This window comes from Candidatus Limnocylindrales bacterium (assembly GCA_035571835.1).
GTDB lineage: Bacteria > Desulfobacterota > Binatia > UBA1149 > CAITLU01 > DATNBU01.
Window position 1 is genome coordinate 1 of the sequence record DATNBU010000001.1, and the last position, 57,671, is coordinate 57,671.

Annotated in this window: 41 protein-coding genes (1 of these 41 running past the window's edge); 7 read left to right on the plus strand and 34 right to left on the minus strand. The window is 66.0% G+C overall.

Annotated elements, in window-relative coordinates; translation table 11 throughout:
• From VN634_00005 to VN634_00125, 25 genes are all read right to left on the minus strand, one after another.
• A partial coding sequence (locus VN634_00005) for a sulfatase (protein HXC49238.1) occupies positions 1-1,666 on the minus strand: 1,666 nt, incomplete at its 3' end.
• Positions 1,663-2,643, minus strand: coding sequence for a glycosyltransferase family 2 protein (locus VN634_00010; protein ID HXC49239.1), 981 nt, complete (start codon positions 2,641-2,643; stop codon positions 1,663-1,665). The genes VN634_00010 and VN634_00005, both read right to left, overlap by 4 nt.
• Positions 2,644-2,735: 92 nt before the next feature.
• On the minus strand, positions 2,736-3,956 hold the full coding sequence (locus VN634_00015; protein HXC49240.1) for a glycosyltransferase family 4 protein: 1,221 nt from the start codon (positions 3,954-3,956) through the stop codon (positions 2,736-2,738).
• On the minus strand, positions 3,953-5,623 hold the full coding sequence (locus VN634_00020; GenBank protein ID HXC49241.1) for an alkaline phosphatase family protein: 1,671 nt from the start codon (positions 5,621-5,623) through the stop codon (positions 3,953-3,955). The genes VN634_00015 and VN634_00020 overlap by 4 nt, the downstream gene beginning before the upstream one ends.
• Positions 5,624-5,720: 97 nt before the next feature.
• On the minus strand, positions 5,721-7,580 hold the full coding sequence (locus VN634_00025; GenBank protein ID HXC49242.1) for a sulfatase: 1,860 nt from the start codon (positions 7,578-7,580) through the stop codon (positions 5,721-5,723).
• A gap of 3 nt (positions 7,581-7,583) precedes the next feature.
• Positions 7,584-9,692, minus strand: coding sequence for an alkaline phosphatase family protein (locus VN634_00030; GenBank protein HXC49243.1), 2,109 nt, complete (start codon positions 9,690-9,692; stop codon positions 7,584-7,586).
• A gap of 173 nt (positions 9,693-9,865) precedes the next feature.
• A complete protein-coding gene (locus VN634_00035) occupies positions 9,866-11,044 on the minus strand; it encodes a glycosyltransferase (GenBank protein HXC49244.1) in 1,179 nt (392 codons plus the stop codon).
• Between the two features lie 98 nt (positions 11,045-11,142).
• A complete protein-coding gene (locus VN634_00040) occupies positions 11,143-13,623 on the minus strand; it encodes an integrin alpha (GenBank protein ID HXC49245.1) in 2,481 nt (826 codons plus the stop codon).
• 109 nt (positions 13,624-13,732) lie between these two features.
• Positions 13,733-15,151 carry a flippase gene (locus tag VN634_00045; protein ID HXC49246.1) on the minus strand — a complete coding sequence of 473 codons (1,419 nt, stop codon included), beginning with the start codon at positions 15,149-15,151 and terminating at the stop codon, positions 13,733-13,735.
• Between the two features lie 106 nt (positions 15,152-15,257).
• Entirely contained in the window at positions 15,258-16,400 is a 1,143-nt protein-coding gene (locus VN634_00050) for a hypothetical protein (protein ID HXC49247.1), read from the minus strand.
• Positions 16,397-17,644 carry a glycosyltransferase family 4 protein gene (locus VN634_00055; protein HXC49248.1) on the minus strand — a complete coding sequence of 416 codons (1,248 nt, stop codon included), beginning with the start codon at positions 17,642-17,644 and terminating at the stop codon, positions 16,397-16,399. Before VN634_00055 ends, VN634_00050 begins: the two co-directional genes overlap by 4 nt.
• A complete protein-coding gene (locus VN634_00060; GenBank protein ID HXC49249.1) occupies positions 17,641-18,627 on the minus strand; it encodes an NAD-dependent epimerase/dehydratase family protein in 987 nt (328 codons plus the stop codon). The genes VN634_00055 and VN634_00060 overlap by 4 nt, the downstream gene beginning before the upstream one ends.
• A 28-nt stretch (positions 18,628-18,655) precedes the next feature.
• Positions 18,656-19,870 carry a Gfo/Idh/MocA family oxidoreductase gene (locus tag VN634_00065; protein HXC49250.1) on the minus strand — a complete coding sequence of 405 codons (1,215 nt, stop codon included), beginning with the start codon at positions 19,868-19,870 and terminating at the stop codon, positions 18,656-18,658.
• A 30-nt stretch (positions 19,871-19,900) separates the two neighbouring features.
• On the minus strand, positions 19,901-20,896 hold the full coding sequence (locus VN634_00070) for a hypothetical protein (protein HXC49251.1): 996 nt from the start codon (positions 20,894-20,896) through the stop codon (positions 19,901-19,903).
• Between the two features lie 104 nt (positions 20,897-21,000).
• On the minus strand, positions 21,001-22,086 hold the full coding sequence (locus VN634_00075; protein ID HXC49252.1) for an SDR family oxidoreductase: 1,086 nt from the start codon (positions 22,084-22,086) through the stop codon (positions 21,001-21,003).
• A gap of 7 nt (positions 22,087-22,093) precedes the next feature.
• The gene (locus VN634_00080) at positions 22,094-23,506 is read right to left on the minus strand and encodes a sugar transferase (GenBank protein HXC49253.1); all 1,413 of its coding nucleotides are present in this window, start codon (positions 23,504-23,506) and stop codon (positions 22,094-22,096) included.
• A gap of 23 nt (positions 23,507-23,529) precedes the next feature.
• Positions 23,530-24,954 (minus strand): glycosyltransferase, encoded by a 1,425-nt coding sequence (locus VN634_00085; GenBank protein HXC49254.1) that lies wholly within the window; start codon positions 24,952-24,954, stop codon positions 23,530-23,532.
• An 18-nt stretch (positions 24,955-24,972) separates the two neighbouring features.
• The gene (locus tag VN634_00090) at positions 24,973-25,704 is read right to left on the minus strand and encodes a CpsD/CapB family tyrosine-protein kinase (GenBank protein HXC49255.1); all 732 of its coding nucleotides are present in this window, start codon (positions 25,702-25,704) and stop codon (positions 24,973-24,975) included.
• A gap of 19 nt (positions 25,705-25,723) precedes the next feature.
• Positions 25,724-27,319 carry a hypothetical protein gene (locus tag VN634_00095; GenBank protein HXC49256.1) on the minus strand — a complete coding sequence of 532 codons (1,596 nt, stop codon included), beginning with the start codon at positions 27,317-27,319 and terminating at the stop codon, positions 25,724-25,726.
• Between the two features lie 6 nt (positions 27,320-27,325).
• Positions 27,326-28,042, minus strand: a complete 717-nt coding sequence (locus tag VN634_00100) for a polysaccharide biosynthesis/export family protein (GenBank protein HXC49257.1) — start codon at positions 28,040-28,042, stop codon at positions 27,326-27,328.
• Between the two features lie 540 nt (positions 28,043-28,582).
• Positions 28,583-30,865: an AAA family ATPase gene (locus VN634_00105; protein HXC49258.1), complete on the minus strand. Its 2,283-nt coding sequence runs from the start codon at positions 30,863-30,865 to the stop codon at positions 28,583-28,585.
• 132 nt (positions 30,866-30,997) lie between these two features.
• On the minus strand, positions 30,998-32,404 hold the full coding sequence (locus tag VN634_00110) for a sigma-54 dependent transcriptional regulator (protein ID HXC49259.1): 1,407 nt from the start codon (positions 32,402-32,404) through the stop codon (positions 30,998-31,000).
• Positions 32,405-32,406: 2 nt separating this feature from the next.
• Positions 32,407-33,012, minus strand: a complete 606-nt coding sequence (locus VN634_00115) for a hypothetical protein (GenBank protein ID HXC49260.1) — start codon at positions 33,010-33,012, stop codon at positions 32,407-32,409.
• Positions 33,013-33,170: 158 nt separating this feature from the next.
• Positions 33,171-33,542 (minus strand): hypothetical protein, encoded by a 372-nt coding sequence (locus tag VN634_00120; protein HXC49261.1) that lies wholly within the window; start codon positions 33,540-33,542, stop codon positions 33,171-33,173.
• 226 nt (positions 33,543-33,768) lie between these two features.
• The gene (locus tag VN634_00125; GenBank protein HXC49262.1) at positions 33,769-35,436 is read right to left on the minus strand and encodes an acyl-CoA dehydrogenase family protein; all 1,668 of its coding nucleotides are present in this window, start codon (positions 35,434-35,436) and stop codon (positions 33,769-33,771) included.
• A 210-nt stretch (positions 35,437-35,646) separates the two neighbouring features.
• Between VN634_00125 and VN634_00130 the strand changes: the two genes are divergently transcribed.
• From VN634_00130 to VN634_00145, 4 genes are read left to right on the plus strand one after another with little or no spacing between them, the layout of a single operon-like run.
• The gene (locus VN634_00130; protein HXC49263.1) at positions 35,647-36,315 is read left to right on the plus strand and encodes a peptidylprolyl isomerase; all 669 of its coding nucleotides are present in this window, start codon (positions 35,647-35,649) and stop codon (positions 36,313-36,315) included.
• Between the two features lie 15 nt (positions 36,316-36,330).
• A complete protein-coding gene (metF, locus tag VN634_00135) occupies positions 36,331-37,197 on the plus strand; it encodes a methylenetetrahydrofolate reductase [NAD(P)H] (GenBank protein HXC49264.1) in 867 nt (288 codons plus the stop codon).
• 6 nt (positions 37,198-37,203) lie between these two features.
• Complete coding sequence (locus VN634_00140) at positions 37,204-39,024, plus strand: glycosyltransferase family 39 protein (GenBank protein ID HXC49265.1); 1,821 nt, start codon at positions 37,204-37,206, stop codon at positions 39,022-39,024.
• Positions 39,025-39,029: 5 nt separating this feature from the next.
• Positions 39,030-41,030, plus strand: a complete 2,001-nt coding sequence (locus tag VN634_00145; GenBank protein ID HXC49266.1) for a sulfatase — start codon at positions 39,030-39,032, stop codon at positions 41,028-41,030.
• Between the two features lie 26 nt (positions 41,031-41,056).
• On the opposite strand, the gene VN634_00150 is transcribed toward VN634_00145, so the two are convergent.
• The 5 genes from VN634_00150 to VN634_00170 all read right to left on the minus strand — a co-directional run bounded on the left by VN634_00150 (position 41,057) and on the right by VN634_00170 (position 48,397).
• Positions 41,057-43,003 (minus strand): ATP-binding protein, encoded by a 1,947-nt coding sequence (locus VN634_00150; protein HXC49267.1) that lies wholly within the window; start codon positions 43,001-43,003, stop codon positions 41,057-41,059.
• Positions 43,003-43,602 (minus strand): YfiR family protein, encoded by a 600-nt coding sequence (locus VN634_00155; protein ID HXC49268.1) that lies wholly within the window; start codon positions 43,600-43,602, stop codon positions 43,003-43,005. The genes VN634_00150 and VN634_00155 overlap by 1 nt, the downstream gene beginning before the upstream one ends.
• A 29-nt stretch (positions 43,603-43,631) precedes the next feature.
• Positions 43,632-45,611 carry a TonB-dependent receptor gene (locus VN634_00160; GenBank protein ID HXC49269.1) on the minus strand — a complete coding sequence of 660 codons (1,980 nt, stop codon included), beginning with the start codon at positions 45,609-45,611 and terminating at the stop codon, positions 43,632-43,634.
• Between the two features lie 281 nt (positions 45,612-45,892).
• Positions 45,893-47,035, minus strand: a complete 1,143-nt coding sequence (locus VN634_00165) for an acyl-CoA dehydrogenase family protein (protein ID HXC49270.1) — start codon at positions 47,033-47,035, stop codon at positions 45,893-45,895.
• A 156-nt stretch (positions 47,036-47,191) separates the two neighbouring features.
• On the minus strand, positions 47,192-48,397 hold the full coding sequence (locus VN634_00170; protein ID HXC49271.1) for an acyl-CoA dehydrogenase family protein: 1,206 nt from the start codon (positions 48,395-48,397) through the stop codon (positions 47,192-47,194).
• 108 nt (positions 48,398-48,505) lie between these two features.
• Here VN634_00170 and VN634_00175 point away from each other — a divergent pair, with 108 nt between their 5' ends.
• Positions 48,506-49,291, plus strand: a complete 786-nt coding sequence (locus VN634_00175) for a hypothetical protein (GenBank protein HXC49272.1) — start codon at positions 48,506-48,508, stop codon at positions 49,289-49,291.
• Positions 49,292-49,305: 14 nt separating this feature from the next.
• On the opposite strand, the gene VN634_00180 is transcribed toward VN634_00175, so the two are convergent.
• A complete protein-coding gene (locus tag VN634_00180) occupies positions 49,306-50,793 on the minus strand; it encodes a hypothetical protein (protein ID HXC49273.1) in 1,488 nt (495 codons plus the stop codon).
• Between the two features lie 111 nt (positions 50,794-50,904).
• On the opposite strand from VN634_00180, the gene VN634_00185 reads away from it, so the two are divergent.
• Positions 50,905-51,939 carry an AraC family transcriptional regulator ligand-binding domain-containing protein gene (locus VN634_00185; GenBank protein HXC49274.1) on the plus strand — a complete coding sequence of 345 codons (1,035 nt, stop codon included), beginning with the start codon at positions 50,905-50,907 and terminating at the stop codon, positions 51,937-51,939.
• Positions 51,940-51,951: 12 nt separating this feature from the next.
• On the opposite strand, the gene VN634_00190 is transcribed toward VN634_00185, so the two are convergent.
• Positions 51,952-54,345 carry a PQQ-dependent sugar dehydrogenase gene (locus VN634_00190; GenBank protein HXC49275.1) on the minus strand — a complete coding sequence of 798 codons (2,394 nt, stop codon included), beginning with the start codon at positions 54,343-54,345 and terminating at the stop codon, positions 51,952-51,954.
• A gap of 119 nt (positions 54,346-54,464) precedes the next feature.
• Here VN634_00190 and VN634_00195 point away from each other — a divergent pair, with 119 nt between their 5' ends.
• Positions 54,465-55,715, plus strand: coding sequence for a glutathione binding-like protein (locus tag VN634_00195; GenBank protein ID HXC49276.1), 1,251 nt, complete (start codon positions 54,465-54,467; stop codon positions 55,713-55,715).
• On the opposite strand, the gene VN634_00200 is transcribed toward VN634_00195, so the two are convergent.
• The gene (locus tag VN634_00200; GenBank protein HXC49277.1) at positions 55,712-57,073 is read right to left on the minus strand and encodes a hypothetical protein; all 1,362 of its coding nucleotides are present in this window, start codon (positions 57,071-57,073) and stop codon (positions 55,712-55,714) included. The genes VN634_00195 and VN634_00200 overlap by 4 nt on opposite strands.
• A 98-nt stretch (positions 57,074-57,171) precedes the next feature.
• On the minus strand, positions 57,172-57,671 hold the 3' portion of the coding sequence (locus VN634_00205; GenBank protein HXC49278.1) for a DUF1566 domain-containing protein. 508 nt of this gene lie beyond the right edge of the window; only the last 500 of its 1,008 coding nucleotides appear in the window; its start codon lies off the right edge, out of view; it ends in the stop codon at positions 57,172-57,174.

Consider the following 57,671-nt stretch of genomic DNA (forward strand, 5'->3'; position numbering starts at 1 on the left):
GCTTCGCACCGGTGTACAGCCCCGAGAAGTTGCGTCCTTCGGCGCCCGCCGGCTGCGCGAGGCCCGCAAGACCGAGAAGCGTCGGCGCCACGTCGACGATGCTGACTTCGCCCGCGACTTCGGCGGCCGACGGACGCAGCCCCGGAACCTCGAGCACGAACGGAGTGTGCAGCACCTCTTCGTAAAGCGTGCGGTGGTGGCCCTTGTTGCCGTGCTCGAAGAACTCGTCTCCGTGATCGGCGACCACGGCGATGATCGTGCGGCCGCTAAGGCCAAGACGCTCGATCGTCTTGCGAAGCCGCGCGATGTGGTCGTCGACCAGGCGGATCTCGCCGTCGTACAGCGCGATCAGGTGCTGCAGGTCGCGCGGGTTCATCGACTTGTCGATGGCGGGATCGAAGTAGAAGTTGTTGCCGGTGACGGTGCCCTTGTAGTCCGGGTCGAACATCGTGTCGTACGGCGCGCCCGGCGCATAGTCGTAGTGCACGTCCCAGAAATGCAGGAACAGGAAGAACGGCCTGTCGTGCGAGCGCGCGAGGAACGCGTCGGCCGCATCGATGAGCGCCGGCGCCGTGACGCTGCGGTACGACTCCTCGTTGGTGTCGAAATGGATCGTGCGGTCGTCGTAGTCGTCGAAGCCGCGCGCGAATCCGTAGCGCGAGCTCAGGTAAGGAGCCGATACGATTGCATGGGTTTCGTAGCCGCCGCTGCGAAACGCGTCGGCGACGGTCTCGACGCTCTCCGGAAGACTGCGGTCGTCGGAGACGACGCCGTGGCCGAGAAGCGAGCGGGCCGTCAGCAGCGACATGTGCGCCGGCAGCGTCCACGACGTGGTGCTTGTGCTGTGGCGGAACACGACTCCGGCGCGACCGATCGCATCGATGGCCGGCGACGTTTCGCGGCCGTAGCCGTAGATGCCGAGATGGTCGGCTCGCAGGCTGTCGATCGAAATCAGCACGACGTTGTCGCCGGCTGCCGGGGAAGCAGCCGGCGGCTCGGGCGGCTGCACCGGAGGCCGGGCATTGGCGTCCCGCGATGCAAGGCCCGCCGCAAACAGCGCGAGCACGACGGCCGCGGCCGCGGTGGCCTCGATGGTTACGCTGCGCGCCAGCACGGCACGCGCGGCGACGCCGGCCATGAGCAGCACGGCAATCGCGAATCCGGCTCCGCCCTGGACCACGTCGCGGAACACGGCGCGCAGCAGATTGAACGCGGTCGCCGACTCCGGCGTCTGGAAGGCCGCAGCCCAGACCGCAATGTGAACGAACAGGCACGTGACCACAATCAGCCCGAGAGCCCTTCGCAACCGGTCACTGTGGCACGCTTCGGCCGGGCGGCCGACCGACGCCAGCGTGAGCAGCGGAGCGAGCACGAGCGCCACCAGCGTCGCGACCGCAATGTTGATCGCGACCAGCTCCGGCGCGAGCGCGAGCTTGGACGCGAAGCCCTGCGGTACGAAGCTCTGCAGCAGCAGCGGAATCGGAAGATGGTCGGCGCAAAGGAAATAGATCTTCGCGAACGCGTCGTATGCGTGCGTCGGAAAGAAGCGGTACGGCGCCAGCAGCAGGTCGCGGTTCAGCCACGCAACCAGCAGCGTCTCGATGACGGCCTGCATCGTGCCGAGAACGATCCCGGCAACGGCCAGATCGATGAAGCGACGTTTCACCGTGACAGATCCGGGCGCACGGGGGAAAGGTCGCCGGCGAAGCCGATTCGTTCGCGAACCACGTAATGAGGGCGGTGCTTCACTTCCTCGAAGATTCGTCCGACGTACTCACCGATCACGCCGAGCGAGAGCAGCTGCACGCCGCCGAGGAACAGCACGATCACGACCGTGGAAGTCCAGCCGGCGATCGGCGTGCCTCCGAAGAGCCGCGCGAGCAGCAGATAACCCATGTAGCCGAGCGCAATGGCGGAGACGAGAAGGCCGACGTTGCTGACGAGGCGCAGCGGCACGTACGAATACGAAACCAGCCCGTCGAACGCGAGCTTCATGAGCTTGGCCAGGTTGTACTTGGACTCGCCGGCAAAGCGGGCTTCGCGGTTGTACTCGTATCCGATCTGCCGGAATCCGGCCCACGTGCGCAGGCCGCGCACGAAACGGTTGCGCTCCGGCATCGACTTGAGAATGTCGATCACCCGCCGGTCGATCAGCGAGAAGTCGCCCGAGTCGAGCGGGATGTCGAGATACGACACGTGCCGCAGCAGCCAGTAGAAGGCCTTGTACGCGCCGCGCTTGAAGAAGCCTTCCTTGCGCTTCTGGCGGATCGCGTAGACGACGTCGTAGCCTTCGCGCCAGCGCGCGATCATGTCCTTGAGCACTTCGGGTGGATCCTGCAGGTCGCCATCCATCGCGATCACCGCCTGGCCGCGCGCGTGATCGAGGCCGCACGTGATCGCCGTCTGGTGCCCGAAGTTGCGTGAGAAATGGATCGACCGGAAGCGCGGATCGCGCTTGTGAAACTCGCGGAGCATGCGCTCCGAGCCGTCGCGGCTGCCGTCGTTGACGAAAATGACTTCGTACTCTTCCCCGAGCGCGCCGAGCGACGTCGACAGACGCTCGAACAGGCGGTCGAGCGTCTCTTCCTCGTTGAAAATCGGAATGACGACCGACAGCATCGGCGTCACGTCAGTTTCGCTCACACCTGTTCTCCCCACTGGTTTCGGTCGCTCCCGCTCCACCTGGTTCCGGTCGCTCCCGCGTCACCTGGTTTCGGTCGCTCCCGCGTCACCGGTCATCGCGGCCCGACCGGCTCCCGCAAGCCTTCGTAGACCGCCTCAATCTGCGGCAGCACGCTGTCCCACGTCAGCCGCTCGAGAAACGTGCGCCGCGCCGCATCCCCGAGGGCCCGCCGCTCCCCGGGGTCGCGACGGCAGCGATCGAACGCGCGGGCCATGGCGGCTGCGTCGTCGTCTGCGACGACGATACCGTCGACCCCGCTGCGAAGGATCTTCGAGCCGCAGCCGGCGGAGACAGTCGCCCTGGCCGCGCTCATGTAGTTCAGAAGCTTGACAGGATAGCCGGAACCGAGTCGCCGCGGTAGCGTCAGAATGTCGCTCGCGGCCATGGCTCGACGCGTCTCGTCGTGACTGCGAATGACGTGGATCTTGAGGACATCCCCGAGCGCAGATGCTTCGGCGATGGCGGCGAACGATCGGGGGACCGAATGCGTCGCGATGAGCAGCCGGACGGGCTGCTGTGCCGGCTCGCGAGCGGATTGCCGGCCCGGCATCCCGCTGGCAAACAGCCGCATCGCTTCGAGCAGCAGCGGAAGGTTCTGGTACGCGTCCAGATTTCCGCAGTAACCGACCACGAAATCGTCTTCGGCAAGCCCGAACGCGGCCCTGTCCACCGCGCTCGCCTGATCGCCTCCGTCGTCGTGTACGGCCGGCGGTATGACGGAAATCGAGCGAGCCGGTGTCCCGCATTTCACGAGTTGCGCGGCCGACCACTCGCAGAGCGCAATCGTGCGGTCCGCGCTGCGCGGAATCGTTCGGTCGAGGAGTCTGCCGAGGGCCGACGCGAGCCGTCGCGGGATGCCGCCGTGGAAGTACGTTTCGAGCTCATCGCCCATCAGGTTGTGGCTGTGGTAGACGACCGGAACTCCGGTGACGGCTCGCGCCACGAGGCCTGCGACAGCGGCTTCGTAGTTGTGAGCGTGGATCACGTCGATGCCGTGCCTGCGGACGACGCCGATGAGCCTTGCGGCCAGCAGCCCGTCGAGAAGCGGCTTGGCGAGGTTCGGCCCGGACCGGCGCGAGTCGTCGCCCGGTACGCGCGGCGTGCGATGATGGCTGTAGCCCCGCCCGGTCGTATCGTCGCCCTGCCCATAGGTCAGCAGGTGCACGCGATGACCGGCGGCCGCGAGCCGTTCGGCCATCTGGCCGACGAAGACCTGCGAGCCCTGCGGAGACGGAAACGGACAGGCCGCGACCAGCGCGATGTTGCGTTTCAAGACAGGTATCCGAGCGCACGAAGCCGCTCGCGGACCTCATGCTCTTGTTCGTCGTCGTATTCGAACAGGCCCGGAAGTCCTGGCATTGCATCGCTTACGACCGGCTCGAGCGCCTTCGTCGAAACGAGCGACCGACCTTGCATCTCGGCCGACGGCTCGACGCCGGCCAGCGCACAGACGGTCACGCCGAGGTCGGCCAGCGTGCACTCAGCCGCGACAGCTGCGGCGTGCGGACTATCGGCCGCCGGCGTGCCCGGCCCGGCCAGCACGGCCATTCCGTATGGGCTGTGCACGCCGCTCGTCGACGTGCCTTTGGCCCCGCTGGCCTCGCTGCCTCGCATCCGGCGCAGCCATTCGCGCTCGATCCCTCCGCGGCTCGGCCCGGCCGCGTACGCGTAGCTGCCGGGGCGCCGGAGCTCGAGCACGAGGTCCGGGTAGCGGCTCGCGAACGGCCCGTCGAACAGCTCTTCGCGGCGGCGAACCTTGACGGTGACCGGGCCGCCGTCGATCGGATCGCGTGCATCCAGAAGCTCCCTGGTCACGCGCTCGAGGATGCGCTCCGCATCGCTCGGAGCCACGATTCCGCCCGGCTCGCGACCCTCGAGGTTGAGGCGAAGCGACGGGAAGTACGGCAGCTCGTCGCTGTACACCTCGGTCTTCGACCAGTCGACGTTCGCGAAGCGCGCGCGCGATTCGATGCGGTCGGCGATGGTCCCGGCCGCAGCGAAAGCCCGCGCGTGAAGCGACCGCGGAATCACCGCAAGCGCGGTGCGCTTTACGCGCGCCGCCAGCGACTCGCCGCCGCCGTCACGAAAGGCGAGCAGACCGCAATCTGCGAGCCAGCGATTCCAGAACACGATGCGGTCCGATGCCCCCGCGCTGCCGTGGTCGCTCAGCACCAGCACGTTCGCATCCGGACCCGCCGCGCGCACGAGCTCGCCGAGAGCATCGTCGAGCGCGGCGTAGACGTCGCCGATCGCTTCGCGAGGTCCGGCCGCATGGCGCGGGGAGGCGGCATCATCGAAATGCCAGAAGTGGTGCGAGACCGTATCCGATTCCATGTAGTGCACGACGAACACGTCGAGCGCGCTGGCTGCGAGCAGCTCGAGCGCAATGCGCGTGCGCAGACGAATGTCGCCGAGCAGCCGCTGATGCGTGTCGCGGTGCCAGTCGCCGTCGATCCGGCCTTGCGGAATTCCTTCAATGCCAAGCCGGCCATGTCGCGCGCGGATCTCGTCGGCAAGAGCCGGCGGATGCGTGGCGCGACGCGTGCGGCTCGATCCGAGCGGCGTGTCGAAGCCGCAGATCTCGAATACCGCCTGCCCTTCCGGCGGAAACGTCGCCGGCACGCCGTACATGCCCACTCGTCGCCCGGCCGCAGCCATGCGCGCAAGCACCGTCGGCATGCGCCGGTCCGACGCATTCGCAAAACGGAAACCGTACGTGCCGTCGCGCGGTATCGTGAAATCGGTGACGCCGTGCCGATCGGGCATCGCGCCGGTAAGAAAGCTCGTCCAGGCCGGAAACGTGACCGCAGGAATCGTCGACGAGACGCGCCACGTGCGCCCGCGTGCGATCAGCGAGTCGAGCACGGGCATGCGGCCGTCGGCACGAAAACGGTTCGCCAGCTCCAGCGATGCCCCGTCCCAGCCGACGACCAGCAGCATGCCGCTCAGCCCGCCCGGCGGTGTCCGGCGCCGGGAAAACCGCGACGTCCACGGTTTTCCGTTCGGGTGTCAGCCTTGTCGACAGCGGAAGTCAGCATCAGTTGGCGTAGCCGAGCGCGTGGAGCTTTTCCTGCGTGGCGGAATCGATGGAGCCGCTCGTACCCGAAACCGCCCGTGAGCCGGCCAGCGACTTCATCGCTTCGAGATCCGTCTTCAGCTTCTCGACGACCTCGGTGTTGGCCGCCGCCACGTTCTTCGTTTCTTTCGGATCGGACGTCATGTCGTAGAGCTCGACCGGCGCAAGGCCGCGCGGGTTGCCGGCGTTGGCGAGGATCAGCTTCCAGCGATCGGTGCGGATCGAGTGCAGCACATTGCCCTCGTGGTCTTCCTCCTGGAAGAACGCGGCCGGCGTCGGCGCATTCGAGAACAGGTCGCGGCCCTGCCACTGCGCGGGCGCCGTCACGCCCGCACCGGCCACGAGCGTCGGTGCGATGTCGAGCAGCTGGACCGGCGCCTTCACGCGCGTGCCGCCTTTCGCGTTCTTCGGCAGCTTGATGATGACCGGCACGCGCGACTCTTCGTCGTACAGCGTGGTGCCGTGCCACCAGCCCTTGTGCTCGTAGAATTCCTCGCCGTGGTCGGCGACCAGCGCGATCACCGTGTCGTCGTAGTGCCCGGAAGCCTTGAGCGCTTCCCACAGGTTGCCGAGGAAGCGGTCCAGATACTCGACGTTGCTCGAATAGAGGCTCTGCAGCCGGTCGCGCTGCGACGGATCGGGATCCGGCGTGTCGACGCGGGCGACGGCGACGCCGTTGTAGGGCATCTCGAAATACGGATCGTGCGGATCCATGTAGTGGATCAGCGCGAAGAACGGCCCCGATGCATTCTTGTCGAGCCACGGAAGCGCAGCGCCGTTGACCGTCTGCGCGTCCTGGTAGTAGTGCTGCACCCACTTGCCTTTGGACAGGAAACGCTCGCGCACGAGCCGCATGAGGCTGTAGAACGCCAGCTTGGAGCCGGAGTCGGTCGCGCCGAAGAAGAAGTCGGGCGTCAGGTAGTAGTACTCCTGGAAGCCCTGCTCGAAGTGGAACGACGGCGCGACGTTGATGTTGGTCACGTAGCCTACCGTGCGGTAGCCGGCGTCCTTCATCGTCTCGGCAATGGTCGTGACGCCGTCGGGCAGGAAGTCGGTCTTGTACATGACCTTGTGCGACGACGGATAAAGCGACGTAAGGATCGTCGCGACCGACGGCCGCGTCCACGTCGAGTTCGAAAATGCGTTCTCGAACAGCACGCCGTCCTTGGCCAGACGGTCGGCTCCGGGAGTCTTGCTGGTCGTCGATCCGTACACGCCCAGATGATCGGCGCGCAGTGTATCGGCAATGATCAGGATGACACTCGGTCCCTGCGCGGTACCGGGAGCGGTCGGCGGCGGCTTCGGCCGCATCATCATGTCGAGGCTCGCCGTCGCCGCAGCTCCGCCGGCGACGAGAAGGATCGAGAACATGAGAGCCGCAAGGATCCCGTTGCCGCCCTCACGCGACACCGCGAGCAGGAGCCGCCGCACGACGAGCAGGAGAACGACGGCACCGACGATCAGGCCGACGTGCACGAGCAGGCCCTTCTGCGACGCGATCGGAAGGCTCTCGGCGAAGACGTCGCGCACGATGCGGAAGCGCGCAATGACGAGCCCGAACAGCGCCGCGACGAGCCCGCACGACAGCGCTGCGGCCCGGCGCGGATCGCGCGCGAGGAACGGCAGCACCGCCGTCGCGACGCCGATTCCGGCGCCGACGCAGGCGCCGAGAAGCCCGTACGACAGCGCCCCGAAGCGGAACACACCGTACTCGTCGCCGCCTCCCGTCCAGCCGATCACGGCCGCTTCGAGAAGCCCGATCAGGCTTCCGCCGGCAAAGCCGCCGATCACGGCGGAAAGAATCTTGCGTAGCGCGCGCATCGTTTACAGTTCCTTTTGGACGGACGGCTTTTCGCCGTCCTTTCGGACGGACGGCTGGTCGCCGTCCTTTGGTTTGGCGGACGGCTGGTCGCCGTCATTTGCGGCCGACGGCTGGCCGGAAGGTGGCGGCGCGGCGATCTTCAGCACGTGGCCGTCGTACGGCGCCGGTACCGGAACGCCGAGCAGCGTGAGAATGGTCGGAGCAAGATCGCCGATCGCGGGGTGCTCGTCGCCGATCTTCACGTTGGAAAGCAGGATGCCGTCGGTCAGCGCGGTATCGGTCGTCGCGTGGTCGCCGCTCCACTTTTTCATGTTGTCTTCGAACAGGCCTTCGGGCGCGCCGCCGAGCGGCGTCGCCGACGACACGCGGTATCCGGAAGCCATGCCGATCTGCATGTCCTGCCCGTCGCCGAGCCGGTCGCCCTTCCAGGTCTCCTTGGCCGCATAGACCTTGTCGACGGCCGGCTTGCCGGTCTTCGGATCGATGACCTTCGTCATGCGCTCGCTGATGTCGCGGATGACCTGATCGGCTTCCGCGCCCGGCGCGACGATGCCCTTTCCTTCGCGCCCGGCAACGTTGACGTAGATGCCGCCGACGCCGAGCGCATAGGCCTTCGTCTTCGACCAGTCGACGTCCTGGAGGAACTTCTTGGTCGTCGACTTCGCGCCGCCCTTCAGCGTCATGAAGCCTTCCTGGATGAGCCACGTGTTGACGTTGAAGCCGCGCCGCCAGCTGTGGAAGCCGTGGTCGCTGATCACGAACAGGATGTCGTCGGCGTCGAGCTTGGCGCGCACCTTGCCGATGATCTCGTCGGCGCGCTGGTAGGTCTTGAGAATCGAGTCGCCGTACTTGGCTGCCAGCGCCGCGTCGTAGCGCGGATGCTCGGCGTCGAGGAGCCGGTACATCATGTGCGATGTGCGGTCGGTCTCGACGAACACCGAAACCATGAGGTCCGTATTGCGGTTCTCGAGCTCGTGCAGCGTGATCGCTTCGCTCTCGCGGAACGTATCCCAGATGTCCTGCATGAACGCTTCCTCGTCGATGCGTTCCTCGTTGAGTCCCCACGTCTCGTGGTTCCAGCCGACGGTCTTGTAGTCGCCGACGGCCTTGACGAGCTCCTTCGCGTAGCCCGGCGGCTCGGTGACGTCGATCGCCGCGTCGGCCGGATCGTAGTTGATCGGCGACATGTACAGGTGGATCGCAGGCTCGACCTCGAGCACGCGGAAGCGCGCCATGCCGGCAATGCTCGACATCTTCGTCACGTCGAAGCTCATCCGGAACCAGTCGCTCCAGCGCCCTGCTTCGACGGTTTCCTTGCGGCCGGCGAGCTCGATCGTCAGCGCGTCTTTTCCCGAGCGGGAGATCTTCAGTGGAACCGTAAGGCGTTCGCCGTCTTCGGAGAGCGGACCGACCGGACCTTCGATGATCGTCTCGACGCTGTCGCCGGCGCCGAGCGACAGCACCTTGCCGCCGAGCTCGGGGTTGGCCGCATCGCGCGGGCTGAGATCGCTCGCCCAGTAGTGAAACGTGCCTTCGCTGCCGCGGATGTCGGGAAGCCCGAGGCCGCCCTGCGCGTAGCTGTGCTGTTCTTTCTCGAGCGGATAGATGCACGGCACGCGCAGCACGACGCTGCGTTTTCCGGCGCGATCAGCGGTGGTCCAGAACGCTTCGCCGGACATCGTCGTCGTGAACGTCTCCGGTTTCGTCTGGAAAAGTCCGAACCGGTATTCGGCCTTGTGACTGACTGCACCGGTGCGATCCGGCAGATACGTCTTGGGATCGCGCAGGATGAAATCGAAAATTCCGTGACCGCCGGGATTGAGGCCGGTGGTGAACGTGGACCACGCCGTGCACGACGACGGCGGCGTGGTCGTCTCGAGATGCCGGAACGTGCCGGTGCGCATCATCTCGGACATGTTCGGCAGCTTGGCCTGCCACTGCTCGACGAAGTCGGGATCGACGCCGTCAAAACCGAGCACGACCACGCGGCGGCCCGGCGCGGGGCCGGTGTCGCGCCTCCCCTCCCCGGAGCCGCAGCCGGCGAGCATCAGGGCCAGAAGGCCGGCGGGCACTACCGCGGCAAACAACACTCGATTCCTGTCCTTCGTCATCAACTTCCTCTGCTGCCTGTCGTCCGGATCTGCAGCGTGCTGAAAAGACTTCGCGGGCGTCGCTCGCGAGCCTTCGGCCGGGCCCGCGGCATTACGCCTGCGGGCGGCCCTCGGTCGTCAGCCTCTTCCTCTTCGGGAAACGGGCCCGTGGCCCTGCCGGACACTTGATCTGGTCAGGGCTTTTTCCCACTGCGGAGGTTCACGTACAAATTTTCGATCTGCCGAACCATGCCGGCCGCCGAGTAAGCGGCCACCACGCGCTCGCGCGCCGCGCTGCCCGTGCGCCGGCGAAGGTCGCCGCTGCCCAGCAATCGCGCGACTTTGACTGCCATCGCGTGCGAATCCGGGTAGTCGACGAGGAACCCGTCGACTCCTTCTGTGATGACCTCCGGGGCGCCGCCGACAGACGTGACGACCACCGGAAGCTTCATCGACATCGCCTCGAGAATCGCGTTGGACATGCCCTCGCTCTCCGACGGCAGCACGAAGACGTCCATCGCCGCGAGAACCTGCGGCATGTCGCTGCGGCGGCCCAGCAGATGGATGCTGCCCGCAAGACCGAGCGAGTCCGCGAGCGCCGCCGGCTCGGGCGGCATTTCGGACGCGCCGGCGATCAGAAGCTGCGCGTCCGGGATCGAGCGGCGCACCTCGGCCATCGCTTCAAAAAGCATCCGGAAGCCCTTGCGTGGCCTGAAAGTAATCGCGGTGCCCACAACCGGTGCACCGGCGATCCCGAGCTCGGCGCGCAGGCTCGCTGCGGCGTCGGCCGCGAGCTGGTCGGGATCGAAGCGGTCGGTGTCGATGCCGCTCGGGATCATCACCATGGGCGCCGGGAAGCTGCCCTCGATGTCGCGCGTGAACTCGAGCACCTGCCGGGAGTTCCCGGTGATCGCGTCCGAGCAGCGGCCGGAGATCGCGACCGCGACCCGCTCGGCGCGCCCCGCGGGCTTGTGAAGTCCCCTCTTGCTCGTCACGACGACCGGCACGCGAGCCAGCCGGCCCGCGGCCGCCGCGTAGAAGTTGCCGCGCAGGAGGTAGCCGTGCACGACCGCCGGCCCGATACGGCGGAGCGCCTTCGCAATCCGGTACAGCCCGAGAAGGTCGCGAGGGCTGCGAAGCGATCCGCTCATCCCGAACGTGCGCGTCTCGACGCCCGCAGCGCGGGCCTCGCCGAGAAGATTGCCATCGTCGCGAAGCACGAAGAGAAAGGGCCGGAAGCGCGAGCGGTCGAGGTTGCGGAAGACCTGCAGCAGGTGCGTCTGCGTGCCGCCGGTGATCATCGATGCGATCACGAACACGACCGGCAGCGGCCCGCTGCCCGCTCGAGACCGCTGGTCGGACCCCGGGCTCATCTGGAGCCTTCGTTATGCCGGCGATACGCCGGGAATATCTCGAGAAAACACCCGCTCATGACGAAGGACTGGAAGCTGGTCGTGGTGCAGGACGCGGCTCAGGGTTTCCAGAACTGGTCGGTTCCGATCAGTCCCAGCGCCTGGCCGGCGAGCGGTCCGAACGGCTCGTAGGTGACCCAGTCCTTGACCAGGTCGCCGTTCGGCTCGAACGCGAGGATCTGCGGCGACGCGCCTGCTCCCGGAGCGACGATGATCTCCGCCTGGCCGTCGAGGTCCACATCGGCCGTCGTCACCGTCAGGCCGCCGGCAAACTGGAGCCCGAACTGCTTGACGAAAAAGCTGACCGGCGTGTCCGGCTTGTACTCGAATGCCGAGCCCAGAACCCTGTCGCCGCTGTCGTTGTTCCACGCGCGGATCCACAGCTGGCCCTTGGCCGGTGCCGTGATGATCTCCGGGCCGCCCTCGCCGTCGAGATCGCCGACGGCAACCGAGACGCCCGAATTGCCGTTGCTCGACGGATAGGCCAGCCACTCGGTCAGCTTGGTGCCGCCGCGGCCGAACACGCGAACGACGGGAAGACCGGCAGCCGGAGCCACGACGATCTCTTCGCCGTCGTTCTTCGTGGCGAGGTCTCCGCCCGCAAGGTTCACTCCGGCCGCGCCGATCGTCACGTTGTTGAACTTCTCCGCGGGTCCGAAGACTGCGAACTCGCGCAGCTTGGTCCACTCGATCAGTCCGGATGGAAGCTGGAACTCGGCCCACCAGATCTCGACCGGAACCGGTCCTTCGTTGGCGTCCGCCGGTGCGATCGCCATCTCGTCGCCGGCCTGCGTCGCGAAGTCGCCTCCGGCCACGTTGAGGCCGCCATGGTAGTTTGCCGGCCCGGCCGTAAACAGTGACAGGCGCTGCTTGCGCCGCGATGCCCTGTAGACCGCGACTTCCGGCGATGCGCCACCGCGGCCGGTTCCGATCACCAGCTTGGTCTTCGCGCCGTTCTGCGTATCGGCCCGGCGGCCGTCATCGAGGATCGCCATCGAAAGATGCGCGGACGCCTGACCGCGGAACGGCCGGATCTCCGCTTCGCGCCGGTGGCCGAACGGATCAAAGCTTTTCACGACCGGCTCGCGTCCGAGACCGAGCCCGGAGACGAATACGCGTGTCTCGCGCCCGCGGCGTCCCGCGAAACTGCCGACCACCGCGCCATCTTTGCCGCCCGACAGGATGTAGACCGAGCCCGCTCCGCGCTTTCCGCCGGGAGCGTCGCCGGGTGCTCCGACGACGACGTCGCCGACGCCGTCCTGGTCGTAGTCGATCCCGCTCGCGAGCGTCTGGCCGAATCGCTCGAGCGCGAGCGTTCCGCTCTGCGTCCACAGCAGATGACCGTCGGCGCTGTCGAATGCGTGCACGCGTCCGGCCTGCGACTTTCCGAGAATCTTGGCGAGCGGAGCACCGGCGGCCACGTCGCTCAGCGTGCCGCCGTCGAGCGAGCCGGGCGCGGCAAGGGATGTTCCGAACGCGGCGAAGCGCTGCGGCGACGGCTCGTCGATCTCGAGCAGCGCGGGACCGGTTGCCGAATAGAGCGTGATGCGTCCGGCGTCTTCCAGTGCATCGGGTTCCGCGCCTGGTGAGCCTATCCACAGATCGTCGAGCACGTCGCCGTCCTGGTCACCGGCCGGCACAGCCGAGCGCCCGAGGCGATCGACGATCGTCTCTCCGACGTAGTCGCGCAGCACCGGATACGGCGATGCGCCGGAAATGACCGACAGGCGTCCCGCGCGCGGCGCCAGCGTGGTCGTCGTCGTCGATGTCGTCGTGGTCGTTGATTCGTCGGCCGCAGCCGCGACCGCTTCGGAAGGATGCGCGACGCGCGACGACGCGAACCAGTCGTCGATGCCGTCGCCGTCCATGTCGCCGGTCGCACCGACCAGGCTTCCCCACTGCTCGTCTTCGTCGACGCCATTGGTGCGCGAAAGCTGGCCGCCGCTTGCGCCCGACAGCAGGAATCCCGAGCCGCGGACTTTGCTGGAAACCTGTGCGCCGCTGGCACCGACCACGACGTCGGCCTTGCCGTCGTGGTTCTTGTCGCTGACGGCCTGGACGCTCTCGCCGAAGCCGGCGTTCTGGCTGGTGCCGTCGACCGACCACAGCACTCCGCCCTGTGACGAGAACACTTCGACCTTGCCCGCTCCGAGAATGATGCCGCCGCCCGGCCGCGGCGCCGTGAACGTTGCCGACCCGATGACTAGCTCGGCCCGGGAGTCGCCGTCGAGGTCGGCGATCCAGTCGAGCGCCGAGCCGAAGGACTGTTCCGCATCGGTGCCTGCGAGCGAGAGCACGAGCGCGCCGGTCTTGCCGGAGAAGACCTTGATGCGCCCCACGTGGACCCGGGACCCTACGGATGCGCACGGTGCGCCGATGGCGATGTCGGGGAATGCGTCGCCGTCGTAATCGCGGCCCGACGCGATCGACCATCCGAACGCATCGCCCCCTTCGGGACCGCACTGGACCTCGAACGCCAGCGCAGGCCGTCCCTGGAACGCGAGCAGGATGGACAGCGCCGCGGTGAACAAACCCGCCACGCCACGCCGCCTTACGATGCGACCTGTCATGCTGTGAATGAGACTGGGCATGAGGACGATTGCACCCGAACCAATGCAGATTGGCAGAACGATGCCGGTCCGCAAGCCACTATTCCGGGTTGCCCGCTCCTCCCCGCCCGCGCTTGCCGAAGCGGCTGGCGACCTCGGCCGTCAGCCGGCGCCAGCGTTCGAAGTCGCTCCGATTGAGGACCAGCGGCGTGTACCACGCGAGGCCCGATTCGCGCAGGAAGAACCCGTAAAGCAGCAGCGCCGCCGCCGTGTACGACGCGCTCGTTCCGATGGCCGCGCCGAGAATTCCGTAGCGCGGGATCAGCCACATGTTCAGACCGATGTTGCCGCCGAGCGCGATGTAGGCGGCGATCACGTTGATGACCTGGCGGTCGCGGGCCGTGAAGTCGCGCGACAGCAGCACGTACAGCGACATCATGACGATGCCCCACGAGATCCAGACGAGCGGCACCGCCGCCGGCTCGTACGCGACTCCGTACAGCCAGACGATCGCGAAGCGCCCGACGAGCGTCAGCACCACCGCCGCGAGCACGGCGATCGCGAGCGTCTGCCGGCACGCGGCCGCGGTCATCGCGTGCACCTTGTCCTCCGGCATTCCGGCGAGCCGCGGGAACATCGCAAGACCGAGCGATTGCGGAATCGACATCATCTGCTCGGCGAACTTCGCGCCGATCGAGTAGAACGCGACTTCCGACGGCGTCAGGTAGAGCGAGCACAGGTAGACGCCGGCCTTGAAGTTGAAGTGCGACGCGATGATCTGCAGGTGCGACTTCATCCCGTAGCGCAGCATCCGGTGAAACAGCGGACGGTCGAACGTGAACCGTAGCGGCGTGTCCTTGTGGATCGTCCAGAACACCCACAGCAGCATCACCGTGTTGAGCGCCACCGACACGCCGAGCGCGCCCGGCAGCCCGAGCCGCAGCCCGATCAGAACCGTGGCCATCAGCACCAGCGCGATGACCGACTCGCCCAGCAGCCGCGCGTTGTACACGCGGAAGCGGTCGGTCGCCTGCAGCACGCCGTACAGGTAGCTCTCCATCAGCAGGATCGGGATCATCGGACAGATGGCGACGAGTGCCCATAGCGGAACGCCGCGCAGCACGGTCGACAGGATGTACTGGTGGAAAATGAGCACGCCGGCGATCAGCACGGCGCCGGTGCCGAGACCGAACCAGACTGCGGTCGATGCCACGACCGAAACGTCCTGCTTCTCGCGACGGATGAAGTAGATCGTCGCCTGCGCCTGCCCGAACTTGGTGAGCGTCGTCAGCGACGCCGGAAACGTCGAGACCAGCGAGAAGATTCCGCGCAGCTCGGGACCGAGCCAGCGTGCGGTGATGACGCCGATGATGACGCCGAAGCCCATCTTGGCGAAGATCGTCGCGAGCGTGCCGCCGAAGTCCTCGATCAGGCGGTACAGCGACGAACCCTGCGCGCGCCTGGCCGCACGCGCGGGTTGCACGGGTTCGTCGATCGCCTGCCCCACCGACTCGCTCATCCGTCGAGCCTTCTGACCGACTCGCTCATCGCTCGTCTTCTGAACGACTCGCTCATCGCTCGTCTCCTGAACGACTCGCTCATCGCTCGTCTTCTGAACGACTCGCTCATCGCTCGTCTCCGTTTCCGAGGGCGTCGAAGAGCTCGGCGAGGACTTTTTCGCGCATGAAGGTGACGAGGTCGTTCGATGGCGGCACGTGCAGCGCGAACGACGGCACCAGCTCGGCCAGACGATCCGATGCCGTGGTCTCGTCGTAGCGACGGGCGCCCGAGACGAGGTCGAGGACTTCGTTCATGATCGAGATACGGCGCATCTCCTTGGCCATCGTGTTGGCGGCCCGCAACCGCGCCGCGCTTTCGCGAGGAACCAGCGGCTTCAGCTGGAACTCGCTCGAACGCTCGACGTGCAGCAGCACGCCGGCCCGCTGCGGCATCATCTCGATGTCCGACGTGCGGTAGGCATCGCGCGCGAACACGCGCTTTTCTCCGGTCTGCGTAAGGCGCGCTGCGCCGGCGCCCGCCAGACGACGGCTGCGCTCGTCGAGCAGCAGCAGCTCCGGACAGGCCATCACGCGATATCCGTCGTGAAGCAGCAGGTTGTCGGACAGCATGCGGTGATCCGCATCGGCAAGCATCGCGACCGACAGCGACGACTTGCCGCAGCCCGGCATTCCGACGAGCACGACGGCGCCGATGCGCGTGGCGACTGCGCTCGCATGCAGCACGTTCCAGCCGGCGCCGCGGCTGAGCCACCAGAGCACCGGATGGTAGAAGAGATAGTAGAGCAGCGTCGAGAAACGCCGGCCGCGCATCTGCTCGAGCTGCGAGCGATGCCGGATGCGCTGGAGCGCTTCGGCCCGGCCGCCGGTCGCCAGGTGAAAGAAGTAGCGGCCGGTCACGTCGAGCCGCTCGTCCTTCATGGCGAGCTCCATCTGCAGGTCGGGAAAATCGTCGATGCGCAGCCACTGCGCGCCGGCTTCTCCGAGGAACAGGTCGCGGTCGGGCCGCCGCGTCCAGATCATCGGATCGAAACCGTCCCCGCCGGACGCGCCACTTTCCTTGTGGCGCGGCGGCATGCCCTCGCGCCACTGGAGGCGCGAGCGGATGTCGAACTTGCCGCTGTCCGCGACGATCCACGGCTCGAGGGCAGCCCGCGCGTAGTCGGCGAATGCGGGAAGCTCGCTCTCGATGCGTACGCGTACGCCGTGAAGCTCGAAGCATGCGGCCGGATTGGCGACGATCGCGCTCATGCGAGCGCCTTCGCCGTCGCCGCACGGCCCGACGGCGGGCGTGCGGCTTTCTCGAACACCGCCGTCATCAGCGCGACATGGCGGGCGAGCGCGAAGCGCTCGGCGGACACGCGCGCAGCGCGCATGAGATTCTCGCGCCTGTCGCGGCTCGCGAGGATCTCGTCGAGGCACGACGCCAGTGCATCGGCATCACCGGGAGCGACGAGCACCGCATCGACGCCGTCATGGACGAACTCCGGAACGCCGCCGGCGCGAGTCGCGACGACCGGCCTGCCGACGGCCATGCCCTCGATGATCACGCGCCCGAACGGCTCGCCGCGCACCGAGGTGTGCACGAGGATGTCCATGGCATTGATCAGCTCGGGTACGTCCGGTCGTGCCCCGGTCCAGACGACGCGCGCGGTCAGTCCGCGGTCGCTCGCCATCGTGCGCAGCTCGTCTGCATACGCGGCGCCGCTGCGGTGCGTGCCGCCGACGAAGACGGCGATGAGCCGCGGACGCCGGTCGCGCAGCAGATCGAGCGCTTCGAGGAGAACGTGCTGGCCTTTCCACGGCTGGATGTTGCCGACCACGCCGCAGACTTCGGCATCGGCCGCAATGCCGAGCTCCGCGCGGACGTCGACCGCGCTGCGCACCGGCTGGAACGACTCGAGGTCGAGCCCGTCGTAGATGACTTCGAAAAATCCGGGGCGCATCCCGCCCGCGCGGCAATGGTCCTCGATCGCCCTGGTCATCGAGACGCATGCCGCGACCGAGCGCGACAGCCAGCGCTCGACCCACGTCCACTTGTCGAAGCCCTTGGCATGGACCACGCACGGAACCCGCAGCAGCCGCGCCGCCAGGATCGCGTCGGCGTTGCCGCGAAAACCGTTGCACACGTAAACAAGATCCGGCTGCATCGGCGCGATCATGCGGCGAAGCCGCCAGGCCGCCGGCACGGTCTCGAACAGGAATGTCGCCGTGGTCCGGGCGAGCCACAGCAGCGACGACACTGCGCCGACGCGCTTCGCGCGTTCGTAGGGCCGCGCCTGCTGCAGCCGATGCTCTTTCGGAAGGCGGCGCCGCGCGAAGACTTCCACCGGAATGCGCTCGGCTTCGAGCTCCGCGATGCACGGCTTGTGCTCGTAGAGAATGACCGACGGCGAGATCTTCGTGCGGTCGATTCCGCGAAGCAGCTCCAGCATGCCGGTCAGCGAACCGCCGACCACGCTTCCGGACGAAGCCTCGAGGAATACGACTTTCACGACGCGGCCCGAAGGGACTCCTCGAGACTCGTGCGCAGGTCGACCGCCGGTGTCCATCCGAGCTTTGTGCGTGCGGCGTCGGTCGAATAGCGCGCGCTGCGCTCCGAGCGCAGCAGCTGGTACGCCGGAGACCACGGTCGCCGTTTGGCGAGCTTGTGCGCGAAGTCGACGGCCTTGACCGCCGGCGAGATCAGCGAAACCGGCAGGTAGATGACGCGAAGCGGACGCGAGCGCGCCTCGCTCAGCGTGCGGAAGTATCGCTGCTGGGTCAGGTCCGGATCGTCGATCACGTTGAAAATGCCGCGCTCGACGTCCGGTACCGTGCCGGCGAGCACGACCGCGTCGGCGGCGTTGTCCACGTACGTGAGCGGCACGCGGTACTCGGGACTGCTGACGACGGCAAGAAGGTTGGGCCGAAGGAATTTCTTGACGCGCCCGAGGAAGACGTTCTGGCCGGGCGGCTTCGGACCATACAGAACGCCGGGACGCACGACGACGACGTTGCGGCCGGTACGCACGGCCGTCGATGCCAGACGGTCCGCGTCGAGCTTCGAACGCGTGTAGTGACCGCGCAGGAACGGCTGGCGGTCGTAATCGCTCTCGTCGCCGATATCCATTCCGTCGCGGTCGATGTTGAAGATTCCGAGCGAGCTCACGTGCACGAATCGCGTGGCTCGTCCGGCCAGCGCCGCGTCCATGAGCCGCTGCGTCGCTTCGACGTTGACGCGGAAGAACTCGTCCCACGGACCGCTCGTCGTCACGCGGGCTCCCACGTGGTAGACGACGTCACAGCCGGCCGCGACCGCGAGCAGCGGCTCGACATCGTTCAGGTCGCCGCGGACGACCTCGACTCCTTTCTGCTCGAGCGCGTCGGCCGCTGCGCCTTCGCGTGCGAGCGCCACGACCTGGTCGCCGCGCGCGACGAGCCGCTCGACGACGCGGCTTCCGAGAAACCCGGTACCTCCGGTGACAAATGCTCGCATGTGCTACTCCGACGCCGCGAAGGCTGCGTCAATCTCCGGATACGGCGCGGGTTGGGGCAGACTGCGCTTTGGCGGCCGGCTCGACGTCGCCCGCAGCAGGCTTCGGTGCGGCTTCCCCGTGGGCACGCGTTGCCGAACTCCGCGTCCGCGACCTGGAGGGCTTGCTTGCAGGAGCAGGCGCAGCGGGCGCTGCACTTCTGACCGGCGAAGCGCCCACGGCCTCCCAGATCCGCGACGTCACGTCCACCACCGCGGCGGCTTCCGCTTCGGTGACCGGCGGCGGCGTGCCGCGACGGACAGAGTCGTAGAAACGGCCGATGAGCTCGCCCATGCCGGGATAGAAACGGATCTTGCCGCGCGCGAAGTCGATCGTGTTCTGCGTGGTCTGTCGTACCAGCTGCCACGCCTCGTCGAGATTCGGCAGCGGCTTCGCGATGATCTTCGGCACCTTGTAGTCGCGGCGCCGCACGATCGTCATGTTGTTCAGATTGACCTCGACGGTCATGCGCGAGCCGCACAGCTTGAGCGTGTTCATCATCGGCGACGCGTTCATCGAGATCGTCAGGCTGCCGGTCCGGCCCTGTCCCTGCATGAGGACGCGAAGCTCTTCGATGCGATCGCCGCCTTTCGGTGAGAATGCGACGGCTTCGAGGCGGTCGACCGCACCGAGAAAGTAGAGCTGCAGGTAAAGCGGATGCGGGACGAGGTCGCCGATGCCGCCGCCGGCCAGCTCGCCGAGCCACCCGCGTTCGCTGGCCACGCCGGCCTGGTAGCTTTCGATCGCGACCAGATCACCGAGCGCCCCGCTCTCCCACAGATGCCGCGCGACGAGCATCGGCGGATCGAACAGCCGGTTGTGACCTGCGGTAAAGAACGTCGAGCCGCGGCGCGCGGCGGCCGACATGAGCTCGACGTCGGCGGACGTCAGCGCGAGCGGCTTTTCGACGAGCGTCGGAATGCCGCGCTCGAGCGACATTGCGGCCACGCGCGCATGCGTGTGCGGCGGCGTCAGCACGTGCACGGCATCGGGGCGTTCGATCTCGAGCATCTGTTCGACGTCGCGGTAGACGCGCTGGATGCCGTGCCGGTCGGCAAGCTCGCTCGACGCGGCGATCGACAGGTCGCAGACCGCAACCGGATCGCCGCCGGCCTTCTTGACGTACGGGAGATGCGAGTTGGCGATGACTCCGCAACCGATGATTGCGACGCGAAGCCTGCCGTCTGCTCCCTTGCTGGTGCTCATGGTCGATGTTCTCCTGCGCGCGGCTCGCGCTTACAGCGCGATCGGCGTCGCCAGCCGGCAGATCAGCCCGGCAGGTGCGGCCTTGACGAACGAGCACGCGTTGACGGCGCTCGCGAGCGTGGCCAGGTCGCCCTGCAGCCCGATCGGAAAACGCACGATCACCGGAGGCCGTCCGTCGATCTGGATTTCGTCGAACGGCTCTTCGCAATCGAGACGCATCGTCAGTGAAAAGGAGATCTCCTTGCCGTCTTTCGCGACAGCCTTCGCGGTGTGGGCAAGACCGAGCACCTGTCCGGGAAGAACGACTTCGCCGGCGCGCTCGACACGACTCGTTGCGACGACCGGCTCGAGGGTCTGCTCGACGTCACCGACCTCCCATCCGAGCGCGGCAGCGATGTAACGAACCGATTCAGAGAAGCCGGCGTGCCCGATGGAGAACGTGCTGGTGCGCGCGCGCACCGCGTCGGCATCCTGACCGACGCCCATCTTCCTGCGCAGCGCATTGCGGCGCTTGGAAAGATCGACGAGCCTCGTTCCGCGCACGGCGGTCGGCGCGAGCGTCTGCGACGAAAGATAGGTGGGCAACCGGTCGAACAGGAATCCGGGATTGACGCCCGCAGCGAACAGCGTCACGCCGGCACGCTTCGCGGCTGCGTCGAGGCGTGCGGCGGCATCGTCGCGGCTGCCGTAAGGCCAGATCACCTCTTCGGCCGTGGTGACCACGTTGCAGCCGGCTTCCATCAGCAGGATCAGGTCGGCCTCGATGTCGTCGATGTGAGAGCCGGCACAATGGAACGCGATGTCGATCTCGCGCGCCTCGGCGATGGCTTCACCCAGTGTCGAGCAGATCGGCACGCCGCCGCTGCTGCCCCACAGCGACGCGAGCGGCTGGCCGACCTTCGACGGATCGAGATCGACGGCTGCGACGCTCTCGAGCCGACCGGTCGCCGCGCTTTCGCGCGCGATCCCCATGCCGATCTCGCCAAGGCCAAAATGTAGAACCCGGAGCTTACCGTGCTCGCGCATGTCTTCCTCTGTTTCTTCGATGGAGCCAGAAGCCGTCAGGCGGTTTCGCTAGTCCCGTCAGGCTGCTTCGAGGTCCGGTCAGGCTTAAATCTTCGATGATCCGGTCAGGCCACTTCTTCGATCGAGCTGTCGGCCGGATCGTTCATCTCGAGCAGGCACTCGCGGCCGAAACCTGCAAAACCGTGCTGGCGCAGCCACGCAAGGTTCGAGTAGCGCGCGTCGGTCCAGTCGAGGCGATCCTTCTCGAGGAGCGCCTTCACTTCGTCCACGCCGCTCTCGATCGTGTGCGCGGGTACGAACCCGAGCACGTGCCGGATCTTGTCGAAGCTCACGCGATAGCTGCGCAGGTCGTCCACGCGTCCGCCGGTCTCGACGCGGGTTCCGGGGATGCGGGCGGCGACCAGCTCGGCGGTCGCGCCGATCGTGAAATTGTTCTCGTTCGACCCCACGTTGAAGGTCTCGCCGCTGACCAGATCCGACGACGATTCGGCCGCGAGCAGGAAGGCCTCCGCGACGTCGCGGACGTGGACGTGCGGCCGCCATGCGTCGCCCCCGGTGACCGTGATCGTGCCCTTCCTGACGGCATTGCAGGTCATCGTGTTGATCATCAGGTCGAAACGCGGCCTGGGCGAGGCGCCGAAGACCGTACCGAGGCGGAGCATCACGACGCTGCGGCCGTCGAGCTCGCGGCGAAGAATGCCTTCGGAAACGATGCGGCTGCGTGCGTAGAACGAGACCGGATTCAGGCGCGAGCCTTCGTTCAGGATCAGGCCTTCGGTGGCGCCGTACACGCTGCACGAGGAGGCAAAGACGATGCGCTCGAGATCCGGGTGATGGCGAACGACGTGGCAAAGGATCTTGGTCGATTCGATGTTGATCGACGTGGTCTCTTCGCGATCGATCTCGCAGGCTCCGTCGCCGACGAGCGCCGCAAGCGCGATGATCGCACGCGCACCGGCGGAGGCCCGCATCATGTCGCGCACGTTGCAGATGTCGCCGTACTGGATGTCGAGTTTCGGATGCGAAGCCAGGCTGCGGATACCGGAGTTTCCGTAGAGGAAGGTCTCCAGCACGCGAACGCGATAGCCGCGCTCGAGCAGCATGCGAACCAGGTGCGAGCCGACGTAGCCGGCTCCGCCCGTGACGAGAACCAGGTCGTCGGAAGTCAGGAAATTGTGCTGCATCGGCATCGGGGCATCAGGTTTGTGAGGAGAGCACGACCTTTTTCAGCGGTTCCGTGGTGGCCTGGGCCAGCAGGTCCGAAAGTGCCGGGACGAGACGGTATTCGAGGCCGAGCTTGTTGCAGGCCTCGGTGATCTCACGCAGCACGACCGGATCGAGATCCACGAGCGACACCAGAACCATTTCAACGCCGTGCAGGCTTGCCGACATCGCAATGTCGGTCGCGCCGCCCATGACGCGGACCCCGTGGATCAGCGCGCCCCAGCGATGGGGCTCGTGATCGATGATCCCCACAGGCATGAAGCGCGACTTCGGATCCTCGAGCAACGAACGAAGAATGGTCTCGCCGCCGTGTCCCGCACCGGCTACCAGTACTTTGATGAACGGGCCCCTCTCCTCGTTCCGGGCCGCGCCGCTCTGTACGGTCCGCATGACATAGCGCGTACCGCCGACGAGGAAAAGCAGTACGATCCAGTCGATCAGGAAGACGGCTCGCGAATGGCGCTGCACGGAGAACGTCGCGGCGATGACGAGCAGCGCCGAGCTAACGCTGACGGCCTTGACGAGCGAAGCGAGATCGCGGCGGCCGAGCCAGCGCGTCGAGCGTTGATAGACTCCGTAATAGAGGAAGACAGGCGGCTTGATCACCAGCACCCAGGCCAGGGTCTTGCCGGCATACACCCACAGCTCCGGGTTCAGGCTCCAGTCGAACTTGATGAGGTTGGCGAGCACGTACGCGGCCACCATCAGCAGCATGTCGAGTCCGAGCGCCGCGAAGCGGTAGCGGTTGCGCTCGAAGAACCGCAGCTTGAACTGCGAGAAGACGACCTTGAGGAAACCCGCAATGAGGAACCGGAGGTCCCCCCACAGCGTCGCGCCTTCGACGTACGCGAGATCGCGCGCGAGCTTCTCGGGCAGGATGTGCTGGATGTAGAACTCCTCGACGTTCTCGCAGCCGTCGGGATACTTCTCGATCTCGTCGCGCCCGTCCATCTGGCTCGGGCCGATGATGCCGGGCTTGACCTCGAGCACCCCACGGAACCTCGGCGCATAGAAGTTCGTGAAGTACGGGTCTTCGGGACGCGGGCCCACGAACGACATATCGCCGAGCAGCACGTTGAGAAGCTGCGGCAGCTCGTCGAGCTTGGTCCAGCGCAGGAAATGCCCGACCGCGGTGATGCGCGGGTCGCGCTTGACGGTCAGGCGCGCGCCGCTGCGGTACGCGCCGACGATCATCGTGCGGAATTTGAAAATGCGAAAGACCGTGCCCCCCGGCCCGGCGCGTTCCTGCCGGAAGAACACCGGGCCGCGCGTGTCGAGCTTGATCGCCGCAGCGATGGCGGCGAACAGCGGCCAGAGCACGAACATCCCGCAGAACGCAATCACGAAGTCGACGATGCGCTTGGCCCGTTTGTCCGCGTTCGTCATTCCGCTTCCACTACCCATTTCGCTCACGCCGCCGATGCCGTGACGAGCGGCGGAATCCGCTCGTCGAACACGTGACAGAGATCGTCGAGGTTCTTGTTTCGGTCCCAGATGTCGGCGACCCGTGCGAGCGCTGCAGCCCGAAGCTTCTGCGCGAGCACCGGATCGTTCGCGATGCGCGCGAGCGCATCGGCAATCGCCTTCGCATCGCGCTGCGGTACCAGGATGCCGGAGACGCCGTCGATGACGAGCTCGGAGATGCCGCCCATGTTCGTCGAGACCACGGGAAGACCCACGGCCATTGCTTCCGCAATGACGTTCGGAATGACGTCCTGGCGCCCGAAGTTGGTCATTTCAATGCTGCCCATCGCGAACCCGTCGCAATCGCGATAGAGCGAAACGAGCTGATCGTGCGCCAAATAGCCGTGAAAAACCACCCGATCTTTGATCCCCAGCCGCTCGGCCTGCGCCGCCAGATAGGCTTTCTGCGGTCCGTCGCCGGCCAGGTGCAGTTTTGCGTTGACGCCCTGCGCCACGAGCATCGCAATGGCTTCGACGACGAAGTGGAAGCCTTTGTACTCTTTGAACCAGCCGACCGCGACGACGCGGAACTCGTCGCCAGGAGCACGCGGGCCGGGCTGAAAGCGATCGAGGTTGGTGCCGTGATAGTTGAGCACGATGCGCCGCGCCACGTCGGGCGCGACCATCGAGGAGAGGTAGCGGCGATTGTAGTCGGCGCACGTGACGAAGAACTCGGCAGCCTCGAGCTTTGCCGGAAGCATCCACGGCATCATGTGGATGTCGTACGCGTGGGCCGTGACACTGAACGGAATCCCCGCCCACTCGCGAATCAGCATGCCGACCGTCGCCGGATACGTGGCCCAGTGGCAATGCACGTGAGGCACTTCTTCGGCGCGAAAGACTTCGGCGAGATAGATCGCGTGCGGCACCATGAGCCACGACTTGATGAGGTAGAACCACTTGTTGCCGCGATACAGGTAGTCGAGCCAGTCCTCGAGACCGAACGTTTCGGGTCCCGGAGCGCTCCTGTCGCCGCGTTTGGTCGGCACCGGCCGCCGCCACGCGCGCAGCACCGTTCGAAACAGTCCGAACACGCCGCGCGGGTTCTCGCGAAGGCCGCGCACGAACGGCGCCCACAGCTCGCGCGAGCCGTAACCAGGGCAGTAATGTGTTTCGTCGATCATCCCGCGTGCTTCGGCCTGCTGCAGCTTCGGGTCGACGCGCGACAGCAGCGAGAACAGCGGGATCTCGTATCCCCTCGCCTTCATCCCGACGACTTCGGCCAGCGTGAAGGTCTGGTTGATGACGGGGAACAGCGGGAACAGGTATGCGATTCTGCGCCGCGACCCGTCCGCACCGTCCTCCGCAGCATGTTCGGCAATGCGGTAGCTTGAGAGTGGGCTCGTCGCCCACGCCCTGCTGGACATCATCTTCATGATGCTGCGGCGTTACCCGATCATCGCGGAGAACCGCTCGGGGATGTATTGACGTGTCTTGTTGAGAACGACGCCGAGAATATTGGCGCCGGATTCGCGAAGGATTTCAGTTGCACGGGCGGCAACGCTGACAGGCGTGGCATCGGCCTCGACGACGAGGATCACGCCGTCGACGAGCGCGGCCAGCGCGCGGGCGTCCGGATAGAGCGTAACAGGCGGCGCATCGATCAGCGTCACGTCGGCGAGGCGCGCGAGGCCTTCGACGACCTCGGGAGTCTTCGGATTGTCGATGACGTCGACGGCGCTGAGGCGTCCGTTGCCGGCCGTGACGATCGCTACGCCTTCGAGATCGGTCGGCTGGATGACCTCGTCGAGCCGCTTGTCTTCGGCGATGACGTTCATGAAACCGGCCTGGCCGCTGACGTTCATCAGTCGCCAGAGAGCCGGCGTGCGCAGGTTGACGTCGACCAGCAGCGCGCGCGAGCGACCGCCGCTCGCAATCGCCTTGGCGAGCAGGCACGCGACGCTCGACGTCCCTTCGCCATGCAGTGAGCTCACGACCAGCACGCTGCGCACCGTGTCGCCGACGGCCGAAGCCATGAGAGCGCGGCGCAGCTCGTAGTAATCGTCGGCGCCGTGGAGCGGGATCGTCGGAGCAACGTGCTCGACATCGAACGTCTCCGCCGCCCTTTCCTGGGCGCGCAGAGCTTCGGCACGTTTGAGCGCTTCGTAGGTCTTGCTCATCGATGATCGCCGCCGGTCGTCAGACCGGTCGGCCGCCTCCGTTGTTCCCGTTGCCGCGACGATTGCCAGGACGTCTCGCGTTGCCGACACGGTAGCCGTTGCCGGCGTTGTTGCCCTGGTTGCCCTGCTGGTTGTTCTGCAGGTTGTTGCCCTGGAAGTTCAGGTTCCCTCCAGGACCGCCGCCGCCTGCGCTTGCGGGAATTGCCGCGAGCACCGGCAGGTCGAGATGGTGGCGTACATCGAGATCGCTGTTCATGACCGGGTTGATGAGCTCGAGCAGCACGGCCGCGCTCACGCCGAGGAGCAGCGCGAGGAAGCTGGTCAACGCGAGCGTCACGAAACGGTAGTCCGCTTCGCGTGCAAGCGGCCCGGCCGCTGCCTCGATGACCGAGACGTTCGACAGGCCGGCCAGGTCCATCGCTTCGGAGATCTTGGCTTCGTTGAACTTGCCGAGGACCGCGTCGTACTGGTTCTTGGCTTCTTCGCGGTCGCGCCGCAGGCGCATGACTTCGTAGTGCTTGGCGTGCAGCACGCGGATCTTGCCTTCGTAGTCGGTGATGCGCTCGGCGAGCATTGCGCGCCGGGCTTCGAGCGCGCCGAGCTCGGCCTGCGACGTCAGCAGCTCTTCCTGGAGCCGCCGGCGGGTAGGTGTCTGCGACATCTTCTTGCGGCCGATGACGGTGCCTTCCTGGCCGGCGAGCTGCGACTTGATCGCGGCCAGCTCGGTCTCGACGTCGACGACGAGGCGGTGTTGCGGCGTGTAGAGCTGCAGCAGCCGCTCGCGCTCCATCTCGAGCCGGGCGACGTTCTGGCGGAGGTAACCGAGCAGCGGGTTGGGGACCATCTCGGTCTCGACCGCTTCCTGCTCCGGAATGTATTCGAGCTCGGCTTCGTATGCCGCGACCTTGGTCGTCAGCTCGGTGACCTGGGCTTCGGTGCGGCGAAGGTCGGCCTCGAGCTGCGCCCTCTGGCGCATCATGTTGTCTTTCTCGGTCGCGACCGAGGTCAGGCCGTTGGTCGCATCGAAGCGCTCGAGCTCGAGGTCGGCCTGGACAAAGCTTTCCTTGGCCGACGCCGTCTCCTTTCCGTAGAACTCGAGCGCACCGGAGGTCTTGTGCTTCTCGATGTGCTCTTTCTCGTACAGGTCGACGAGCGTGTTCACGGTCTGGATCGCGAAGTCCGGATTGGAGCTTCGATAGGAAACTTCGACGACGTTCGACTGCGGGCGCCGCATCGCCGCAATGCGCTGTTCGAGCTGCACGACCGACGGCACCGGGAACGCGCCTTCCGGGTTGGTCGCCGATTGCGTGTCGAGCTCGTCGTGAAGACGCCGGATGAGATCGCGGCTGCGCAGCAGCTGGATCTCCGAGTTGACCATCATTTCATTCGGCAGCGAGTCGGCCGCGTGTTCGCGTTCGAGCGGCGAGATCTCCACGTAGCCGCGGTCCTTCGTGATCATGATCATCGAGCGCGCCACGTACGACGGCTGGCGGATCACGAAGTTGAAGAAATTGAACGGCACGACGATCGTGACGATGAGGAGCGCGACGAGCCGCCACCGCTTGAAGATGGCAGTGATCGCCTGTCGCAGAAGGTAGAGAGATCGCTGGTCCATCGGTCTTCAGTACCCGAGAGGCCGGACGGTCGGCTCGCGAATCGGGATGAGGTCGACGATCCACTGGCGAACCCAAAGGTCGGCATTCGTGATCCACGTGGCAGGCACGTAGATCACGTCATTCGGGCCGAGTGCGAGATCCTGCGAGGTATCGCCGGTCTCCAGAACACGGCGAAGATCGAGGCGCTTGGCAGAGTATCCGCCCTGCGCATTCCAGGCGATGTGCAGCACGCTGTCGAGGCGCGCGCCGTACGTGAATCCTCCTCTTTCCATGACCGCACGGATCGTCGTGACGCCGGGCTTCAGGATCACGTAGCCGGGCTTCTTCACTTCGCCGCCGATGTAGGCCCGGTAGTTGGTGTATTCCTTGACGGCCACGTTGATCTGCGGCTGCCGGTACGTGAGCGCTGCGCGGCGCGTAATCTCGGCGCCGAGCTCGTCGGCCGTCAGGCCGACCGCCTGGAACGCACCGACCGACGGCACCACGAGCTGGCCGTCGGGTCCGACCGTCGCGTCGCCGGAAAGCTGATCGTGAAACTGCGAGTGGATGGTAACCCTGTCGCCGGGCTGAAGACGGTAGATGGGAGAGACGACCGGCTCGGAACCTGCACCCATTTCGAGAGCGGGAGCGGCTTCGGGCGCGAGCGCAGCAGCATTGTAGTTATGAAAGCAGCCGCTCAATACGAGAGCCGGCAAAACAATCATGAGTACGCGTGCTTTCATGAACCCCGCTTGCAAACCTGAGACCGCGCCACGAAGAGACTTCGCGACATTTTCGATGGCGTTGCCGCCACTGTTTCCGACTGCGGAGGAAGAGCGAAAATGCGTAACCAAACGATGCGATTTCCAAGCGGCACGAGGACAGACATCGCCATCTGCAACGGACCCTCCGCCCAGTCCGCTGCTGCTAGCTACACGTCGTCCCCGCACGGAATTCCCCACCCCAGCTCAAGCCGACCCGAACGGCTTCGGAATGTGACCACCGATGCAATCGTCCACCGCCAAACGCGATGCGGCATGTACAACCCGAGCCCTGACGAATAGAGCATACTTTGGAAAGTTACAACAAATCCTCAACGTGTTCCGCACCTTTAGTCTAGTCGATGTTCGGAGAGACGCCGGCCTTCGGCTACCGCTCGCCGAGGGCCAGTCGACCAGTCATGCGCGAAACGAGTGTGAGGAGGCCACTACCAGGCGTCGCGCTGACGCACGGAGAGTACCTGTGCGTCCGACGTCCAACAAGACACGAAAATCGCGGAATCGTTACTGAGACCGGGGTCCGAGCAGCTGCCGCGCTGCGGCCAGCGCCGCTTCCCGCCCGGTGAAGCCGGTGGCGTAAACCGTCTGCACGGGGTTGTCGTGCCCTTTGCTCGCGGTTCGCAGCTCGCGGCCCGGCAGCCGGGACGCTGCCCATGACGAAGCCTTCGCGATCTCGCCGGGTTCGGTGCTTTCCGCGACCAGCACGCGATAGCCGCCGCCCTGGACCGGATCCACCATGTGCTCCGGCTTGAGGAACGGAACGAAGACCTCGCTTCCGACCGGCAGCTGGTGCGCGTTACGGATCTCGGGGTTGTAGCGATAGATCTCGGTCAGCACCGACGAATCGACGCTTCCGTAATACTGCATCGCGATAGCCCAGACCGTGTCGCCTCGCGTCACGCGCAGGTGCCGCCCGACGGCAGGTGCCTCGCCGGCTCTCGGCGCACGTGCCGGAGCGGATGCCGCGGTATAAGACGCTGCATTTTCGAGCCCGTCCGCGAGTCCGGTCGGTGCCGAGGCGACCGACGGTGGTGCTTCCGCGGGCAGCCGCGATGCAGGCGTGGCCGGCGGAGGCAGCTCGGTTCGGCGCATGGCTTCCGCCGTCCGCGCTTCAGCGGCACGCGCTTCTGCCGCTTTGGCTTCGGCGGCCTTCGCCTCGGCCGCCTGCCGCTCGATCTCTTTGCGCTGGCGCAGCGCCTTGGCCTTTTCGTCGTCGCTCAGCTGATCGCTGATCGACGTCCGCTTCGAGAGCGAGGCAACGTCACGACCCCTGAGGTCGGACGCCGGCTCCGGCGAACCGCTGCCGTACAGCCGGGCGGCAGTCGAGCGGGCCGCCTCTTCGGCTCGCCGCAAACTGCCCTGGACTGTCTCACCGATGGCGGCTTCCTGCGCCGCTGCCTGGTTGGCTTCTTCCGATGCGGCCGGGTCCGGTCGCGCGGGAGCCGCAGGCAAGGTCAAAACGGAAGATGCCGGCGGCTGTGCCTGAGGCGGACTTGCCACGTTGTACGTGGTGTCGCCGAGAGCGCCGACGGCCGGCGGAAGGCCGGCCTGCAAAGACGGATCGCGCGTCGGCGCCGACGGGGGACTGGCTGCGGCCGTCGCTTGCGTCGGGACAGCAGGCGGGACCTCCGCCGGAATGCCGTAGAGCCCTTCGGGTTTGGCCGGAGCAGGGACAGACTCCGGTGCCGGAGCCGGTATCGGTGCGACCGGTGCAGCGGGAGCGACATTCGGACGCGGCGGTTCCACGCGCGCAACGGCAACAGGCGCTGGGGGCGCCGGCCGTGCGGAAGCCGAGGCTGCTTCCGGCGCCGGCGTGGTCTTGACGATCGACGACAATCCCCGCGACGACTCCCACGGACGATCGGCGAGGCCGCGCCCGAGAGCGAATGCGGCACCGATCACGACCACCGCTGCGATTCCGTACCGCAGCGCCGGCCGGGAAATCTTCTCGCGAAAACTTCCCATCCACGCCTGCGAGCGCGTCTCGCCGTCGAGATCGCGAATCGCCGCATTCATCACCGAGATCGTGATGCGCTCGCTGCCTTCGGCGAACGCAACCATCATTGCGTTGTCGCAGATCACGTTGATGACGCGCGGGATTCCCTGCGACGCCTGCCAGCAGCGCATCAGGGCGGCGCTGGTGAAAAGCTCGGCCTTCTGACCGCCGGCGCTTCGCAGGCGCGTTTCCACGTACGCACGGATCTCGTCGCTGCGCATCGGCTTGAGCGTGGCCCGCACGCCGATCCGCTGCCGGAGCTGGCGCAGGTTCGGCCGCCGCAGCTTTTCTTCCAGCTCGGGCTGGCCGCTCAGCACGATCTGCAGGATCTTTTCCTTGGAGGTCTCGAGGTTCGACAGCATGCGAAGCTCTTCGAGAACCTCGTCGTCGAGCGTCTGGGCTTCGTCGATGATGACGACGACGTTGCGTCCGTCGGTGAGCTGTTCGAGCAGGTAATGGTTGAGCCGCTCGATCAGTTGCAGGCGGCCGCCCGGATCCGTGCGGATGCCGAGCTCCATGCACAGGTACTCGAGAAGCTCGTCGAATGAGACTCCGGGGTTGAAGACGAAGACGACGCGCGTCTCGCCCTCGATCTCGTCGACGATGCGACGCAGCAGCGTGGTCTTTCCGGTACCCGCCTCCCCGATCAGTGTCAGGAAGCCCTTTCTCGACTTGATCCCGTAGAGCACCGCGGCGAGGGCTTCGCGCGTGGACTCGTTGATGTAGTGGAACTTCGGGTCCGGGGTCAGATTGAAGGGATTTTCCGAGAGGTGGTAGAAGTGAGCGTACATCTCCAATGTGTCCAGTGTGCCTTGCCGGCCGCCTCGGGCAGCCTCGTCAGGAACGTTATCGCATGATGCACGGTGGTACCCAACCGTGCACGTAAGACAAGAGACGTTTTAACGGGTCGCAAACGGACCGGATCAGCCCGTCGACTGGGGCTCGCGAGGACGCCGGAAATCCTCCCGCTTCAGCCCGTGCTGCTTCATCTTGCGATGCAGCGTGGCTGCGTCGACCATGGCGTGCTTGGACGTCGAGGAAATCCCGCCTCTGGCGCGGCGCAGCACGGACGCCAGGTAGTCTTTCTCGGCGCGCTTCAGGAACTCGCGCAGCGGCAGCTCGTAGTCGCGAGCCCGGCCCGGGCCGGTTGTCGCCGACGGCGAGCCGCTTCCGACCGGCAGATCGACGTCCTTGATCATCGGCCCGGCGGCCTTGAGGATCGACCTCTCGAGCACGTTGCCGAGCTCGCGAACGTTTCCCGGCCAGTGGTACGACATCAGGACCTGGAGCGCCTTGTTGGACACGCGCATTCCGCCCCGTTCCCGGGAGTGCGGATTGTTCTTCAGGATCTCGGTCGCCAGCAGCGGGATGTCTTCGAGCCGGTCGCGCAGCGGCGGGATCACGATCGGCACGACGTTGATGCGATAGAAGAAATCCTCGCGCATCTCGCCGCGCGCGACCATCTGCTCGAGGTCGCGGTTGGTGGCCGCGATCACGCGGATGTTCACCTTGATCAGGCGGTTGCCGCCGAGCTTTTCGACCTCGCGCTGCTCGAGCACGCGCAGCAGCTTGAGCTGCATCGATGGTGAGATGCTCTCGATCTCGTCGAGGAACAGCGTGCCGCCGTTGGCCAGCTCGATCTTGCCGGTGCGGTCCTGGACGGCGCCGGTGAACGCTCCGCGCTCGTGTCCGAACAGCTCGGTCTCGAGCAGCGTATCCGGAAACGCCGCACAATTGATCGCCACGAAGCGCCCGCTCTTGCGACGGCCCTGGAAGTGCACGGCGCGCGCCGCCAGCTCCTTGCCCGTGCCCGACTCGCCGGTGATCAGAACAGTCGCGTCGTTTTGCGACAGCGCCTCGATCGTCCGGAAAATCTCGTGCATGACGGGATTGCGGCTGACCATGTTCGCGAACGAATAGCGCTCCGAAAGCTGGCTGCGCAGATAGCTGATTTCATCGAGCAGCCGGCGCTTTTCCAGGATCTTTTCGGTCGCCAGCAGGATCTCTTCGCGCTCGAACGGCTTGGTGATGTAGTCGTTGGCACCCTGGCGGATGGCCTCGACGGCGCCTTTGATCGATGCGTAGCCGGTGATGATGATGACGCCGAAGTCGGTCCAGCGTTCGTGGATCTGCCGCGTAAGGCTGAGACCGTCGGTGCCCGGGATCTTCAGGTCGACGACGCCGAGTGCGTAGTCGAACTGTTCGAGCAGCGCCAGTGCCTCGGTCGCATTGCCCGCGCTGTCGACTTCGTAGTGCCGCTCGCGGAACAGGTCCTCGAGCTGGCGGCAGATGAGAGGATCGTCGTCTACGACTAGAATACGTTGCGCCATCGTCACGCTCCCTGGGAAGCAACCGGCAGCTTCAGCGTCCACGACGAGCGATCGCCGTTTTGAATGTCGAGCGCTCCACCGTGCAGCTCCGCGATCCTCGCGGTGAGCGCGAGCTTGAGATCGTCGGGCACGCCGGTAGTGACGCCTTGCAAGCGGTGGATTCGAAGGCCGACCGGATCACCACCGATCAGCTCGATGACAATCGGTGACTGCGTGCGGTCGTCTCCCGATGCGGCACGGCACAGGAATGCGAGCGCCTCGGAGATCCTTCCGGGATCCACGCTCACCTCGCACTGGCCCGCATCCAGATCTCCGGCCAGCTCGACGGGACGCAACCCGACGTGCTGGCGCAGGCTCGCGACCAGGTCGTCCATGCGCACGAGCAGCCGGCGCAGCTCGACCGGCCGGATGTACTGCATCGTCGAGCGCGCGATCGATTCGACGTTCTCGATGCTTTCTTTCAATCCTGTCAGCAGCGAGTGAAGCTTTTCATTTTCGGGATCCACCGCTCCTTCGATCAGCTCGAGGAAGTAGTAGGCGCGGTGGATGTGATTGGCGAGGTCGTGTGACGCCTCGGAAAGGACACGCTGATCGTCGATCTGTGTCACGCCGCCTTGCCTCCGGAACTCGATGGATGCGCGACCCGCTCTCCCCATCAACCTGCGATACCCGGGATTGCCTCTCGAGCATTGCAAGCTTGCGTCGCATAGAGCCCGGATTCGGGCAGCTTTGCAAGCTCCGGAAGTGGCGTAAAAGCGCAGGTGGGTCAGCGGCCGTCCGGTTCCTCGCCGAGGATCCGCTCGCGGATGGCCGTCGGGTCGAGCGCCAGCGCTTCGCAGACATTGTTGAACGAGAACGGCGAATCCCAGTCCTCGCAGCTGAGCCAGAACGCTGCCTGGCGGCGCAGGATCTTCGGGTTCTCGCGGGGGGCCTTGAGACGTCCGGCATAGCAGGCCACGGCATCCTCGAGGACGGCCAGCATCAGCGCGCGCTCGGGCGTGCGCTCGTTCTGATCCTCGATGAGCGGATCCTGGGCCGTCGCCGAAAAGAACGACCGCGGTCGCGTCCGCGTGAAGCGCTCGCTCTTGTTGATGGATGGCTGTGCCGCCGGCTGGGTGGTGTGTGCCGCTTTCCTCATCTTCCTCTTCCTCCACAGGACGGCAGGAGCCGTCGGTTCGGCCGCGTGGCCGTATGCGGAGGTCAGAGCAATCCCGAAGCCAGCTCGGGAACCGGAAGAAAGTGCTTGAAATCGCTCGATTTGCGCGTAACCGCGCGGCCGCCGCCCGTACAAGTTCGGACAGCGGCGGACAGAACCGTGCGCACTACCCAGATTTGACGGCGGACCGATCCGCCCGCGCGGCCGGCTAGGAGGCCGCGAGCAGTTGCCGCGCGATGACCTTCAGCTCGAGGACGGGCTTGACCCCCTCGAAAATCGGAAGAACGGTCGCATCGACGACGTAGCGCGAGATGGGGTACTCCTCGGCATAGCCCCACCCCCCGTGCAGCAACTGCCCTTCCTGGGTCACGGCCACGGCAACGTCGCACGCGAGGAGCTTGGCCATCGCCGGCTCGAGCGAAATCGTCTCGTCGGCGTCCATCGCACGCGCCGCACGATAGGTGATCTGGCGCGCGACCTGCGTCGCCGTCGCCATGCGCCCGAGCTTGTACTGGGTCAGCTGGAAGTCGACGAGCGCACTGCCGAACTGCTTTCGATCGATCGCATAGGCTGCGGCCGCTTCGAGCGCAGCCTGCGCGAGGCCGGTTGCGCGCCCACCCGTCTGCAGGCGCCCCGCCGCGAAGCCGTTCATCTGCAGGTAGAATCCCTTGTTGAGTCCACCCTCGCCGCCGATCAGGTTCTCGGAAGGCACGAAGTAGTTCTCGAACGCGAGCGTGTACGAATGCATGCCGCGGTAGCCCGGAGTCGCGTCCGCCTTGCCGTGCAGCACGCCGCCGGTCGGCTGGCGCATCTCGAACTCGTGGCCGTCGAACGCATCCTTCTCGACGATGAACAGCGACAGACCGCGTGCTCCGGTCTTCAGGTCGGGATTGGTGCGTGCGAGCAGCGCAAGCACGTTCGCGCGGCCGGCAAACGTGCACCATGCCTTCGCACCGTTGATCAGCCATCCGCTGCGTCCGCCGACTTCCGCCGGCTCCGCACGGCACGCGACCGATGCGACGTCGGATCCGGTATTCGGCTCGGTCACGGAGATGCCGACCATGATCTCGCCGGCGCTGACCGGTGCCAGCCACTTCTTTTTCTGCTCTTCGGTCCCGCCCTTGAGCAGGGCCTTGGTCAGGATCTCCGGCCTCGTGATCAGCGAGCCCGCGGCTGCGAGCGATACGCGCGACAGCTCCTCGGTCGTGATGATCATCGCGAGGTTGCCCATGCCGAGGCCGCCGTACGTCTCCGGCGCAGACATCCCGAAATATCCCATGTCGGCCATCGCGCGGATGAGCGTGTCGGGCACCAGCTCGTCGTGCCGGTGAATGCGCTCGGCAAGAGGCGCGACTTCTTTCTGCGCGAAGCTTCGCACCGAGTCGCGCACCATGACGACGTCGTCCTCGGGCATCCATGCGTTGTTGGCTCCCCGCTGCGACGCCGTTGCGCGGCCGATCGAGCGGATGCGGTCTTCGCTGGCGCACGCTTCGATCCGCTCGCGGATGGCTGCCGAGCCGAGCGTACGATCGAACAGCCCCTGCGGCAGCGCGAAATCCGATCCGGCCGCGACCATCTGGCCGCAGAGCCGGGCGGCGACTTCACCAGCGTATACGGCAGCCTCGTCGACGAGCACGCCAGCGTCGATGCCGGCCGCTACGGCGCCGCGCGCGTAGTCGAGCATTGCGCGCGCAGCAAGGGCTTCGGTCGCTACGTAGGCGACGCGCTCGGAGTGGACCTGCCACGAGTCGATGTTCTTTCCGCCGTCGGTGCGCTCGGATGCGGATTTTACCGCCGCGCGAACGATCTCGTCCGTCGCGTCGACGATCGAAGCGATCTCCTCGACGCTGATCTTGCGTGCCTGCCTCTCCTGCATTTCGTGTTTGCTCCTGCGCTTGGACACGCTCCCGGTGGAGCGGCGCGGCAACGTCTACGGGCGGTCCGGTACGGTGTCAACGTGCCCGCGCGAACCGGGCCGCGGAAGCTTTCGCGGCCATGCCTGCCATGTTATGCATGCTCGCGCCGCACGCACCGCAATGCGCGCCCGTCGCCTGCGACCCGCAGCATGAGCACTCAGGAGTTGCCGATGAATTCGCCGTTCCCCGCCGTTGCCGGTTCCCTATCCACATGCGCCCGTCCTGCGCTGCTCGCTGCCGCGCTGGTTCTCGCCATCGGCCCGACGGGCGGCTGCTCGAAAGGCCCCGACAAGGCGAGCGCGCCGAAGAGCGCCGCGACGGTTGCAGCGGGCCCGAGCGTCGTGATCAAGACCAACAAGGGCACGATCGAAGTCGAGCTCTATCCCGACAAGGCTCCGGCAACCGTCAAGAACTTTCTCGACTACGTCGACGCCGGTCACTACGACGGCACGATCTTTCACCGCGTGATCAAGGATTTCATGATCCAGGGCGGCGGATTCGTGCCCGATGGGCAGCAGAAGCCGACCAAGCCTCCGGTCAAGAACGAAGCCAACAACGGGCTCAAGAACACCCGCGGCACGATCGCGATGGCCAGAACCCAGGTCGTCGACTCAGCGACCGCGCAGTTCTTCATCAACCAGGCCGACAACGCGTTCCTCGATTTCAAGGCCGAAACTCCGGGAAGCTTCGGCTACTGCGTGTTCGGCAAAGTCACCTCCGGCATGGACGTCGTCGACGCGATCGCAAATGCACCCAAGCCCGAAAGCAAGACTCCGGGTGTGTTCCAGGACCGTCCGAAGGACGACGTCATCATCGAATCGATCAAGAGGAAGGGCTGACGCCCGACGACCTCGATGCACATCTCGTCCCTGCTGTCGCGGGGTGAGCCGGTTTACTCGTTCGAGTTCTTCCCGCCGAAGACCGAGGCCGGGGACCGCGCACTCCTCGCCACGCTCGCTGAGCTGCGGCCGCTGCGTCCGGATTACGTGTCGGTTACGTACGGCGCCGGCGGAAGCACACGCGATCGCACCGTGGAGCTCGTCGGCTACATCCTGAACGACCTCGGCATCGAGGCCATGGCCCACCTGACCTGCGTCGGCGCATCGCGCGGCGAGCTCGCCTCGGTGCTCGACCGGCTCGAGGCCACCGGCATCCGCAACGTGATCGCGCTGCGCGGCGATCCACCGGCCGGTGAAGCGGAATTCGAGCCGCACCCCGACGGACTTACCTATGCAAACGAGCTCGTCGCGCTGATCCGCGCGCAGCAGCGCCCGTTCTGCGTCGCTGCCGCGTGCTATCCCGAGAAACACATCGAAGCCGTATCGTTCGACGCCGACCTCGAGGCGCTGCAGAGCAAAGTCGGCGCGGGCACGGACTTCCTGATCACGCAGCTGTTCTTCGACAACCGGTTGTATTTCGAGTTCGTCCGGCGCGCCCGCGAGGCCGGCATCCGGATCCCGATCGTTGCCGGCATCATGCCGATCACGAACCTGTCGCAGATCGAGCGCTTCACGCAGCGATGCGGAGCGAGCATCCCCGCCGAGCTGCATGCGCGCCTGGAACCTCATCGTGACGACCCGGAGCGCGTCGAAGCGCTGAGCATCGACTATGCGATCGGGCAATGCCGCGAGCTGATCGAGCGCGGAGCGCCGGGAATCCATTTCTACACGCTCAACCGCTCGCGGGCGACGCGCGACATCCTCACCGCGCTGCGCCGCTGAACCGATTTGTCTCCGTCACAGCTCACGAACGGGCTGCGTGCGCGCTGGAAGCAGCTGCGGGCGAGCTTCGTCGCTCCCGCGCTCGTCGCGGTCGTCGCGCTGTTCGTCTATTCGCGTGCGCTCGACTGGGGTCTTCCCGGCGGCGACGAAACGTGGGCCGCGGATGCGATCAAGCCGAGCGCTCCGCTGGCCGTCGCGTTTCACAACTTCGGACATGGCTGGAACAGCGGATGGTTCTGGTTCAAATATCCGCCCTTTCACGCGTTCCTGCTCTGCGCGCTGTACGCTCCGTATCTCGCGTGGCTGTGGGCGACCGGCGGCCTTGCCGGCTTCCAGTCCGACTATCCGTTCGGCCTCGCCGATCCGGTCGCATCGCTTTCCATGCTCGCATGGATCGGTCGCGCGGCCAGTGCAGCGATGGGCGCCGGATGCGCGCTGCTCGTCTACGCGTGCGTGGCGCGGAGCTTCGGCCGGCGTGCCGCAGTCTGCGCGGCGCTCGTGACGACCTTCGCGTATCCGATGGTGTTCTATTCGCAGACCACCAACGTCGAGGTGCCGTACCTGTTCTGGCTGCTGGCCTCGCTCGTCGGCGCGGTTCGCATCATCGAAGACGACCGCCGGCTGCGATGGTGGGTCCTGCTCGGTGCGGGAGCTGCGCTGTCGGTGTCCACCAAGGAGCTCGCGGCCGGAGCGTTCCTTGCCGTGCCGGTGGTGATCGTGGTGCGCTCGCTCATCATGCGGGTCCCGGTGTGGACATGGATCCGCGGCGGGCTGGTGGCCGGCCTCAGCTTCGCGATCGCGATCGCGCTCGCCAACAACGTCCTGTTCAATCCGCTCGGCTTCGTCCAGCGCACGAAGTTTCTGACCCAGACGCTGCCGTCGGAAATCGCGCTGCGCTACGCGCCGTACTACTTCCCGATCCAGCTCGGCGGCAATCGCGGCGCCGGCGTCGAGCTTGCGCAACTCTCGCTCGCATTGTCCCGCCTCAGCGCAAGTCTCGGCTGGCCGACGCTCGCGCTTTCGATCGCCGGGTTTCTGATCGCGGCGAGACGGCGGCCCGCGTGGACGCTGCTGCTCGTTGCCGCCGGCGCCGGCTACTACCTCGTCAGCGTGCGGGCGATGCTCTCGCTCAGCCTGCGATACCTGCTGCCGCTCACGGTGCTTTGCTGCGCCGCATCCGGCATCGCAATCGCCGAGCTGGTGCGCGCGCGAACCGGACCCGCCGCGCGATGGAGACCGCTCGGCATCCTCGTTGCCGCTCTCGCCGCCGTGTGGATCTTCGCGTACGGCTGGGACGTCAACCGGATGATGGCCGGCGATGCGCGCTACGATGCCGAACGCTGGCTGGCACTTCAGGCCGCACGCCGGCCGCGCGTGGAAATCTACCAGAATCGCGCGTATCTTCCGCGCTTCCCCGAAGGCATCGACGTGATCGAAGTTCCCTATGAGCAGCGCGACGCGACGGCGTTCGCCGAGCGGCATCCGGACCTCGTCGTGCTGTCGTCGAGCGGCCTTTCGGGGATCACCGTGCGCTACAAGCAGGACTGGCAAAGCGATTCCGATGGCGACTCCGACGCCGACAGCGGCTACTCGCCTGCCCAGCGCAGCGCCGGCGGTGCAGTCATGAACTATACGCGTGACGCCAACGCCGAGTTCCTGCGAAGGCTGACCGCGGGCGAGCTCGGCTACACGGAAGCCGCACGTTTCTCGGTTACGCCGTGGATCGATCGTCCGCTGATCCAGAGCCTCAACCCCGCGATTGTCATCTACGCTGCCGCCTCGGCGCAGCCGGCCGCAATCCTGCCTCGGCCGGGCACGGCGGACTGAGAGCGATGGCGTCGCGAGCCTCGAGTTTCCTGCGCTGCCTCGGCGCACTGATGCTGCTGACGGCGACGACGTGGGCCGTCGAGATCCCGGCGCTGCTTTTCGTATGGCGTCACCAGACGCTGCCGCCGTACGCATTCTTTCCGAATCAGTCCTACGACTTCCTCGCCAAGATCCGCTGGTTTGCCGGCGCGCTCTTCGATTGGGCCCCGGGGCTGCCCGACCGCTTCGCGGGACTTGCGGTCGGCGACAAGCTTTCGGCTCTTGCGCCGCTGCTGCCGTCGACGCTCGTCGTTGCTGCCGCTGTCGGTGTCATCGGCGGCGCACTGTGTGCGCTCGTCTCGCGGCGGCGCGGAACGCTTCGCGGCGACCTTCTGCTGTGGGCCGCGCTTGCGCTTGTGGTCCACGTTGCCGTCTCGATTCCGGCGTTCAGTCTCGACGAAGGGCTGCGCATCAGCCGGCTTGCGTATCGCGCGCGAAGCCTGGTCGTCGACGGGATGCTGCTCGCGACCGCCGTATCGCTGGTCGCGTGGGTGCTCGCGTGGTCGCTCGCGCCGCTGTTCTCGCGTTCGCGGGCACTGACGATTGCCGGGCTCGTCACAATGGTCGGTGCAAGCGCGCTGGCGATGACGAACGCCCGCCCCGCGCCGGCGGCGAAAGCCGCAGCGAGCGCACCCTCGGCGGGAGCACACCGCAACGTCGTGCTGATCTCGCTCGACAGTCTTCGCGCGGACCACGTGGGCGCCTGGGGCTACAAGCGCGACACGACCCCGAACCTCGACTGGTTCGCGAAGGAAAGCGTGCGGTTCCGCAACGCCATTTCGACGTCGTCGTGGACGCTGCCGACGCACCTGACGATGTTCACCGGCCGCTCGCAGCTTTCGCACGGCGTCGTCGTCGACACGAACGTGCTGCCGACGTCGGTACGCACGCTCGGCGAGATCTTCCACGATGCCGGCTATGCGACCGCGGGCTTCGTCTCCGGGCCCTACGTGAGCGGCCACTACGGCTACGACCGCGGCATGGACACGTATATCGACCTGAGCGCGCAGTGGGGAAAAGGCGCCGAGGCGCGCGCAGCCGTGCTGTCACCGCAGGTCAACGAAAAGGGCCTCGCGTGGCTCGACGAGACGCACGAAAAGCCGTTCTTTCTGTTCCTGCACTACTTCGACATTCACTACGACTACGTTCCTCCGCCGCCGTACGACACGATGTTCGACCCCGGTTACACCGGCACGATGGACGGCCGCATGTTCATCGAGCGCGACGACGTCAATCCGAAGATGCCGCCGCGCGATCTCGAGCATATCCTTGCGCTCTATGACGGCGAGATCCGTTTCACCGACGAGCACGTCGGCCGGGTCCTCGACCGGCTGCGCGAAAAAGGGTTGCTCGATTCGACGGCGGTCATGATCGTCGCCGACCATGGCGACGAGTTCTTCGAGCACGGCAACAAGGGTCATCACCGCACCGTCTACGACGAGGTCCTGCACGTGCCGATGCTGCTGCGGCTTCCCGGCGGCGAGCACGCCGGAGAGACGATCGATGCACAGACGAGCCTCCTCGACGTGTTTCCGACGCTGCTCGATGCAGCCGGCCTGGCCGCGCCGGAAGCAACCGAAGGCGAAAGCCTGGCGGGCTGGATCCGCGGCTCGACGAGCACGCGTACGGCCGTCTTCTCCGATTTCTACGACAAGCGCGGTTTCAACCTGCAGGTCTCGCGCCGCACGCCGGACGAGAAGACCATCCAGCACTTCAACCGCATCACGCACCCGAAGCAGGGAGCGCTCGAAGATTACGATCTGGCCGGCGATCCCGCCGAGAAGAGCAACCGCGCCCGGTCCCGTCGCGCCGAAGTCGCATCCGCCGTCGAAGCCATGACGGCGTGGCTCGACGGGCAGTGGCGTTTTCATCGCCGCACCGAAACCGAGACCGGCGGCAATGCATCGATCCAGATCGACACCGAAACGATGCAGCGGCTGAAGTCGCTCGGCTACGTCGGCGAGTAATTCCGCAATTTCACGCGAAGGCTGCGTCAGCCCGGGGCGCGCCGCGTCGCGATGCCCGACACGCTGGCGATCGTAGCGATCAGCTCCGCGGGCTCGACGGGCTTCGACAGGTGCATCTGGTAGCCCGCGAGCATCGCGCGCGTTCGGTCTTCCGAGCGCGCGAACGCCGTCAGTGCGACGGCCGGCGTGGTGTGACCGAGCGCCCGCTCGAGCACACGGATGTTGCGGATCAGCTCGTAGCCGTCCTGCTCGGGCATACCGATGTCGCTGATGATCACGTCCGGACGCGACGCCTTGAACGATTCGATCGCTTCGCGGGCCGAGGCTGCGCAGTCGGGACTGGCGCCGTGCCCGACGAGCAGCCGGCGCACGACTTCGCGTGCATCAGCCTCGTCGTCGACGACCAGCACCCGCAGGCCTTCGAGCGACATCGGATCACTCGGGAACTTCTGCGGCTGCATCGGCGACCGCGGGTGCGAGCGATCGGCGGTTTCTTCTTCCTGTTCGTGAATCGGCATCAGCGGCAGCTCGACCGTGAACGACGACCCCTGGCCCTCGCCGCCGCTTCGTGCGCGCACCGTTCCGCCGTGAAGCTCGACCAGCTGCTTGACGATCGACAGCCCGAGACCGAGGCCGCTGTGACGGCGCGTGGTCGAGCCATCGGCCTGGCGAAAGCGCTCGAACACGTACGGCAGGAACTCGGCGCGAATCCCCTGCCCCGTGTCCGTCACCGAAATCTCGACGTGCGAGTTCACGCGCGACAGCGCGAGCTGGACGCGGCCGTCCTTGCCGGTGAACTTGATCGCGTTCGACAGAAGGTTCCAGACGATCTGCTGGAGCCGGTTCGGATCGCCGCGCACGGGCCCGACCTTGGGATCGATGAGCGTCTGCAGGCGGATGCCCTTGGCTTCGGCGGCCGGTCCGACCGTGGCGAGCGCGGTTTCGATGACTTCCGGAAGATTCACCTGCTGGACGTCGAGCCGGAGCTTGCCGGCGACGATGCGGCTCATGTCGAGCAGGTCCTCGATGATCTGCGTCTGCATGCGCGCATTGCGCTCGATGACTTCGATCCCCTTGGCGGCGTCTTCGGGCGCAAGCTCGCCTTCGCGCAGCATCATCGCCCAGCCGAGGATTGCCGACAGCGGCGTGCGCAGCTCGTGCGACAGCGTCGCGACGAACTCGTCCTTCAGGCGGCTCGCGCGCTCGACCTCGCCGCGCGCGCTGCGCTCGCTCTCGAGCAGCTGCTCGCGCTGAACGTGCGCCACCTGGAGCTCGAGGTCCTGCTTCTGGATCTGCGTGAGCATTTCGTTGAAGACGTCGGTGAACGCTCCGAGCTCGTCGTCACCGTACTTCCTCGCCCGTGCGGAATAGTCCTTGGTTTCGGAAACGTGGCGTGCCGCCGACGCAAGCTCGGCGATCGGCTTGATGAGGAACCTGCGGATCCGGCTCGCGACCAGGAACGCGCCGAGCATCGTCAGCAGCGCGATGATGAAGACGATGCTCGCGTTGTACCACGCGCGCGAGATCGCCGCGCTGCGATCGAAGACGACCTGAAGGCGACCGACCTCGCCGGCGGGACCGCGGATCTCGTCGGTCACGATCATCCAGCTTCCTTCGAGCCGCCGTCCCTCCTGCCACATCGCGAAAACCGGCGGCCGGATGGACGGATTGTCGTAGCGCGCGAAGACCTTTCCGTCCGGCGTGTAGAGCGTGGCCGATGCAACGTTGTCCGAGTTTTTCAGCGCCGCCAGCGCTTCGTTGCCGAGCTGGGGGTCGCCGAACGCGAGCGGCGCTTCGCTGTTGCCCGCGATGATGTGCACCTGCGCGTCGGCGAGCGACGCCGTTTCATGCTCGGTGTCGAAGTAGTCGATGACCGCAAGAACGGTCGACACCGAGAACACGGCAAGGCCGGTCGTCAGCGTGACGAGCAGCGTCAATTTGGTTCCGAACGATCGGATTGGACGCAGTCTCATTAGGGGATTTCTTCGCCGCCGACGATCTTCGCGAGCTTGAGCACTTTTGCGCTGATCGTCACACGCGATTTCTGAATGGCTTTCGGATTGGCCTGAAACAGTATCCGATCCTGCTCGAAGACAAAGCCGATCATGCCTCCATTCTCGACGAAGTCGGGGGTGTCGCCGACGGTCAGTGTCTTCGACGGATTCAGGCGTGCAAGGATCGTCGCAATCGGTTCGGGTCCCGCCGAGCAGATGTACACCAGATGGGACTGCTCGAGACTGCGGTAGAATTCCTGACGGTCAGCGTCATCCGAGCCGTACGGTGCGTGCTCGAGCACGACCTGACGCCCACCGATCGGCTGGCTGTGACGGATGACCTCGGACAACACCTTGTCGTCGTCGCACTCCCCCACCTCGGTAACGACGATCGGGCTGTCGGGCTGCTCGAACGCATCGTCGGGCCATTGCGAATAGCGGATGAAGTTGAGGACGTAGGCCGCCTTGACGCGTCCTGCCTTCTCGACGTCGAGCGTCTGCGCATGCGCACGCACCTCGCCGCCGGCGACGATCGCAATCGTCGCGAGCAACAGGAACGTGTGCAGGCAGCGCTTCATGAATCTGGCCGTTTCCCTCGACAAAACGCCTAAAAGTGGAAGTTCACTTCTGCATAGACCGCACGCTCGACCTGAACGTCGGACGCTTCCCTGTGCCGTTCTTCGAGAAGGTTCTGCCCCCAGAGGACCAGGTCGATGTTCTTCGTGGCGTGCCACGTTACGCCCTGATCGAGTCTCACGTACGACGGCACGCCGAGCGTGACGACATCATCGACGTAGTAGAGTCCGGTATTGAGCTCGATCTGGTCGGTCAGGTCGAAGAAGGAGAAGACCTTCACCTGGTGATGCGGTGAGGTACCTTCGTCCGACGGCAGAATATCCCCGTGAATCTCCAGTTTGACGTATGAGTAGGACCCCTCCAGCGACCAGCGTTCGAACGGCCGCCACATGGAACTGACCTCGACACCGTAACTCTCCCCGGATCCGGCATTCGCGAACGTCCCGATGAGCGTCTTCGGAACGAACAGCAGGTTCGAATAGTCGTTATAGAAAGGAGCGATGTCGAGTGTGAGATTTTCGAAAAACCGGTGCCGGTACCCGATTTCATACGCGATCAGTTTTTCCGACTTCGCGTCGGGATTGCCGAGCACGCCGACCGGCTGCTGCTGCCCGCCGGCTTCGGCAATTGCGACGACCAGGAAGCCGTCCTGTTCGAGGCGGGTCGGCACACGAACGGGTCGCGAGATCGACGCCCACAGGGTGTCGCGATCATCCGGCGTCCACCACAATCTCCCCCCGGGCTGGACCTCGAATCCGGTGAAGCTGTTGTTCTCGAGCTTGGTGCCGATCATCGCGAACAGCTCGTTCGGAACGAGCGTGATCGTGTCCTGGACGAAACCGCTGATCGTGTTGAGCTTGCGCGACCTGGGATCGAGCGAGACGATCTCGCTGTCGCGCGACCGGTCGGCGCTGGTGCGGTCTCCGAGACCCCACTGGATGTCGTTGCGCGCGCCCAGGCGGAAGTAGTGGCGGAAGTCGAAATCGATCGTGTCGCGCTCGACGTGGAACCCCGCAGCCTGCGTGCGTGACGTACGATCGTAGTACGCCTGCATCGACAGGCCCGCGGTCGGTGAAATGGCGTGACTGCCGCGCATCAGCAGGTTGCCGCCGTTGGTCCAGCCGGTGTTGATGTCCTGCAGCGGCTTCTGGTTCGCCTGCGGAATCGCCGTCGACTCGCCGAGATGCCCGAGGTTGTAGATGTCGCCCTGCACGGTGAAGTTCGTGAGCCCGTGCGGAATGTCGACGCGGAATCCGCCGTGTGCGAGGTCCCATGCGTCGTGCGCGGAATCGGTGCGCTCGCGGCCGGGTCTGCACTCGCCCGCAGCATCGAGATCGCAGTTCTGCTGCGAGTAGTGATCGCGGTCGAAGTATTTGCCGAAAACCCGGTACGTTGCGTTTCCAAGCTTGCCGCCGTAGCGGGCCGACGCGAAGCCGTGCTCGATGTTTCCGCCGCCGGCCTTGACGTACAGGCCCTGCGTCTCGGCCGAGCTCTTGGTGATGACGTTGATCACGCCGTTGACCGCGTTCGCGCCCCACAGCGTGGCGCCCGGGCCGCGGATGACTTCGATGCGCTCGAGATCCGTCAGCAGGATGTCCTGGACGTCCCAGAACGTTCCGCCGAAGAGCGGGTCATAGACCGCGCGGCCGTCGATCAGGACGAGCGTTTTGTTGGCGAGCCCTCCAGCGAACCCGCGCATTCCGACCGTCCACGAATGGGAGTTGGTGCTGCCCACGTACACACCGGGAACGATTCGAAGAACGTCGGCAAGCGTGTGGTGCCCCGTGCGGCGAAGCTGTTCCGGGGTGATCACGTACACCGCGGCGGGTGACCGGAACCAGTCCTCCTCCGAACCTGCGACGGTCGTGACCTGGACATTCATCAACTCCTCGATCGGCGCTGATGCTGCCTCCTCGACCGTGAACTCGCGCGCGGCGTCTGCCGAACCGGCGAAGATGAATGCTGCCGCAGCGGTGAGCGCTGCGACGAGTGCGGTTGTGAAGCGTGCCATTTCCCGCTGTGGGCGCACCGAGCCGGGTCCGGCTTCAGCAGCCCTTGCAGGTGAGGCAGAACTCCGTCGATCCATGTCGATTGCCCTCCAGACAGTTCGGACAGCAGTCTCGAGGCCGGCCCCTCTATGCCGGTCGAACGAGGCTGACGCCATGCCAGCTTACTGAATGTCAGCGCCGTGGATAGCTTTGCTGTTCCGCTCGCTTGGCGACTCCGCCGTCAAAGTCGAACGTGCCTGCGCGTATTGGCGCATCCGGGCGGGTACCCGGGATGTGAGAAAGGTCAGAACCCTTGGAGCGAGGCGAACCGGTCGCGATGCCACGCCGCGTCGCCGAAGGTCATCTCCGAGCCGCGCATCCGCTTGAGATAAAGCCCGATGTCGTGCTCGTCGGTCATGCCGATGCCGCCGTGCATCTGGACGCCTTCATAGCCGGTCAGCACCGCGGCGTCCGAACAGCGGGCCTTGGCCACGGAGACCAGTGCGCGTGCGTCCGCGGCAGCATTGTCGAGCGCCGTCGCTGCGCCGAGCACGGCCGAGCGCGCCAGCTCCAGCTCCACATAGACCTTGGCTGCGCGATGCTTGAGCGCCTGGAAGCTGCCGATCGGCACGCCGAACTGCTTCCTGGTCTTCAGGTACTCGAGAGTCATCTCGAACGTGGCGCGCATGTTGCCGAGCATCTCGGCGCAAAGCCCGACCGTCGCACGGTCGAGTGTGTCTTCGACGACGGCCGCGCCGCCCCCTTCGTTACCGATCATCGCGGACGCCGGAACCTCGACGTCCGACAAGCGCACGATCGACGACGGCCGCAGGTGCATGGTCTTCTGCGGAACGACCGTAAGGCCGGCAGCTCCACGTTCGACCAGGAACAGCGACAGGCCGGCCGCGTCGCGCTCGCCGCCCGAGGTTCGCGCAACCACGACGAGCGTGCTTGCGGTCGCGCCGTCGAGCACGAGCGTTTTCTCGCCGGAGATCCTGTAGCCGGTTCCGCTTCGGACTGCGCGCGTCGCCGAGACGGTCCGGTCGTAGCGCGAACCGCGCTCCTGCCACGCCAGCGTCATCGTGCGCGTGCCGTCGGCCACCGACGGAAGGATTTCCTTCTTCTGCTGGTCGCTTCCGCCGAGAAGCACGGCGTTCGCGCCGAGCAGGACGGTCGACAGCAGCGGCTCCGGAACGAGGTTGCGCCCGAATTCCTCCAGAACGCATGCCAGCTCGACGTTTCCCATGCCGAGCCCGCCGTACTCCTCCGGTATGAGGATGGCAGGCCATCCGAGCTCGGCCATCTTTGCCCACAGCTGCGGCGAGTATCCGGCCGGATCGTCGCTGTCGCGAAGCTGGCGAACCCGGGCAACCGGTGACTCCTTCTTTACGAAGTCGGCAGCCGACGATTTCAGCATCTGTTGGTCTTCGGTCAGTACGAGGCCCATCTGTATTCACCTGGCCGCCGCGCTTCGCGGCTATTGCGCGCTCTGCGCGCATTCCTGTGGCGCGCTCTGCGCGCATTCCTGTGGCGCGCATCGCGCGCGAAAACATTGGCGCGCCGCGTGCGCGCAAGCCTGCGCGCACCGTGCGCGCGAAACGGGTCAGTCGGGAAGTCCGAGCACGCGTTTGGCGATGATATTGAGCTGAACCTCGGAGGTGCCGCCTTCGATCGAGTTGCCGCGCGCCCTGAGCCACGCGCGCGTCGCATCGAGCTCGGTGCTGTCGAAGCCTTCGCCGTCCCAGCCGAGCGCCTGCGGGCCGAGGATGCCGACGAGCAACGCCGTACGGTCCTTGTTGAGCTCGGTCGCGTAGTATTTGAAGATCGACGACTCCGGGCCCGGCTGCTGCCCGAGCTTGGCCGCTTCCTTGGTGCGCCTCAGCGTGAGCTCGAGGCACGTCTTGTCCATCGTCAGCTGCGTGATGCGGTCGCGCAGCACGCCGTCGCGAAGACGGCCGTTCGCGTCGTCGCCGACATACGAGCGGGCCGCCTTGACCAGCTCGTTCTTGTCTTCGGACTCGTTGAACGCTTCGCTGATCATGCTGCGCTCGTGGCCGAGCAGCGCCTTGGCCATCGTCCAGCCGTTGCCGACGCCGCCGACGACGTGCGCGTTCTCGGCACGCGCGTCTTCCAGGAACGTCTCGCAGAACGGCGAATACCCGCTGATGAGCTTGATCGGCTTTACCGTCACGCCCGGCTGATCCATGTCGATCAGCATGAACGTGATGCCTTCGTGTTTCGGCTTGTCGAATTCGGTGCGGACCAGCACGAACATCCAGTCGGCCTTGTCGGCGTAGCTGGTCCAGACCTTCTGGCCGTTCAGGATCCAGTGGTCGCCGTCGCGAACGCCGCGGGTCTGCAGTCCGGCAAGATCCGAACCTGCGCCCGGCTCCGAGTAGCCCTGGCACCAGCGGACCTCGCCGCGGCAGATCTCGGGCAGGAAGCGGTGCCGCTGCGCGTCGGTTCCGTACTGCAGCAGCAGCGGACCGATCATCGTCAGGCCGAATCCGATCAGCGGCGGCTTTGCGCGGATGCGTCGCATCTCTTCGCCGAGCACTTTCGCTTCTTCCTTCGAAAGCCCTCCGCCGCCGCAGTCCTTTGGCCACGTGGGCGCGGTCCAGCCGCGCGATGCCATGCGATCGAGCCACAGCTTCACGTCCGGATTCGGATACGTTTGTTTTTTCCCGCCCCAGGCCAGCTCATCGGCAAACGACGAGCTGACGGTACCCGCGCCCCAGCGCATCGATGCCGGACAACTGGCCTCGAGCCAAGCCCGCGTATTTTCCCGAAAAGATTCGATTTCGCTCATCGGCCGGCGAGTCTAACGGACATCTTTGCCATTCCCAACAGCGGCACGCGCCGGTATTGTCGAGGTGCATCCAGCGGGCTGGTTCCGCGCGCTTCGGGGGAGGCCGGCATGAGCACAAGAACGATCCTCGGTAATTCTTTCGACAAGTGTTTCGGGCAGCGATTCGCAGCGCGCCGCCGGCCGCGAGTGCAACGCAGGATCGTCCGCCTGGCGTGCGCCGTATGGCTGGCCGGCGCCGTCATGCACGGCAGCGCGTACGCCGGGCCGGCTTCGGCAACTCCGCTGCTGTTCCCGATGGTCGCGACCATCTGCGAGATTCTCGATACCGGCGGCAATCCCGCCTGCGGTCGCGAAATCATCATCGGAGGCAAGGACGAGTCGCCTGCGTGCACGATCAACCCGTCCGACTGCGTGCACGACAACAATGCGCAATTCTTTCCGTTCACGTACGGCGAGAATCGCATGGGCGGCGTGCACGCCGACGACGTCGCCGATCTCGCGTCGCGCGGAGGCCTGTGCCTCGGCGGCGATACGGCCGCGTGCGACGGCCTACCGTATGTCGCGATGGACGAGCTCGTGATGTCGAAGAACAAGGTCTCGCGCCTCGCGGCACTCCGCCGCGGAACTTTTCCGACGTTCTTCCACGACGAAATCACCGCGGGCCACTCCGTCGTCGTGCAGCTTCCCGTCATCGATGAGGTGGACTGCGAGAAACCGGCCACCGGCCTCGAACCGGACCGCCTCGTGCTCGGAGTGGTCACGCTCGACCTCCGCGAGCTCGAGGTCTTCGGCACGCGCCAGGAGCGCTTCCTGCGCGCGGTGCTCGTGTGCGGCGTGACCACCGGCGAGCCGGGCGACGGCGTCTACGATTTCGGAACCAGCGGTACTCCGTAGCCCGCGCCGCGCATTCAGTCGCCGTCGCGAATCGCGACGATGCCGCCGACCGTACCGACGTACGCTGCCCTTTCCGTCTTCGGGCGCAGCGCAATGCCCGCATAGTGGTTGTTGAAGCTCAGGCCAGTTCCCGCGAGCTGTTTCCACACCGTTGCACCGGTACGGAAATCGAGCGCCGTCCAGAACCATGCGTCGCTCGTCGTGTTCACCGGGTCGGGATCTTTCGTGTAGAGGTAGACGAGACCGGTCTTCGTCGAGACTTTCGGCACGCAGCTCGGCGCGCGCTCCGTGCTCGTCCAGACCACCTCGCAGCCGCTTCCATCCTCCGCGACGTCGATGCGCGTGATGCCCGGCGACGAGACCGGGCCGTTCAGCGTCGTAAGAAGATAATACCCGTAGTTGTTCTCGACGATCAGCGAGTTGCCGACCGCGATCAGGGAATTCTCGGTAGCGCTCGCGCCGGCCGAAAACACCGGCACTTCGCAGACGACGCGGTCCTGGCCCGGGGCGAGCGCAGCATCCTTGCGGTAGACCACGACGTTCATCGGATCGGCGTTGTCGGTAATCGCCACGTATCCGCCGTTCATGATCGTCGGCGTGGTGCCGGAGCCCGCGTTGAACTGGCCGGTCTTCTGGACGCCGCTGTTCTGGTACGGCTGCGACCAGACGGCCGCCGGGACATTGTCGGCGCCGGCAGCGAAGCGATACATGCTCGTGTCCGAGACGATGTAGACGGCGTCCTCGTCGACGGCGAACGAGTTCTCGATCTCTTCGCCGAGCGTGATGCTCTGCGTCTCGCCGCTTTCCAGGTCGAGCACGCCGACGATGCCGCTGTAGCGGCCGACGAACCACGCCCTTCCCTGCCAGTCCGGCAGCACCGACGTGATGCGATCGCCGGCGAGCACGCCGCTCAGGTCGTACTCTCCCGCAAGCGAAAGATACGGCGCCGACTTGTTCACCTGATAGATGAGGATGCGCCCGTCGGCTGCGCCGATCACCGCGCGATCCTTGTTGTCGAGGTAGAAGTAGACCCCGCCCGAGGAGCTCGTGAACGGGTCCTGGCCGGGCGGCGCTTCGACGTACGGAAGATCCACCTGGGCCAGGGTCCGCAGGCTGCCAGGCTCGATCACATAGAGCACGCGTGTCGAAAGGTTGCTGCACGCGGTGACGATGCGGCCGGACCGGTCGAACGCGATCGAAATGCAGTCGCGTCCGAGCGAAGTCGAAAACACCTGCGGATCGCGTCCGACCGGACCCTTTCCCCAGTACGTGTCGGTCATCCACGGATCGTTGTGGAGGTTGCTGCGGCCGTTCCTTGCCATGAACGGATGCTTCGGCGGCTTGTCGACCTTCAGCGGCTTCGCCGCTGCGGCAGCACCGCTGTACGCAGGCAGCGTCGTTGCCGCGCCGCTGCTGGCGATGGGCCCGGCGAACGCCGGCAGGACGGCGGTAAGAACCAACGTGACAGCGAAAAGGGAGGCTGCGGCGTGATGGCGGCTCATGGCGGTCAATCTAGTCCGCGCCGGCGGACCACGGGTGCCATCCTCGGGCACTCCGCGTGTCAACAGGACAGAATTCCGCCGGGGCCGTCGCGCATGTATCGTCGCGGCCCGATGCGCGCCGACCTCCTCATCTCCGGAAGCTGGACACGCATGGTGCTCGCCAGCCTCGAGCAGGTCGGGCTCGATCCCCGCCGACTGTGCGGCGCGGCCGGCCTGTCGTACGCGCAGCTTTCGGATCCGGACGCACGCGTGCCTCGTGACATGGCGGGACGCCTGTGGCGCGAAGCGTCACGCGAAAGCGGCGATCCGCTGATCGGACTGCATGCCGGAGTGCGCGTCGCGCCGGCCGCCAACAACCTGCTGTCGCACATGGTCATCAGCAGCCCGACCTTCCTCGACGGGCTACAGCGCACGATCCCGTACCAGCGCGTGCTTGCGCACGGACGCGTCGTCACGCTCGAGCGGCGCCGCGACCTGTACGCGATCTGTTTCCGGCGCGTCGACGGCGATCTCGCGATCACGCGCAACGAAATCGAGTTCATGACCGCGGCCTTCACGCGGCTGGCCCGCTTCGCCGTGGCCAGGCAGTGGCGGCTTTCCGGCGTCCGATTCGAATTTCCGGCTCCGCTCTCCACGGCGGAGTACGAGCGGGTGTTCGGTTGTCGGGTCGCGTTCGCCGCGCGCGAGAACAGCCTTCTCGTCGCCGAGGAAGTCATGACGGCGCCGCTTGCCCACCACTGCCCGGCCGTGCTCGAAGCGCTGCAGGCTGCAGCCGACTCCGCCATCGAGCGGCTTCAGCGCCCGAGCGTCGTCGGCGAGGTGCGTTCGCGCATCCTTGCGCGCATGCGGCTTCGCCGGCCGGATTCGTCCGTGGAAACCATTGCGGCCGAGATGCACGTGAGCCCCCGCACGCTGCAGCGCCGCCTCGAGGCTGAAAGCGCGAGCTTCTCGGCCGTCCTCGAGCAGGCCCAGCGCGACCGCTGCCTCGAGCTGCTCGGCGGACCGGCGACGCTCGAAGAGATCGGCACGGCGATCGGCCTTTCCGGCTCGCGCGCGCTCGCAAGGGCGTTCAAGAGATGGACCGGCCGCACGCCGTCCGAGCACCGCCGGTTGAGCCGCGTCGAGCCGGACGTGGCGAAAATCTAGCGGGCACGCGACCTACGGCGTGTAGAGTCGCGCCTGCGGAATCACCTGCTTCGGCTGGCTCGCGCTCGACCACGAGAGCCGGATCGCCGCGCGGTTGGTCTTCTCGAAATACTCGATGCGGATGCTGTACTTCTGTCCGCCCGTCAGTGTGATCGCACCGCTCGCCTCCGCGGTATTGGGGCTTACCCAGCGATCGATGAGCAGCGCGTTGTTGACCCACAGCCGCACTCCGTCGTCCGCCAGCAGGTAGAACGTGGTCGGACCCGTGAACTGCGGCTGGACCTGTCCGGTCCAGCGCGCGCTGAAATTGTCGGTCGGGTAACCGGTAACCGGCGCGCCCTTGCCCCAGTCGAAGCTCACCGTGGGATCGATGCGCGTGGTTGCGGTTCCCGTCAGATCGCGAGTTCGGAAATACGCGCCCGACAGACCGTTGCCGTTCACCGCCACCGGCGAGAAGCTCGCCGTGTAGGTCGTCGCGGCACTCGGTGTCGTTACGTTGTGCGTCGCGGCACCGCTGTCTGACCACGACGAGAAGTTCCACGTCGTAGACCCGGAGGTCTGCGGCGAGACAGCCCCGATACTGCGCAGCATTCCGACGACACCGAGAACCGACGACGGCGCCGTCACCGGCTGGCCGTCGAGCGTGAGCTGGAGCCCGGTCGGACTGCTCGCGAGCGTGATCGTGGACGTGTTCGGAACCACGTCACGGAACACGGTATGCACGAGATTACCGGAGTCGCGCACCGTCAGGTAGATGCGATACCACACGTTGGCTGCGGTCTCGCCGGTATTCGGGATCACGAAAGAGCCGCTGGTCACTCCGCTGAACGGCTGGATGAACGGATGCACGTGCGTATCGTGATGGAAGTCGACGCGCCACGTGAAGGACGACGCCGGGATCGACGGATCTTCCTGGTCCGCTGCGGTGCCCGCATACAGAATCGTCTGCCCGGCGTTGTAGTGGGTTCCCGCGGCCGGCTGCGTGATGGTCGCCGTCGGCGCGGTGTTGGCGGTGACCGTCAGCGTCGCATCCGCGCTCGTGTCCGATCCGAAATCGTTCTGGACGACGCAGCGGAACAACGCACCGTTGTCGGACTGCTGCACGTTCGAGATGTTCAGCGTGGCAGCATTGGCGCCGGTGATGTCGGCGTGGTTGCGCTGCCACTGGTACAGGAGCGGCGGGCTCCCCGACGCGGAAACCGAGAAGCTTGCGGTCGCACCGACCGTGACCGTCTGGCTCGAGGGGTCCTGCGTGACGTTGGGCGGGTCGCTCGACGTGTAGCGGATGCGCCCGACCGCTCCCGCGCCACGTGCAAGATAATAGAGGCTACCGTCGCTGCCGACGCGAAGATCGACCGGCGCCGAAACCGAGCTGGCGAAGATCGGCGCGCCGTTACTGGACGGAGGCGCGTCCGGATCGATCACCCGGATCCAGTTGCCGCAGTAGTCGGCGAAGAAGTACAGCCCGTTGTAACCCGAAGGGAACGAGACCGTCGACGGACTGTAGAACGCGCCGCCGGTGATCGCGCAGCCTTGCGAGTGGTCGTACGAGTAGATCGGGCAGGTAAAGCCGGAGCCGGTGCAGCCGACCGGACCTTCGGAGGTCGGCCAGCCGTAGTTTGAGCCTGCGATGCCGTCGTCGATCTCTTCCCACGTATTCTGTCCGACGTCGTTGATGAGCATGCGACCGCTGGCCGGATCGAACGTGAACGTGAACGGATTGCGCAGCCCGCGGGCCCAGATCGCCCGGTTGTTGCCGGTAGCCGTCTGGTAGAACGGATTGTCGGTCGGAATCGTACCGTCGGAATTGATGCGCAGGATCTTGCCGAGGAGATTCGTCATCGCCTGCGAGTTCGAGCCGACGGCATTCTCGCCGGCTGCAATGTAGAGCTTGCCGTCCGGGCCGAAGTGCAGCGCGCCGCCGTTGTGGTTGGTCGCGCTGAGGTTCTCGAGATCGAGCAGCACGGTCTCGCCGGCCTGGGCGACATCCGGATTGGCAAGGCTCGCGGTGAAGCGGCTGACCCGGTTGTGGATCGGCGACGTCGACGTCGTGTAGTAAACGTAAATGAAACGGTTGCTCGCAAAGTTCGGATCGAACACCACGCCGAGCAGGCCGCGCTCGCCCGACGAATTGACCGATAGCGTCAGGAACGGTGTTGCCAGCAGCGCTCCGTTCTTGATCACCCGCAGCGCGCCCGTCTGCTGAGAGACGAAGATCCTGCCGTCGGGCGCGATCTCCATTGCCGTCGGCGATGCGAGCCCGCTCGCGACCACGCTGTCGCTGAAGCCGGCCGGAACCGTCGCGGCCGGTGCCGGCGTGCTCGTGCACAACATCAGGAACAGGACGGCAGTAGTGAATCGGAAAGGTCCGCAGCCCGGCCGGCTGCCCATCGTACGAAAAATCATGCTGATCCCCCCGCCTCTGTCAGGCTTGGCCGGATTGTTACCCGCTTCGCCGCCGATTGCAGCACGGTTGCACGCCAAACGTTCAAAAATGTCGGCCGATCCGCGTTCGGGTTCGCGCGGTGCCGGATTCTGCGGCACCGTCGCCGGCAATGTCGTCCGCTGCCTGCATCGTTTGGGGGCCCGAGCTCTCACCGTTTCTCCTCAAGCTCGAGTCGATGCTCGTGCACCACGGCGTCGCGTGGAGACGGCTTCCGCGCGACGGCACACGCCTCGAGAACGTTCGTGTATCGCTGCGGATCCGCCGCGCGGTACGGACGCGCACGGCCCTCAGGCCTCCCGCCAACGACGTGCTCGATGAATATCCACTGGTGCCGTTTCTCCTCACGGAGAGCGGCGCAGTGCTCTACGATTCGACTGCGCTTGCGTCGTGGCTCGACCAGCGTGACGCCGATCGGTCGCAGCCGCTCGTGCCTGTGGATCCGGCCGCACGCTTCGTCGCCGCGCTGATCGACGAGGCTTTCGACGAGTTCGGCCTCTACATGGTCCACCACAACAGGTGGAAGCTCGCCGCGGCCGACAACGATTCACCCGGCGCACGGCTCGCGCGCGAATACGCGCGCCTGCTGCCGCCGGCCTCGTCGCGCCTGTTCGCGCAGTGGTTCGCGCGCCGTCAGGTACGGCGCCTGCCGTACCTTTTCAGCGTCGCGCCCGATGGATATCGGGTTGCCGGGCTTTCCGCGCCGCTGACACCGCCGGCGCGGCCCGGATTTCCGCCGACACACGATCTTCTCGAAGAGGCATGGCGGCGCTACCTCCGCGCGATCGAGACCGTGCTCGAGGAGCAGCCGTTTCTTCTCGGTCCGGCGTTCACGCTCGCCGACGCAAGCGCTTACGGTCAGCTGTCGATGAATCTGACCGATGGCCTCGCGGCAAGACGCCTGCGCGAGCTTGCGCCGCGGACGTTCGACTGGTTGGTTTCGATTCGCGAGCGCCGGCACGCCGGAACTCGCGGTGAGCCAGTGCTCGCACCTTGCCTGCAGAGCCTGCTCGAGGTCGTGATGGCGACGTACGTACCGCTCATGCAAGCCAATGCCGCGGCATGCGCCGAATTGCTCGCGCGAGGCGAGCCCAGCTTCAACGAGAAAGCATTCGACAAAGGGCGCGGTCTATTCGACGGCGAGCTGCTCGGGCACCGGTATCGCAGCGTGGCCAGGAGTTTTCAGGCGAGATCCTGGCGTGACCTGTGCGCACTCTGGTCGGCTCTCGACAGCGACGCAAAACGGCAGATCGCCGGACTCGTTCCCGGCGATCCGCTCGATGCGACATTCGTCGCACCGGCTGTCGCATTCGGTGCGGGTGCTTCCGGTTAGTTCATTTTCAGATCGACATGCCACGCCGCCGAGCGTGGCCACAGCGCGACACGACAGACCGGCTTCGCCTCCGCTTCGCACGCGCGAACCTGGTCGCGAAACGACGGGCCCGACATCGTGAAATCGATCGACGGGCTCGTGTACCGCTGGACCACGCCGGTCAGTCCGACGACGACGAGCATCGCGAGGGTGCAGCGCCTTAGCCACGCGTCTGATGACGTCGTCCCCCACGCCAGCAGCAGGCAGAGCGACATCGATCCGAACAGGAAATAGCGCGCACCGCCGAGCCCGGAGATCATGTCGCGGGGATTGCCGAGCGAACCGAACGTCTGGATCAGCGAGACCAGTACCCACAAGCCGGCCACGTAGGCGGTGAGCCCGCCGGCAGCAGACCGGCTGCTGGCTGCTACGGCGGTTCCTGCAATCGTCGCCGCAAGGACAAGGGTTCCGACGAGCGAGCCGTCGATCGCCGGCAGATGCTGGCGGATTGCCTGCGCGAGCCCGTTGGCAAACTCGGCGGTGAACATCGGCGCAATCACCGATTGAAGCACCGTCGGCAGCACGAGCACGGAAAGATCGCTCGGATACTGCCGTCCGGTGCTCGCGTGCAGATAGAGTGACGCGAGGTGGACGAGCGCACATACTGCTCCAGCCGCGCCGAGTGCGAACAGCGTGCTGGATTTCTCCTCGACCGCACGCAGGAAGAAAAACGGAGTCGGAAGCACGCCGGGGATTCCCGCGATGCCGCAAACGACCGCCCACGCCGTCACCAACGCCGGCCGCTTCGATAGAAACTGTTCCGGCATCGCGAACACGAGCAGCATCGAAACGCCTGCAACCCACTGCAGATTGGTCGCCGACAGCCAGACTTCGTAGCTCTGCGGCACGAGCGCCCACGCCGCAATCAGCAGAAGCCCGGCCGTTCTCGACAGGCTGTAGCAGGCCGCGAGCGAAGCGATCTGGAACGCGACCGCGGCATGAAATGCGAGCGCGAGATACGTCGTAACGAACGGCGCGTAGGCCACCGGAACGAGCGTCGACAGGTAGACGACGACGTTGGTCAGGCCGAGGTAGCTGCCGAGGTACGTGTTCTGGAGCGCCCCGGCCAGCGAAAGGCTACGGAAGGTCGCAAAGAACGCCGAGCCTTCTTCGGCCCAGAACCGCGGGTCGTACAAAAGCACCGGACATTTCAGGAATGCGATGACGAGGAACACGCCCACATACAGAGCGTGCTCGGCACGCCCCGGTGTGGCCGCGGCCGGCGCTGCCACACCGGGCGCTGCCACGACTTCGCTGATCACCGGCGCCACAGGCTGCCGTTCGCGAGCTCTGCTGCGACGCTTCTCCGAATCTCTCATGACGGGCTGCTTCTAGACGTATGGGAATCGAGACACCAGAGGCGGCGATGTACCCGCTTCGCGTCATGCGATCCGCGCAGCTCTCGGCGTCGAGCTCGTCAGAGTCCGCCGCGCACCGCGCGCGCGAATCGGTTGTTCACCTTGGCGGCCGGAAACACGCCGCCGCCGTCGAAGCGAACGTAGTAGGCCGATGTCGCCGGGTTCGAGCTCATCGCCGACCAGTATCCGCCGGTGCCCGTCGAACCCGGGAACGTCGGGTCGATGCACGGAGTCGTGCTGCACGTGGTCACAGCTTCCGGCTCGAGCAGGATGCCCTTCAGCTCCAGTGCCGTCGGCAGGCGCCAGTCGCAATGACCCGCGAAACAGCTGGCTCCGTCGTCGGCGACGTCATTGAGAACGTCGAGGAAAAGGGTCTTCAGGGTTCCGTCGAACGCGGTGGTCGTGCTGGTCCACCTGTAGTCGTTGTTGACGCCGTGAGGATCCGGGCACGTCGCCAAGTCCGGACACAGCACGAACGCGCCCGGCACTCCCGACTTCTGCTCCCACATCAGGCCTGTCCACAGGTCAGTTACCGTCTGGTCGCCGTTGTCGCGATAGC

Excerpts from the sequence above, each read along its gene's own strand:
- VN634_00020 (HXC49241.1), bottom strand. The coding sequence starts at position 5,623 with ATGCTGCTGGTCGTCGGCTGGGACGGGGCATCGCTGGAGCTGGCGAAC.
- VN634_00045 (HXC49246.1), bottom strand. The coding sequence starts at position 15,151 with ATGAGCGAGTCGGTGGGGCAGGCGATCGACGAACCCGTGCAACCCGCG.
- VN634_00160 (HXC49269.1), bottom strand. The coding sequence starts at position 45,611 with ATGGCACGCTTCACAACCGCACTCGTCGCAGCGCTCACCGCTGCGGCA.
- VN634_00105 (HXC49258.1), bottom strand. The coding sequence starts at position 30,865 with ATGTACGCTCACTTCTACCACCTCTCGGAAAATCCCTTCAATCTGACC.
- VN634_00155 (HXC49268.1), bottom strand. The coding sequence starts at position 43,602 with ATGAAGCGCTGCCTGCACACGTTCCTGTTGCTCGCGACGATTGCGATC.
- VN634_00110 (HXC49259.1), bottom strand. The coding sequence starts at position 32,404 with ATGGCGCAACGTATTCTAGTCGTAGACGACGATCCTCTCATCTGCCGC.
- VN634_00145 (HXC49266.1), top strand. The coding sequence starts at position 39,030 with ATGGCGTCGCGAGCCTCGAGTTTCCTGCGCTGCCTCGGCGCACTGATG.
- VN634_00125 (HXC49262.1), bottom strand. The coding sequence starts at position 35,436 with ATGCAGGAGAGGCAGGCACGCAAGATCAGCGTCGAGGAGATCGCTTCG.
- VN634_00075 (HXC49252.1), bottom strand. The coding sequence starts at position 22,086 with ATGCCGATGCAGCACAATTTCCTGACTTCCGACGACCTGGTTCTCGTC.
- VN634_00165 (HXC49270.1), bottom strand. The coding sequence starts at position 47,035 with ATGGGCCTCGTACTGACCGAAGACCAACAGATGCTGAAATCGTCGGCT.
- VN634_00085 (HXC49254.1), bottom strand. The coding sequence starts at position 24,954 with ATGATGTCCAGCAGGGCGTGGGCGACGAGCCCACTCTCAAGCTACCGC.
- VN634_00180 (HXC49273.1), bottom strand. The coding sequence starts at position 50,793 with ATGAGCCGCCATCACGCCGCAGCCTCCCTTTTCGCTGTCACGTTGGTT.
- VN634_00095 (HXC49256.1), bottom strand. The coding sequence starts at position 27,319 with ATGGACCAGCGATCTCTCTACCTTCTGCGACAGGCGATCACTGCCATC.
- VN634_00130 (HXC49263.1), top strand. The coding sequence starts at position 35,647 with ATGAATTCGCCGTTCCCCGCCGTTGCCGGTTCCCTATCCACATGCGCC.
- VN634_00170 (HXC49271.1), bottom strand. The coding sequence starts at position 48,397 with ATGAGCGAAATCGAATCTTTTCGGGAAAATACGCGGGCTTGGCTCGAG.
- metF (HXC49264.1), top strand. The coding sequence starts at position 36,331 with ATGCACATCTCGTCCCTGCTGTCGCGGGGTGAGCCGGTTTACTCGTTC.
- VN634_00080 (HXC49253.1), bottom strand. The coding sequence starts at position 23,506 with ATGACGAACGCGGACAAACGGGCCAAGCGCATCGTCGACTTCGTGATT.
- VN634_00200 (HXC49277.1), bottom strand. The coding sequence starts at position 57,073 with ATGAGAGATTCGGAGAAGCGTCGCAGCAGAGCTCGCGAACGGCAGCCT.
- VN634_00100 (HXC49257.1), bottom strand. The coding sequence starts at position 28,042 with ATGAAAGCACGCGTACTCATGATTGTTTTGCCGGCTCTCGTATTGAGC.
- VN634_00120 (HXC49261.1), bottom strand. The coding sequence starts at position 33,542 with ATGAGGAAAGCGGCACACACCACCCAGCCGGCGGCACAGCCATCCATC.
- VN634_00070 (HXC49251.1), bottom strand. The coding sequence starts at position 20,896 with ATGCGCGAGCACGGTAAGCTCCGGGTTCTACATTTTGGCCTTGGCGAG.
- VN634_00030 (HXC49243.1), bottom strand. The coding sequence starts at position 9,692 with ATGACGAAGGACAGGAATCGAGTGTTGTTTGCCGCGGTAGTGCCCGCC.
- VN634_00190 (HXC49275.1), bottom strand. The coding sequence starts at position 54,345 with ATGATTTTTCGTACGATGGGCAGCCGGCCGGGCTGCGGACCTTTCCGA.
- VN634_00025 (HXC49242.1), bottom strand. The coding sequence starts at position 7,580 with ATGCGCGCGCTACGCAAGATTCTTTCCGCCGTGATCGGCGGCTTTGCC.
- VN634_00150 (HXC49267.1), bottom strand. The coding sequence starts at position 43,003 with ATGAGACTGCGTCCAATCCGATCGTTCGGAACCAAATTGACGCTGCTC.
- VN634_00050 (HXC49247.1), bottom strand. The coding sequence starts at position 16,400 with ATGAGCGCGATCGTCGCCAATCCGGCCGCATGCTTCGAGCTTCACGGC.
- VN634_00185 (HXC49274.1), top strand. The coding sequence starts at position 50,905 with ATGCGCGCCGACCTCCTCATCTCCGGAAGCTGGACACGCATGGTGCTC.
- VN634_00035 (HXC49244.1), bottom strand. The coding sequence starts at position 11,044 with ATGAGCCCGGGGTCCGACCAGCGGTCTCGAGCGGGCAGCGGGCCGCTG.
- VN634_00175 (HXC49272.1), top strand. The coding sequence starts at position 48,506 with ATGAGCACAAGAACGATCCTCGGTAATTCTTTCGACAAGTGTTTCGGG.
- VN634_00060 (HXC49249.1), bottom strand. The coding sequence starts at position 18,627 with ATGCGAGCATTTGTCACCGGAGGTACCGGGTTTCTCGGAAGCCGCGTC.
- VN634_00065 (HXC49250.1), bottom strand. The coding sequence starts at position 19,870 with ATGAGCACCAGCAAGGGAGCAGACGGCAGGCTTCGCGTCGCAATCATC.
- VN634_00090 (HXC49255.1), bottom strand. The coding sequence starts at position 25,704 with ATGAGCAAGACCTACGAAGCGCTCAAACGTGCCGAAGCTCTGCGCGCC.